Origin of the sequence: Psychrobacter sp. Arc9 (genome assembly GCF_041431295.1) — a bacterium.
Classification (GTDB): Bacteria; Pseudomonadota; Gammaproteobacteria; order Pseudomonadales; family Moraxellaceae; genus Psychrobacter.
The window spans coordinates 57,672-115,342 of record NZ_JASMRK010000007.1 but is presented as its reverse complement, the minus strand read 5'-3'; the positions used below and the strand labels follow the sequence as shown (position 1 = coordinate 115,342).

General features: G+C 43.0%; 51 protein-coding genes (2 of these 51 cut by a window edge). 28 read left to right on the top strand and 23 right to left on the bottom strand.

The features are described from left to right. Positions 1-441 carry the start of a pyridoxal phosphate-dependent aminotransferase gene (locus QO187_RS05875; protein ID WP_057760918.1) on the bottom strand. It extends 762 nt beyond the left edge of the window, so only the first 441 of its 1,203 coding nucleotides appear in the window; its start codon is at positions 439-441; its stop codon lies off the left edge, out of view. Positions 442-992: 551 nt separating this feature from the next. Here QO187_RS05875 and QO187_RS05870 point away from each other — a divergent pair. From QO187_RS05870 to QO187_RS05855, 4 genes are all read left to right on the top strand, one after another. Then, entirely contained in the window at positions 993-1,730 is a 738-nt protein-coding gene (locus QO187_RS05870) for an SDR family NAD(P)-dependent oxidoreductase (protein WP_102092911.1), read from the top strand. A gap of 62 nt (positions 1,731-1,792) precedes the next feature. Further along, positions 1,793-3,541, top strand: coding sequence for an NAD(P)/FAD-dependent oxidoreductase (locus tag QO187_RS05865; RefSeq protein WP_102092910.1), 1,749 nt, complete (start codon positions 1,793-1,795; stop codon positions 3,539-3,541). Between the two features lie 83 nt (positions 3,542-3,624). Beyond that, a complete protein-coding gene (locus tag QO187_RS05860; RefSeq protein WP_102092909.1) occupies positions 3,625-4,665 on the top strand; it encodes a DUF1365 domain-containing protein in 1,041 nt (346 codons plus the stop codon). A gap of 129 nt (positions 4,666-4,794) precedes the next feature. Continuing rightward, a complete protein-coding gene (locus QO187_RS05855) occupies positions 4,795-6,249 on the top strand; it encodes a cyclopropane-fatty-acyl-phospholipid synthase family protein (protein WP_102092908.1) in 1,455 nt (484 codons plus the stop codon). 116 nt (positions 6,250-6,365) lie between these two features. Here QO187_RS05855 and QO187_RS05850 read toward each other — a convergent pair whose 3' ends face one another. Continuing rightward, the gene (locus QO187_RS05850; protein ID WP_102092907.1) at positions 6,366-7,538 is read right to left on the bottom strand and encodes an MFS transporter; all 1,173 of its coding nucleotides are present in this window, start codon (positions 7,536-7,538) and stop codon (positions 6,366-6,368) included. 105 nt (positions 7,539-7,643) lie between these two features. On the opposite strand from QO187_RS05850, the gene QO187_RS05845 reads away from it, so the two are divergent. The 4 genes from QO187_RS05845 (at position 7,644) to QO187_RS05830 (ending at position 10,998) form a co-directional block, all read left to right on the top strand. Beyond that, positions 7,644-8,549 carry a LysR family transcriptional regulator gene (locus QO187_RS05845; RefSeq protein WP_228153151.1) on the top strand — a complete coding sequence of 302 codons (906 nt, stop codon included), beginning with the start codon at positions 7,644-7,646 and terminating at the stop codon, positions 8,547-8,549. 39 nt (positions 8,550-8,588) lie between these two features. After that, on the top strand, positions 8,589-8,999 hold the full coding sequence (locus tag QO187_RS05840) for a DUF2177 family protein (RefSeq protein ID WP_057760908.1): 411 nt from the start codon (positions 8,589-8,591) through the stop codon (positions 8,997-8,999). 151 nt (positions 9,000-9,150) lie between these two features. Further along, complete coding sequence (locus QO187_RS05835) at positions 9,151-9,711, top strand: acyl-CoA thioesterase (protein WP_102092905.1); 561 nt, start codon at positions 9,151-9,153, stop codon at positions 9,709-9,711. 198 nt (positions 9,712-9,909) lie between these two features. Continuing rightward, positions 9,910-10,998: a cation diffusion facilitator family transporter gene (locus tag QO187_RS05830; RefSeq protein ID WP_102092904.1), complete on the top strand. Its 1,089-nt coding sequence runs from the start codon at positions 9,910-9,912 to the stop codon at positions 10,996-10,998. Between the two features lie 156 nt (positions 10,999-11,154). Here QO187_RS05830 and dps read toward each other — a convergent pair whose 3' ends face one another. After that, a complete protein-coding gene (gene dps, locus QO187_RS05825; protein WP_101206410.1) occupies positions 11,155-11,637 on the bottom strand; it encodes a DNA starvation/stationary phase protection protein Dps in 483 nt (160 codons plus the stop codon). 483 nt (positions 11,638-12,120) lie between these two features. Here dps and uvrB point away from each other — a divergent pair, with 483 nt between their 5' ends. The 3 genes from uvrB (at position 12,121) to QO187_RS05810 (ending at position 16,262) form a co-directional block, all read left to right on the top strand. Then, on the top strand, positions 12,121-14,232 hold the full coding sequence (gene uvrB / locus QO187_RS05820; protein WP_102092903.1) for an excinuclease ABC subunit UvrB: 2,112 nt from the start codon (positions 12,121-12,123) through the stop codon (positions 14,230-14,232). A gap of 311 nt (positions 14,233-14,543) precedes the next feature. Further along, positions 14,544-15,596 carry a histidinol-phosphate transaminase gene (locus QO187_RS05815; protein ID WP_228153150.1) on the top strand — a complete coding sequence of 351 codons (1,053 nt, stop codon included), beginning with the start codon at positions 14,544-14,546 and terminating at the stop codon, positions 15,594-15,596. Positions 15,597-15,884: 288 nt separating this feature from the next. Then, positions 15,885-16,262 carry a hypothetical protein gene (locus QO187_RS05810; protein ID WP_101206413.1) on the top strand — a complete coding sequence of 126 codons (378 nt, stop codon included), beginning with the start codon at positions 15,885-15,887 and terminating at the stop codon, positions 16,260-16,262. Positions 16,263-16,360: 98 nt separating this feature from the next. Here QO187_RS05810 and QO187_RS05805 read toward each other — a convergent pair whose 3' ends face one another. Together QO187_RS05805 and QO187_RS05800 are read right to left on the bottom strand one after the other, a co-directional pair. Further along, the gene (locus QO187_RS05805) at positions 16,361-16,750 is read right to left on the bottom strand and encodes a hypothetical protein (protein WP_102092901.1); all 390 of its coding nucleotides are present in this window, start codon (positions 16,748-16,750) and stop codon (positions 16,361-16,363) included. A 184-nt stretch (positions 16,751-16,934) separates the two neighbouring features. Beyond that, positions 16,935-17,450 carry a hypothetical protein gene (locus QO187_RS05800; protein WP_057760892.1) on the bottom strand — a complete coding sequence of 172 codons (516 nt, stop codon included), beginning with the start codon at positions 17,448-17,450 and terminating at the stop codon, positions 16,935-16,937. Positions 17,451-17,767: 317 nt separating this feature from the next. Between QO187_RS05800 and recJ the strand changes: the two genes are divergently transcribed. Continuing rightward, positions 17,768-19,612: a single-stranded-DNA-specific exonuclease RecJ gene (gene recJ, locus QO187_RS05795; RefSeq protein ID WP_102092900.1), complete on the top strand. Its 1,845-nt coding sequence runs from the start codon at positions 17,768-17,770 to the stop codon at positions 19,610-19,612. A gap of 252 nt (positions 19,613-19,864) precedes the next feature. On the opposite strand, the gene QO187_RS05790 is transcribed toward recJ, so the two are convergent. From QO187_RS05790 to QO187_RS05765, 6 genes are all read right to left on the bottom strand, one after another. Further along, positions 19,865-20,530, bottom strand: a complete 666-nt coding sequence (locus QO187_RS05790; RefSeq protein WP_185156587.1) for a trimeric intracellular cation channel family protein — start codon at positions 20,528-20,530, stop codon at positions 19,865-19,867. A gap of 71 nt (positions 20,531-20,601) precedes the next feature. Then, on the bottom strand, positions 20,602-21,237 hold the full coding sequence (locus QO187_RS05785) for a trimeric intracellular cation channel family protein (RefSeq protein WP_057760886.1): 636 nt from the start codon (positions 21,235-21,237) through the stop codon (positions 20,602-20,604). A gap of 100 nt (positions 21,238-21,337) precedes the next feature. Further along, a complete protein-coding gene (locus QO187_RS05780; protein ID WP_102092898.1) occupies positions 21,338-22,495 on the bottom strand; it encodes a multidrug resistance efflux transporter family protein in 1,158 nt (385 codons plus the stop codon). 75 nt (positions 22,496-22,570) lie between these two features. Further along, positions 22,571-23,302, bottom strand: a complete 732-nt coding sequence (gene queE, locus QO187_RS05775) for a 7-carboxy-7-deazaguanine synthase QueE (protein WP_102092897.1) — start codon at positions 23,300-23,302, stop codon at positions 22,571-22,573. A 225-nt stretch (positions 23,303-23,527) separates the two neighbouring features. Then, positions 23,528-24,349 carry a 2,3,4,5-tetrahydropyridine-2,6-dicarboxylate N-succinyltransferase gene (gene dapD / locus QO187_RS05770; protein ID WP_057760881.1) on the bottom strand — a complete coding sequence of 274 codons (822 nt, stop codon included), beginning with the start codon at positions 24,347-24,349 and terminating at the stop codon, positions 23,528-23,530. A gap of 224 nt (positions 24,350-24,573) precedes the next feature. Continuing rightward, complete coding sequence (locus tag QO187_RS05765) at positions 24,574-25,530, bottom strand: alpha/beta fold hydrolase (RefSeq protein WP_057760879.1); 957 nt, start codon at positions 25,528-25,530, stop codon at positions 24,574-24,576. A 370-nt stretch (positions 25,531-25,900) separates the two neighbouring features. Between QO187_RS05765 and QO187_RS05760 the strand changes: the two genes are divergently transcribed. From QO187_RS05760 to QO187_RS05735, 6 genes are all read left to right on the top strand, one after another. Continuing rightward, complete coding sequence (locus tag QO187_RS05760) at positions 25,901-27,103, top strand: FAD-dependent oxidoreductase (protein ID WP_102092896.1); 1,203 nt, start codon at positions 25,901-25,903, stop codon at positions 27,101-27,103. A 231-nt stretch (positions 27,104-27,334) separates the two neighbouring features. Continuing rightward, entirely contained in the window at positions 27,335-28,327 is a 993-nt protein-coding gene (gene arsS / locus QO187_RS05755; protein WP_102092895.1) for an arsenosugar biosynthesis radical SAM (seleno)protein ArsS, read from the top strand. Between the two features lie 118 nt (positions 28,328-28,445). Next, positions 28,446-29,267, top strand: coding sequence for a DUF547 domain-containing protein (locus tag QO187_RS05750; RefSeq protein WP_102092894.1), 822 nt, complete (start codon positions 28,446-28,448; stop codon positions 29,265-29,267). A gap of 45 nt (positions 29,268-29,312) precedes the next feature. Continuing rightward, positions 29,313-30,017 carry a TIGR04283 family arsenosugar biosynthesis glycosyltransferase gene (locus tag QO187_RS05745; RefSeq protein ID WP_371547750.1) on the top strand — a complete coding sequence of 235 codons (705 nt, stop codon included), beginning with the start codon at positions 29,313-29,315 and terminating at the stop codon, positions 30,015-30,017. A gap of 84 nt (positions 30,018-30,101) precedes the next feature. Then, a complete protein-coding gene (locus tag QO187_RS05740; RefSeq protein ID WP_371547748.1) occupies positions 30,102-30,770 on the top strand; it encodes a TIGR04282 family arsenosugar biosynthesis glycosyltransferase in 669 nt (222 codons plus the stop codon). 108 nt (positions 30,771-30,878) lie between these two features. Further along, entirely contained in the window at positions 30,879-31,922 is a 1,044-nt protein-coding gene (locus QO187_RS05735) for a methyltransferase domain-containing protein (protein ID WP_371547747.1), read from the top strand. A gap of 161 nt (positions 31,923-32,083) precedes the next feature. Here QO187_RS05735 and mtnP read toward each other — a convergent pair whose 3' ends face one another. After that, the gene (mtnP, locus tag QO187_RS05730) at positions 32,084-32,977 is read right to left on the bottom strand and encodes an S-methyl-5'-thioadenosine phosphorylase (protein ID WP_371547745.1); all 894 of its coding nucleotides are present in this window, start codon (positions 32,975-32,977) and stop codon (positions 32,084-32,086) included. Between the two features lie 483 nt (positions 32,978-33,460). Here mtnP and QO187_RS05725 point away from each other — a divergent pair, with 483 nt between their 5' ends. Genes QO187_RS05725 through QO187_RS05715 form a run of 3 tightly spaced genes read left to right on the top strand, consistent with a single transcriptional unit; the run spans position 33,461 to position 37,035 of the window. Beyond that, complete coding sequence (locus QO187_RS05725) at positions 33,461-34,480, top strand: TAXI family TRAP transporter solute-binding subunit (protein WP_371547744.1); 1,020 nt, start codon at positions 33,461-33,463, stop codon at positions 34,478-34,480. Further along, positions 34,458-35,021, top strand: a complete 564-nt coding sequence (locus tag QO187_RS05720; RefSeq protein WP_102092890.1) for a DUF1850 domain-containing protein — start codon at positions 34,458-34,460, stop codon at positions 35,019-35,021. Before QO187_RS05725 ends, QO187_RS05720 begins: the two co-directional genes overlap by 23 nt. A 10-nt stretch (positions 35,022-35,031) precedes the next feature. Then, positions 35,032-37,035: a TRAP transporter permease gene (locus QO187_RS05715; protein WP_102092935.1), complete on the top strand. Its 2,004-nt coding sequence runs from the start codon at positions 35,032-35,034 to the stop codon at positions 37,033-37,035. Between the two features lie 143 nt (positions 37,036-37,178). Here the strand turns inward: QO187_RS05715 and lipA are convergent, their stop codons facing one another. Continuing rightward, positions 37,179-38,222 (bottom strand): lipoyl synthase, encoded by a 1,044-nt coding sequence (lipA, locus tag QO187_RS05710; RefSeq protein WP_102092889.1) that lies wholly within the window; start codon positions 38,220-38,222, stop codon positions 37,179-37,181. 165 nt (positions 38,223-38,387) lie between these two features. Continuing rightward, positions 38,388-38,798 (bottom strand): carboxymuconolactone decarboxylase family protein, encoded by a 411-nt coding sequence (locus tag QO187_RS05705; protein WP_057760859.1) that lies wholly within the window; start codon positions 38,796-38,798, stop codon positions 38,388-38,390. A gap of 405 nt (positions 38,799-39,203) precedes the next feature. Here QO187_RS05705 and acnB point away from each other — a divergent pair, with 405 nt between their 5' ends. The 3 genes from acnB to QO187_RS05690 all read left to right on the top strand — a co-directional run bounded on the left by acnB (position 39,204) and on the right by QO187_RS05690 (position 43,134). Then, complete coding sequence (acnB, locus tag QO187_RS05700; protein WP_102092887.1) at positions 39,204-41,807, top strand: bifunctional aconitate hydratase 2/2-methylisocitrate dehydratase; 2,604 nt, start codon at positions 39,204-39,206, stop codon at positions 41,805-41,807. A gap of 234 nt (positions 41,808-42,041) precedes the next feature. Next, entirely contained in the window at positions 42,042-42,485 is a 444-nt protein-coding gene (locus QO187_RS05695; RefSeq protein ID WP_228153146.1) for a DUF805 domain-containing protein, read from the top strand. A gap of 208 nt (positions 42,486-42,693) precedes the next feature. After that, positions 42,694-43,134 carry a PACE efflux transporter gene (locus tag QO187_RS05690; RefSeq protein ID WP_102092886.1) on the top strand — a complete coding sequence of 147 codons (441 nt, stop codon included), beginning with the start codon at positions 42,694-42,696 and terminating at the stop codon, positions 43,132-43,134. 128 nt (positions 43,135-43,262) lie between these two features. Here the strand turns inward: QO187_RS05690 and QO187_RS05685 are convergent, their stop codons facing one another. Continuing rightward, entirely contained in the window at positions 43,263-44,060 is a 798-nt protein-coding gene (locus QO187_RS05685) for an enoyl-CoA hydratase/isomerase family protein (protein ID WP_102092885.1), read from the bottom strand. Between the two features lie 339 nt (positions 44,061-44,399). Here QO187_RS05685 and QO187_RS05680 point away from each other — a divergent pair, with 339 nt between their 5' ends. After that, positions 44,400-45,212, top strand: a complete 813-nt coding sequence (locus QO187_RS05680) for an alpha/beta fold hydrolase (protein WP_102092884.1) — start codon at positions 44,400-44,402, stop codon at positions 45,210-45,212. A 173-nt stretch (positions 45,213-45,385) separates the two neighbouring features. Here QO187_RS05680 and QO187_RS05675 read toward each other — a convergent pair whose 3' ends face one another. The 5 genes from QO187_RS05675 to QO187_RS05655 all read right to left on the bottom strand — a co-directional run bounded on the left by QO187_RS05675 (position 45,386) and on the right by QO187_RS05655 (position 51,221). Then, a complete protein-coding gene (locus QO187_RS05675) occupies positions 45,386-46,450 on the bottom strand; it encodes an HpcH/HpaI aldolase/citrate lyase family protein (RefSeq protein ID WP_371547740.1) in 1,065 nt (354 codons plus the stop codon). A gap of 65 nt (positions 46,451-46,515) precedes the next feature. Continuing rightward, entirely contained in the window at positions 46,516-47,697 is a 1,182-nt protein-coding gene (locus QO187_RS05670; protein WP_102092883.1) for a cysteine protease StiP domain-containing protein, read from the bottom strand. A gap of 65 nt (positions 47,698-47,762) precedes the next feature. Beyond that, positions 47,763-48,593, bottom strand: coding sequence for an HAD hydrolase family protein (locus tag QO187_RS05665; RefSeq protein ID WP_102092882.1), 831 nt, complete (start codon positions 48,591-48,593; stop codon positions 47,763-47,765). 42 nt (positions 48,594-48,635) lie between these two features. Then, the gene (locus tag QO187_RS05660) at positions 48,636-49,952 is read right to left on the bottom strand and encodes a phosphoribosyltransferase domain-containing protein (protein WP_102092881.1); all 1,317 of its coding nucleotides are present in this window, start codon (positions 49,950-49,952) and stop codon (positions 48,636-48,638) included. A 42-nt stretch (positions 49,953-49,994) separates the two neighbouring features. Then, complete coding sequence (locus QO187_RS05655; protein ID WP_102092880.1) at positions 49,995-51,221, bottom strand: serine protease; 1,227 nt, start codon at positions 51,219-51,221, stop codon at positions 49,995-49,997. Positions 51,222-51,943: 722 nt separating this feature from the next. Between QO187_RS05655 and QO187_RS05650 the strand changes: the two genes are divergently transcribed. After that, positions 51,944-52,651, top strand: a complete 708-nt coding sequence (locus QO187_RS05650; protein WP_102093607.1) for a hypothetical protein — start codon at positions 51,944-51,946, stop codon at positions 52,649-52,651. Positions 52,652-52,773: 122 nt separating this feature from the next. After that, entirely contained in the window at positions 52,774-53,514 is a 741-nt protein-coding gene (locus tag QO187_RS05645; RefSeq protein ID WP_102093609.1) for an MHYT domain-containing protein, read from the top strand. Between the two features lie 127 nt (positions 53,515-53,641). Here QO187_RS05645 and QO187_RS05640 read toward each other — a convergent pair whose 3' ends face one another. After that, positions 53,642-54,781: an ATP-grasp domain-containing protein gene (locus QO187_RS05640; protein ID WP_102093610.1), complete on the bottom strand. Its 1,140-nt coding sequence runs from the start codon at positions 54,779-54,781 to the stop codon at positions 53,642-53,644. 288 nt (positions 54,782-55,069) lie between these two features. On the opposite strand from QO187_RS05640, the gene QO187_RS05635 reads away from it, so the two are divergent. Continuing rightward, positions 55,070-56,344: a TerD family protein gene (locus QO187_RS05635; protein ID WP_102093612.1), complete on the top strand. Its 1,275-nt coding sequence runs from the start codon at positions 55,070-55,072 to the stop codon at positions 56,342-56,344. 123 nt (positions 56,345-56,467) lie between these two features. Here QO187_RS05635 and QO187_RS05630 read toward each other — a convergent pair whose 3' ends face one another. Continuing rightward, a complete protein-coding gene (locus QO187_RS05630; RefSeq protein ID WP_057760836.1) occupies positions 56,468-57,076 on the bottom strand; it encodes a TerD family protein in 609 nt (202 codons plus the stop codon). Between the two features lie 76 nt (positions 57,077-57,152). Beyond that, positions 57,153-57,671, bottom strand: the 3' portion of a protein-coding gene (locus QO187_RS05625) for a TIGR00266 family protein (protein WP_102093613.1). The gene runs 234 nt beyond the window's last position; 519 of the gene's 753 nt are visible here — the last part of the coding sequence; its start codon lies beyond the right edge, outside the window; the stop codon is at positions 57,153-57,155.

The window sequence follows — 57,671 nt, the reverse complement described above, 5'->3', positions numbered from 1 at the left end:
TGGACATTTAACGATGACTGGCACGCCTTCCGCGATGATAACCATGTCAGGATAGCTGACCCAGTATGGTGCTGGGATGATGACTTCGTCGCCAGGATTGATAAATGCTTGGGCAAGGTTAAAAAACGACTGCTTACCACCGACCGATACTAGGATTTCGTTTGGCTCATAGCTGATGTCGTTGTCGCGCTTGAATTTCTCGATGATGGCTGTTTTTAGCTCTGGCGTACCATCGACAGCTGTATATTTAGTAAAGCCATCATTGATTGCATCGATCGCTGCTTTTTTGATGTGTTCAGGAGTATCAAAATCAGGTTCACCAGCGCCCAAACCGATAATATCTTTACCAGCTGCTTTTAGCTCTTTGGCTTTATTGGTAATCGCTAGCGTAGGTGATGGTTGGATGTTGTTGACGCGGTCAGACAGTTGCAACTCGCTCATGAGAGATCCTTTTTTATATGAGGGTGGGGTTGGTGAAAATCTGATATTAATTATATAACGTTTTCATTGCTATCAGGACAAGATGTCAGATAGTTTAAGAAAAGATAGCGTCATTTTACCGTGATATGGCGGTCATTCGATTATAGATAATGGTGATGATGCTTCGGCAAACGACGCGATTGCTAATTTTTGCATTGTAGCATGCTGATATTGAGCTGTCTTACGACGCTAGTAACAGAATATTGTGTCGTTGCTTGTGATAGCAGTATCCTTGTGAAAATGACGAACAACACGCTGAGCTTAAGCTTAAGCCCATATGATTGCGAAGACACAACAATAAACCTGTAGCCGACCACTATAACTATTTAGATTTGTTAAATAAAATGGCTTATAGCTTAATGAAATGCGACCAATGATATCTGCCAAGAATAATGATAATAGCTAGCTGTTATCAAAAATCTAAATTTTCATTGAGCAATCAGTTTAAGAGCATTAATTTCATATTATGAAAATACTTAAAAAGATAAGAATACTCAAAAAGGATATTTACGATGACAGATTCTACTGAAAAATTACATATTCTCGTTACTGGGGCGACGTCAGGCATTGGTAAGCAGTTGGCAAAAGACTATCTGCTAGCAGATCATCATGTATATGCAGTTGGCCGTGACGACGAAGCGTTGGCTGAGCTTAAAGCGTTAGGCGCAGAAACGATTGATTTAGACCTCATGGATCGAGAAAAGGTCATCGAAGCTTTTGAAAAAATCGACAATGTCGATCTAGCGATTTGCGGTGCTGGCATGTGCGAGTACTTAGATATGCCGAACTTTGATAGCAGTGTCTTTATGAAAGTGATGTCAGTCAATATGGGTACCTTATCGCATGCGATCGAAGGAGTGCTGCCAAAGCTAATCGCTTCAAAAGGTCGCTTGGTCGGTATCGGTTCAGCGTCTGCTTATGTGCCTTTTGCGCGCGCTGAGGCCTATGGTAGCTCAAAAGCTGCTATCCATTATTTGATGAAGACCCTACAGATTAGCCTTGCTCCGCATGATGTGTCAGTTAGCTTAGTCGTACCTGGCTTTGTTGAGACACCGATGACCAAACAGAATGACTTTCCGATGCCATTTATTCAAACGCCAGCGCAGGCCAGTCACGCCATACGCGATGGTATCGAAAGCGGGCATGAGGTGATTGAATTTCCGAAAAAACTAACCATGCCTTTAAAAGCATTGGGTACGTTGCCTGATTTGGTCTGGCAGCAAGTTAGTGAAAAACTTAATAAAAAGTAATCTACTATCAATAGAACTCTTAGCCAACATATCGACAGAAAAACACAGAAGGGAATGCTTTTATGCCTTTTACTATGCCTTTTACTCGTTTCAAGCGTGCAGGTAACCAAAAAAATGCTACTAAGGTTGCAACAGATTCTGACCATCAGACTACCCCAAAACGTATCGCTATCATCGGCTCAGGTATATCAGGACTGACATGCGCCCATTATCTAGGTACGCAACATGATGTGACGGTGTTTGAAGCCAATGATTATATCGGCGGGCATGTAAATACGATTGATGTGGCACTACAAGACGGTAAAAAAGCAAAGAGTAGCAATGTAGAGAGTAGTGCGATAGATACAGGGTTTATTGTCTTTAATGAGCGCACATACCCGAACTTCTTTCGTTTGCTCCATGAATTGCAGGTGCCTTTTCAGGCAACGGATATGAGCTTTTCTGTCAAAAATACTGCACGTCATTTTGAATACAATGGTCATACGCTCAACACTTTATTATCGCAACGCAAAAACGTACTCAATCCGAAGTTCTGGCAATTTATGAAAGATATTCTGCAGTTTAACAAGCATATCAAACAGCTACGTCAAGATTACGATAGTGCGCGCTCCCAAGGACAAGATGTCAGTAGCTTTACAGAGCAAACGCTCGGCGGTTACTTAGCACAAAAGAAATACGGTCAGCTATTTACCGATAATTATCTACTACCAATGGTCTCGGCTATATGGTCAACCAGCCTAGATGAAGTACAAGAATTTCCACTGGTGTTTTTTGCACAATTCTTTGACAACCACGGTTTGCTCGATGTGGTCAATCGTCCGCAGTGGTTTACGATAAAAGGCGGCTCAAAGCAATACGTCAATAAACTGATTCCGCGCTTTATCAAAGCGGGTGGCAAGATACGGGTCAACAGCCCAGTACAGTCGGTGGTTCGTGATGGCGATCAAGTAACTTTGACGGTACAGAATGCTTTGACAGTGCAGGATAAAGGTAATGCTAACAACCGTAGCGAAAATCTTGTATTCGACGAAGTTATATTTGCTTGTCATGCAGATACCGCACTAAAGATTTTAAAGGATGCGAGCACCGATGAATCTGAAGTATTAGGTCATTTTCGCTTTACCAGAAACACGGCTGTACTGCACACCGATACCAGTGTTTTACCTAAGAAGTCACTGGCATGGGCAAGCTGGAATTACTTAATAGATGAGACAATTTCAGGCAATACTAAGGATGAGCAAGCGGCTGGAAACGCACAGATACCTGCAAAGCCAGTGCTGACTTATCACATGAATATCCTGCAACGTTTGACCAAAAAACACAATTATTTGGTCACCCTAAATCCAGCTGTAGACAACAAAAGCGTCGATGATAAACAGATAGTTAAGAGCATCGATTATAGTCATCCAGTGTTCGATCTTGCGATGATTGATGCGCAGACCAAATGGTCGAGTATCTCTGGTAACGGTTCGCACACACATTTCTGCGGGGCTTATTGGTTTAATGGCTTTCATGAAGATGGCGTGCGAAGTGGCCTACGTGTCTGTCAGGCGCTCGGTCTTGATATTGATATAAAAGACGAGGTTGACCCAGCTCATTTACCTGACGTTGATAGCGCGCATACGCCGTTTCGTTATAAAGACTTACCTATAAAAGCGGATACCAAATTACGTAGGTTAAATAAGCGCGAAGTAACCACAGCGACGACCAATCAGGAACTGGTTGAGTATGCTAATCGTTTGCAGAGTTCAACTGCTGATACGAGCCAATATAAGAAACGTGGCTTATTCGGTCGCCGTAAAACCAAATAATATGATGATTAACGTCGTTATATATTCTAAGTATTTTGAAAGATTCGCCATATAAAAGTATGCCGTTACACAAGAGACTATTTATGACCACGTCCGCTCAAGATACCAATGCTACGCCAAATCATGAGTCTTCTTATGATACAAATGCATTGCCGCATCAGCTGTTTGAGGGTACGACATGGCACAGTCGGCTGCTACCTAGTGTGAATAAATTCGTTTACCCTTATCGCTATTGGGGCGTCAATATTAGCGCGCTAGCGGCAGGACAGGAACTTCTTGAAATTAGTACGGCAGCATTTGATGAGAGTAAGTTTTTAGAAAAATTACCATTACGTAAAGTTTTACCGAAAAAGCTACTAGCAAAAGGTCTGCCTCTATTTTCACTAAAGAAAAAGGCGCTACAACAATTCTGTCCTGATGACTATCTACAGCATACTGACCTACAGAATACCAATAGCCTAAGCAATGCTAAAAAACTTGATAGTAATGGGCAGTCTATTCAAGCACTAGAAAAACGTCTAAGCCGAGCATTTGAAAAACATGCAGGTAGCGCGCCTGAAGGCGATATGTTGGGACTGCTTGTCTGCCGTAATGCGGGCATGTACTTTAGCCCAGTCAATTTTTACTTGGGGTTTGATGCGCAGCAAACGCCCACTCATCTATTGGCTGAAGTCTCTAATACGCCATGGGACAAGCGTCATTACTACGGGTTTCTGTTAGAAGGAGAAGACACTGAGTTCTGTCATAACAAGGATTTTCACGTATCACCTTTTAACCCTATCGATCAGCTGTACCGCTGGCAGGTCACAGTAAAAGGTACTAAAACGGATGAGCTGCCTAATACTGGCTTACAAGTGCATATTGCTATCAATATCAGCGATGAGCGCGGTGAAGTGCTAAAAACTGGTATAAAGATATCAGGGGTGCCAATGACAGAAGAGGCTATTCGTCATAGCTTGCGAAAAAACCCCTTGATGAATATAACGTCTTTAACACGTATTTATTGGCACGCGTTCAAGCTCTATGCGATAAAAAAAGTGCCGTATATCAACTACGATGAAAAGTTGGCCGACAGTCACCAGAAAAGCAGCCATCAGGACAGTAGACAGAAGAAAAGCAGCTAGCAGTATCGAGCGCAAAAGATGTCTTATAGTTACAGCAATTTTTAAATATCAACAATCCAAAAATCTCGTCAATATAATACTAAAAATGAACCACTAAAAATAAAGCATTTAAACAAGGATAAATACACGATGCCAGCACGACCGACCGATCGAGCACCAGTCACAAAACTAGAAAAATTAACTGCTCGTGTGAGCAAAGTAGTTAATGAAAGTGCTGTACTACAGCCAGTCAGCAATAGTATGAATAACTTAGCTAGAAAGCTTATATTTCGTGCGTTACAGCACGTTCAGTTTGGTAGCCTCACGCTGATTGAAACATTTGACGAGCAGGAACCTAAGACAAGTAGCTTTGGCAAAGTAGCTACTAATGACGCTAGTAGCTCGGCGGTTGGTCGCCATTCACTACATGTGACGTTACAGATTCATGATAGCGCTGTCTATCGTCAGCTGCTTTTAGGAGGCTCTATCGCGCTAGCAGACAGTTATATCGATGGTGAGTGGGATACGGATGATCTGACAGGTTTGATTCGTTTGGCGGCTCGTAACTTAGCAGTGCTCAATAAACTAGAAAATCGTTTTGCAGGTATTAGTAAAGCATTTGAAAAAGCGAAGCATCAGCTACGTAGCAATGACAAATCTGGCTCCAAATCCAATATCCTAGCGCATTATGATTTGGGCAATGATATGTATGAGCGGTTTTTGGACGATACGATGATGTACTCATCGGCAGTCTATCCTACGCCTGACGTGACGCTTAGCGATGCTCAGCAGCACAAACTATCGCTTATATGCCAACGTTTACAGCTTAGCGCTGATGATAATGTGATCGAAATTGGTACAGGGTGGGGCGGTTTTGCTATCTTTGCGGCCAAGCATTACGGCTGCCATGTGACCACCACGACTATCTCTGATGCCCAGTATGATGAAGCGAAGCGACGAGTCGATGCAGCAGGTCTGTCTGACAAAATCACACTGCTCAAACAAGATTACCGCGAGCTGACAGGTCAATATGACAAGCTAGTCAGTATCGAGATGATTGAAGCGGTGGGCCATGAGTACTTACCGACTTTCTTTGCCAAGTGCAATAGCTTGCTCAAGCCGACAGGTCTTATGGTATTGCAGGCCATCACTTTTAATGATCAAAATTATCAAGACTATATCGATTCGGTTGATTTTATCCAAACGCATATTTTCCCAGGTGGTTGTCTGCTCTCAAACCAAGAACTGACGACCCAATTTACTGAACAAACCGATATGGTCGTCAAACAATTGCATGATTATGGCTTCGATTATGCGTACACGCTGCGTGATTGGCGTGCTGCGTTTATGGCGCAGCGTGCAGAGATTCAAGCGCTTGGCTATGACGATGCCTTTATCCGCCTATGGGAGTTTTACTTCTGTTACTGCGAAGGGGGATTCTTGGAGCGCACGATCGGTGTGGTTCAAGTCACTGCGGTGAAGCCTAACAATATTGACACGCTGCATTTTTCCGATTTGCCAAGTGCGGTCTTAAAAAACGAAACGGTTTCGAACGATGAGACGGCCTTTCATGATGCAGATATGGCAGACACAGCGACAGTATAAGTTAAGTGATATAGATACGGCTTTTTCATAACACTTATATGGTCTCATACTGTATAGACAGTTTGAGACCCTTATGTTGAGAGGTTGTATATTGAAAAGTTTTACATTGAAAGGTTCTATGATGTTTGCAGGGCACGCTTATCAAGTAGACCTGAATAGCGTGTTACCGCTAATGCCATTAAAGAGATAACAGCACCGATCCAAGCTGTATCTTGCAGTGACATATTTTCAACCACGCTACCACCGATGACTGAGCCCAGTGCAATACCGATATTAAATGCAGCAATGTTCAATCCAGAAGCGACATCGACAGCGTTCGGTGTATATTTTTCAGCTTGTTTGACCACGTAGATTTGTAGACCCGGTACATTACCAAAGGCAAAAGCACCCCATACCAAAATAGTGAGTACAGCAGCGATCTTGGATTGCATAGTAAAGGTGAATAATAAAAGAATGACACTTAAGGCGCTAAATATAATGCTAAGCGCACTAATAGGGCCACGTTTATCTGCAAGTTTGCCGCCCCAGATATTACCGATCGCAACGGACACGCCATATACGAGCATGATGAGCCCAATGGCTGATGGCGCAAATTTGGTCTGCTGCTCTAAGATAGGTGCTAGGTAGGTAAATGCTGTAAACGTACCGCCATAGCCAAGAATAGTCATTAGATAAACCAGTAATAACTGTGGTTTTACAATGACTTGTAATTGCTCTTTGAACGTTGCAGGGATAGATTTTTTTAGGTTTTTTGGTACTAATATTGCGCTACCAATTAAAGCAATTAAACCCAGTACTGAGACGACCAAAAACGTAGCGCGCCAACCGAAATGCTGTCCAATCCATGTGCCAAGGGGTACGCCAGTGACGAGCGCTACGGTAAGCCCAGTAAACATAATGGCAATCGCGCTGGCTTCTTTTTCTTTACTGACAAGGCTAGTAGCAATCATGGAACCAATAGAGAAAAACACCCCATGCGCTAGACCGGTCAAGATACGGGCAAGTATTAAGGTTTCATAACTGGGTGCTTGCCAAGCCAATAAGTTGCCGATGACAAACAGACCCATTAGGCTCATCAGTACTATTTTGCGGTTCCAGCGGCCAGTGAGTGCGGTAAGTATAGGGGCACCGATGGCAACACCGACGGCATATAGGCTGACGAGTAACCCTGCTGAAGGTAAGCTCACGCCCAGATCTGCGGCAATAGTTGGTACCAATCCAACGATGACAAATTCGGTTGTCCCAATTGCAAATGCGCTTAGAGTAAGCGCCCATAAAGCGAGTGGCATAACGACATCCTAATAATTAAATGATGCGCGTAGTTTGACGGACTTATAGTTTGCAAAAAACAGCACAAATGACAAAATACCTTTGTCAATTTTGTAAAGGTAATCATGATGATGGGACATGCTAAAACAGAAGACATAGAGATATTTTTGACGGTAGTAGACACGGGCAGCTTTACTGGCGCTGCCAACTTATTGAATCAGCAAGTAGCCAAAGTATCTCGTGCAGTGTCCAGACTCGAAGATACACTGCAATGTACGCTGCTAAATAGAACGACACGGCGTTTGGAGCTGACGGAGGAAGGGCATGTCTTTATAAGATATGCGCGTGAGAGTTTAAATACGTTATATACCGGTGAAGAAGCGATTAAGCTGTTAAAACAAGCGCCGAGTGGGCATTTACGGATTGACGCCGCGAGCCCGTTTGTCTTTCATCAACTGACGCCTTTGGTTGGTGATTTTGTAGCGCAGTATCCACATATCACTCTCGACCTTACCTCACATGACAATATTATTGATTTACTCGAGCACAAGACGGATCTGGCTATCAGAATTGGCGATTTAAAAGACTCGAATCTGCATGCACGTCTATTAGGTAAAAGTAAGCTGCGGCTAGTAGCCAGTCCTGAATATTTATATCAGCATAATGAGGTGGATCATATTGATGATTTGAATATTGAGGATTTAAGCACTCATAAATTAATTGGCTTTAACGATGCATCAAAACTAAATAGTTGGCCACTAAAAACTCCAGTGAAACTGAATTTTCATATGACTGGCAGTAGCGGCGAGACCTTACGTCAGCTATGTTTGAATCACCAAGGGATTGCTTTACTGTCGCATTTTATGATTGGTGAAGACTTGGAATCTGGCAGATTGGTTGAAATATTGCCCGAGGCGATAGTCAGACCAAACAACCGTGAAGCCATACAGGCGGTATATTACAAAAACAGTGCCGTATCTTCGCGTATTCTGGCATTTTTAGACTTTATTCAACCAAGACTAACACTATAAATTTTATCCGTTTTTATTTATTTTATAAGAGGTAATATCATGGGTTACGTTTTTATTTATCTCGCTGCTGTGGTTATCTTTTTGGGTGTCGATGCTGTCTGGCTGACGACCATGAAAGGCGCCTTTTATGAGTCGCGTATCGGGCATCTATTGGCTGATGAGCCAAACATGATGGCGGCTGGCGTGTTTTATATGTTTTATATATTGGCACTTTGTATTTTGGTTCTATATCCGCAAATTAAAGCTGGTGCATCCGTTGGTCATATCTTCCTACTCGGCGGGCTGATTGGCTTGATGGCTTATGGAACATACGACTTTACCAATTTGGCACTGTATAAAGGTTTTACGTTAGATACGGCGTTGGTTGACTTTGTATGGGGTGGTATTTTGACCGGTTCGGTTAGCGCCATAGTGGCGTGGCTTGCTTATCGCTTCCATTGGTTGAGCTAGCGCTTACATCTTGGCCTATATAACGCTGTTTAAATAGTGCCAATTTACACAATTTAGACTGTCTAATGACAGAGGTCTGTTTGTGCTATACGGCGACCTGCTGTATAAATGGTAGACATAATAAATAAGTGTCAAACCATTAAGGAATATTATGCCGCAATACAATACCAGCTCCACTGCCAAAAAAGCCCCTTTAAACCATGAGTTATACATGTCAGTACTTATGACGCCTGACATGGCGAATTTCATTGGCAATGTGCATGGTGGGGATTTGCTCAAGATGCTTGATCAGGTCGCTTATGCTTGTGCCAGTCGCTATAGTGGTAACTATGTGGTGACACTGTCTGTCGATCAGGTGATGTTCCGTGAGCCGATATATGTGGGCGAGCTGGTTACTTTTGCAGCCAGTGTCAATTATGTTGGTAATACCTCAATGGAAGTAGGTATACGCGTCGAAGCAGAAGATGTACGTGGTCGTACCGTCCGTCATACCAACAGTTGTTACTTTACGATGGTGGCTATCGATGACAATGGTAAACCGACATCCGCACCGCCACTCGATATCAAAAATAAGATGCAGCAGTGTCGAGCTGATGCGGCTAAAGAACGAAAAAAGCTGCGTATGGAAAGTTCACATCGTCCTAGTTGTGACTTCGAAGAAATTAATAAGCAGTTTAACGAACACGAAGAAAATGAAAAGGTAGCAAAGTAGCCTAAGTTATTCAAAGCTATCTAAAGCTATCTGAAATCATCAAGAGTTATCCAGTTTTATTGAATTAATAATTCATACAACGACTCACTAAAAAGACACTGATATTGTAGAGCGCTTATCTTAAGCTGATATATATTTCAAGCCATTTATCTACGGCGACAAATTCTACTATCAATACCTTATTTTAGTGAGTCTAGCATGAGTCTAAAGCCATCTATTGCTAATCCCCAGCGCCATTTACCAGCCTCTCCTAAATCGCAAACACCTCGCGCGCGTGGGGCAGGTAATCCTAAAATTCCAAGTGACCCTGAACTAAAACATACCCTCAATCAAAGCCCTGAAACCAATGATGAGCATTCAGGCTCACTGATCACTGTGTTGATTGCGGTCGGGGCTAATCTGGTTATTGCAATTGCAAAAACCGTTGCCGCCTTTATGACAGGCTCAGCCTCTATGATTGCAGAAGCAGCTCACTCATGGGCGGATGCTGGCAATGGTACTTTGCTCATCGTCGCAGAAAAAAAATCCATCAAACCTGCTGACAAAAGCCATCCGTTAGGCTACGGCAAAGAGTCTTATGTTTGGTCGATGATTGCGGCTTTCGGTGTATTTACGGCAGGCTCGATTGTCTCTATCTATACCGGTATTAAGGAATGGAACGCTACTGAATCTGAGACTAATTATACGATTGGCTTTATCGTATTGGCAGTGGCGTTTGTGCTCGAAGGGATCTCATTGGTTCAGGCATACAGACAGAGTAAAAAACATGGCGAGGCACTTGATATCAGTGCACTTGGCTATGTCGTAGATACGTCTAACCCAACGTTGCGCGGCGTATTCTTTGAAGATTTAGCAGCGGTCATCGGCTTGGTGATTGCCGCTGCCGCTATGGGTATGCACGCTTATACGGGTGAACCGTATTGGGATGCGTTAGGGTCTATCATTGTCGGTCTATTATTGGGCGTCGTCGCCATATTCTTGATTAGCCGTAACCGAGATTTCTTAGTCGGGCATAGAGTCACTGACCGTATGCACGAATACGTTTTGAGCGAGTTGCTAAATCATCCAGATATCGATAGTGTGTCCTATCTGCACTTAGAGTGGGTCGGACCAAAAAAGATATTTATGGTGGCGGCAGTAGATATCGCAGGCAATCAAAAAGAAGAGCATATCGCACAGAAGTTTGAAGAGATTGAAAATCTATTTAGAGGTAACCCAGTCTTTCAAGAGGCTATCTTGACGCTGTCAGAACCTAACGCTGAGCTGCTAAGTTTAGAAAATATTTAATTTAACGGTTTAATAGATTAAGTATGCGATAGAGAAGTTCTATTGAATGTCTTTAAGTACGCTTTCTAAATTCAGAACCCAAAGCACAAAAAAGCCGTCAACTATGACGGCTTTTTTATAACTCTAGTGCTTAGTGACTAGTCAAATTGAGCGCTATTAGTTCTTTGGTGCGTTTGCGCCGATGAACCATGCGTCTTTATCAACGATACGGCTAGCTTCTGTAAATAAGTCAGCGGTGTCTTCATCACCTGCATCGCCAGCTGTAGCAATTGCTTCACGCAGTGTCTCTGCAACTTTTTTATAACGGCTAGTCAGCTCACGAACATGCTGATCTACTTCAGTAATGTCAGTTGGGTAGTCATCTAGAATAGACTCTTTCACTACTCGACTTGCCAAACCGTTTGGTTGGCCACCTAGGATTACAATACGCTCTGCGATAGTATCAGATACTTCAAGGATACGATCTGATGTCTCATCTAGTAATTGATGCACACCGATGAAGCCGGTGCCTTGTAGATTCCAATGACACTGTTTGCCATCTAAGGTTAAATCAATAACGTTTGCTAGGTTAGCGTTTAGCAAATCAATCATTTTTTTCGCAGTTTCGTCTGAAATACCACTTGCGTAACGTTCTCTCATATTTTACTCCGTCATTTATTTAAAATTATTATATTGAATGAAAGTTCAATGTATTTTTATTGGTCTTCTATTCGATGACAATCAAGTTAAAGCTAATGATACGAATTGCTATAAAGCTATTTATTCACTAGTACTGCTCACTAATACTCAAAAGTCATCAACTTGTTAATTCAAGAACGATAATAGCAGCTTAACTCAGTGTTGGAACCCTTGAGTGTTAGGCTTTGTTGAGTGGTCGTGTAACGAGTTTGTTAACCGTGAAAAGCTTTGTAAATTTATCGAATACTGTGTGCGTTTTTTATAACGATGTAAGTTTTATCCGCTAATATTAAGCTTTAATTTCTGATAAACCGTACATTTATACACTCATATTTTTGGGCAGCCAGACAGCGTTTTGACTATAGGATAAGACTCCTTATTCTCCTTTAAAAACTGCTGCTCAGACCCCATATTGTTATAAACCTTAAGAAGAAGAAAGCCATTATGCGAATGCCTGAACCGCGCTCATCGCGTCAGTTAAATCAATTGGCCACTCAGCTCCAAGGCGAAGCTGAAATTAGTGGTGTTAATGCGTCAGGGACGCAAATATCAAGCCGTGCCTTCGAGATGGTTACTGACTTTGAGCCAGCAGGCGACCAGCCGCAAGCCATCAAAAAGCTAGTTAACGGTATCAATTCGGACATGGACGAGCAGTTGCTATTGGGTGTGACTGGTTCTGGTAAGACCTATACCATGGCAAAGGTCATCGCTGAAACTCAGCGTCCGACCATTATCATGGCGCACAACAAAACGCTAGCGGCTCAGCTATATGGTGAGTTCAAATCGTTCTTCCCCAATAATGCGGTCGAATATTTTGTCAGCTATTATGATTACTATCAGCCAGAAGCGTATGTCGCTGCTAGTGATACCTTTATCGAAAAAGACAGCGCTATCAATGATCATATTGATCAGATGCGCCTGTCAGCCACGCGTGCCTTGTTAGAGCGTCGTGATGCGATTATCGTCGCTTCAGTATCTTGTATCTATGGTTTGGGTGATCCAGAAAGTTATCTAAAAATGCTACTGCATGTCGTCGTAGGCGATAACATCGACCGTACGGCAACCATCAAGCGTTTGGTTGAGATGCAGTACACACGTAACGAGCTAGATTTTGGCCGTGGTACGTATCGCTTGCGTGGAGAGCTGTTAGATATCTATCCTGCTGAGTCTGAGCAGCTAGCCGTACGTGTGCATTTATTCGACAACGAAGTCGAAAAGATTACGTGGTTTGATCCTTTAACGGGTAAGACGGTGCGCAGCGTGCCACGTATTACCATTTATCCAAAGTCGCACTATGTGACGCCGCGTAATAAATTAGAAGCCGCCAGCCATACGATTCGTGCTGAGTTAGAGCCGCGTTTGGAATACTTCCGTGACAACAACAAACTGATTGAAGCACAGCGTCTCAAAGAGCGTACTCAGTATGACTTGGAGATGATCCAGCAGCTTGGTTACTGTAACGGTATCGAAAACTACTCACAGCATCTCTCTGGCCGTCCATCAGGAGAAGCGCCGCCGACGTTGTTTGATTATATTCCAGAAGATGCCTTGTTGTTCCTTGATGAGTCACATGTGACGGTTTCGCAGATTGGTGCGATGTATAAAGGCGATAGATCGCGCAAAGAAAACTTGGTCAATTATGGTTTTAGATTACCCAGTGCGATGAATAACCGCCCGATGAAGTTTGAAGAATGGGAGCGCATTAAGCCCAAAACCATTTATGTTAGTGCCACGCCAGCGCTATATGAGCTTGAACACAGCGAGCAAGTTGTTGAGCAGGTCGTCCGTCCGACGGGTCTGATTGACCCTGAAATTGAGATACGTCCTGTCTTGACGCAAGTCGATGATGTGCTATCAGAAATTACCAAACGCCGTGAAAAGGACGAGCGTGTACTGATTACTACATTGACCAAGCGTATGTCGGAAGATTTGACCAGTTATCTTAAAGAGTATGATGTAAAGGTCGCTTATCTACATTCGGATATCGATACTGTTGAGCGTATGCAGATTATCCATGAGCTCCGTACTGGCGTGCATGATGTGCTGGTCGGTATCAACTTATTACGTGAAGGCTTGGATATGCCTGAGGTATCATTGGTAGCGATATTTGATGCCGATAAAGAAGGTTTCTTACGTTCAGAGCGTTCGCTTATTCAAACCATTGGTCGTGCCGCCCGTCACTTGAATGGTAAAGCCATTCTCTATGCCGATCGTATTACGCCAAGTATGCAAAAGGCGATAGACGAGACGGATCGCCGCCGTGATAAGCAGATTGCCTTTAACCTTGAGCATAACATCACGCCAAAAGGGGCTCGTCGTAGTATTACGGACAAGATTGATACGGGTGAAAGCGTGGATGCCAATGACAATCAAGCTATCCCAGTTAAGAGTAACTTACCAGATGTCGATATCAATATCTTGCGTAGTCCTGATCTGCTTGCTAAAGAAATCAAACGATTAGAGAAGCAAATGCAGCAAATGTCGCGTGATTTGAAGTTTGAAGAAGCAGCAAAAACACGTGACAAAGTGCTGGAGTTAAAAGCACATTTAATCTGATCGCTTGGGTTAAATGCTGAGGCTAAAAAGAGGCTAAACAATAGCGAAGGTGAGGTGCTTTTTGAGTACCTCACTTTTTTGTGGTTTATTCAATATCGGAACGTACAGAATCCTTGTAATAATAATCGATGCCACTTACCATATCCGCATAAACCTCACCATCCATATAATATTTCAAAAATTTAAGTCACATGCTAACAAGCCGAGCACGTGTAATGCTCTATTTGGGCTAGGCTCGTTGTTCTTACAGATCACATTGTCAACACAGACTAAATTTTTGGAATGGACATAATCTAGGCGTATTATTCACTGTGCTTACCAACAACTTAATAGAATTAAACTCTAACGAAAACTCACTCGGCATGTCAGATGCGGCCAAACAAGCCGTTATCGACTCTCTAGACATCGGTTTTCGTTATCCTGATGACCAACGTGCGGCCCTGATTACCAAAGTCGCTGAGATAAACGGTGTGACAGAGAGTCAAATCTCACTGGGCAGTGGCTCTAGTGAAAATATTCGTACTGTCGTCCAAATGCTACAAAATAAAGCATTAGTAGCAGGCAAAAAATTCCAAGTTATCGTGCCGCATCCAACCTTTGCCTATGCTGAGTTATATGCGACATCTATCGATGTACCTGTGGTAAAAGTACCGCTGACCACTGAAAACTACGCCTTTGACTTGCAAAGTATGCAAAAAGTGGCTGATGACTTTGACGGTATTAGCTTGTTTTATCTGTGCAATCCAAACAACCCAACGTCGACTATTACTGATACAGTAAAGCTTAAAGAATGGGTAGGGCATGCACCAAGTAACCATTACTTTTTATTAGATGAAGCTTATTCAGAGTATGTGACTGATCCAAGTTTTGAGAGTGGTGTTGCATGGATACGAGAGGAGTACTCAGAAAATATCATTGTGGTACGTACTTTCTCAAAGTTATGCGCACTCGCGGGCATGCGTGTCGGCTATGCAGTTGCTAGCCCGCAAATGATAGCTAGATTAGAAGCATTTATCTCGATTGATAATACCAACTTGGCAGGTGCTGTAGCTGCGTTAGCGACGCTCGATGATGAAGATTTTTTGGCATTGAGCTTACGTACGGCCAATCAATCGCGTCAGCTAGTTGAGCAAACATTAGATGAGCTTGGCTTACGCTACTTGCCATCACAAGCAAGCTTTATATTTCATGAGATACAAGGCGATGTGCAAACCTATATCGACAGAATGCGTGAGCATGGTATTGTTGTTGGGCGTGAGTTTGCGCCAATCACTGGCTTTAATCGCTTAACACTTGGCAGACCTGATGAGATGGCAGTATTTGTAGAGGTACTCAAATCATTTCGTGAGAAAGGCTGGGTTTAATTAAGTCAGTTAATGCAGTTCAATAATAAAAAAGGGAAGTTGCTTATTGGTCGCTTCCTTTTTTTGTGTCTATTTCGGTTGTTGGAACTGTATTGAAGCCAGAGTTAAGCGCACATTTTTACCAACATCAAACGCAGTTTTACATATCGCACCTTAAATAATCTAACACTATCTTATAGGATAACTGAGTAAAGCATGACCCGTTAATCACGCAGATGAATACTGGGTAACAGTCACAGTGCTCGGCATGCTCACGTATCTTATAATTATAAAGTTAGGGATGTACCTATGTTCGATATCAAATCATTTTTTAAACGAGAAGTAGAAAAAAAGCTTATCAATGTAGATGACTATATTTTTATGCCAGAACGCGTAGAGATGGAAATTGAAGGTGGACTATTAAATTGTGTGTTGAATAGTGATGGTCGCGTAGATATTTTTTATAGTAAAGACGGTGTCACTGAGGTGGGTTCAGCTTCGCGCAAGCACCCATTTACAGCATTTGAAAAAGAGCTATATCATGGTATTTATGATGATGTGATTAATGATTTAATTAAGGAAGTAGATAAGATTATTGATAGTACCTCGAAGTATTTCCGTCGTAGCCAATCATTACCTTTTACGGCTTCTATAACTTCTCAAGCATCTGACACAAATAAATTTTAGGCTAATTGATTGAACTAATCTGTTAGCAATAAAAAGGGTGCGTTATGTATAACGCACCCTTTTTATTATTTTTTATTCTAATGAATAACTTAATTGTTCTATTGAACAAAGCTTGTATAGCAGCTCTGTAGAGATTTGGCGACGACTTGTGCGACTAACTGAGTACGGTACTGAGAGTCAATCGCGGCATTGCCCAGCTCAACAATCGTTACTTGCTGCGGTGCTTGCTCACTGACACAGCCACAAACATTGGTTTTAACAGATTCTTGCTGTGCTTCTGTCATGGCGACGCTTGCAACACGCCACGCGTTTTGTTTTTCAATTTGGCTACGGCATTGGTTGTCGATTGCTGCTTTAAAAACATTCATGCCGATCTCATTTGCGGTACCGATTGCTGTACCTGTACCGTTGTTTGTCGCACCTGTTGTGGTACATCCCGCCAAGGCAAAAGTTGCTAGCATCATCGTTGAAGCCAAGATTTTTTTCATAAGTTAGTCCTTTAAGGTGTCTGTCATAAATAAAGCTGTATATTATCAGTAAAACCTAGTAATGACATCATTAACCACAAGCGCATGTTATTTTAGAACTCTATGAGTTATCTGTATAAACCATAAAAAAGCCAGCTAAGTGATCACTTAACTGGCTTGATATAGACTAAACTATTCCGCTTATTTATACGTTTTTGCCATGTTCTTTTTGCTGAATATCTTTTGCTAACTTATAGCATTCGTTGATATGGTCATTAGCGATTTTCTTAAAAATCGTATAACCCATTGTTGCAGCAACTAATTGGCCGCCAAGTGGAATAAACTTAGTTACTTGTTTGGCAGCGATACGACCACCGAAACCTTGGATGGTTTTTTTGACGATACCGCGTGTTGCCATGAGCCCAGCGAAATCTACAGTACGATCTTTTACTGCGCTCCAATGGACTTCGCGAGATTCCAAGTTAATGGCTGATTGACGGTCTTCAATGAGACCAAAACGCTCACTAATCTCTGGAATCAACTGCGTCAACATCCCCGCATCAACTGCCACATCAAAAAATGGTACTGGCACAACCGCTACACCAGCAGAAACTCTAGCGCGTCTTTTTACCATTCCTTGACATTCTTTTTTAACTTTATCAAGGTCTAGGTTAGGGTCGATAGTATTTGGAAGTTTTTCAGCAAGTGGCGTGGTTTTCATAAAGTGTCCTTATAAATAATTAAAATATAAATGATAAAAAGTTCAATAGATAACAAATCCTTCAGTTGCTTACTATTTTATGGATTTATGCACGGCTTACAATCATTGCTTTGTAGCAAAATGAATGAAATTACTCACACTGTGCACCTTTTTTGTAAGTGATTAAACGAAGGTGATTTACATGAGCTATAAAAATGCGGGTATCAATTATCATTAATGTATGAACATTATTCATCAAGTTGTACAATGCCCAATGATATACAGAGGTAGTATAAATTGTCATTGTGAGCCTCTACTAAAGCCAGTAGAATACCCTCATGCTAAATTTAACCCCCCGTTATACCAGCACTCGCATCGACGAGTTGCCCGCCGCGCTGCAACCATTTGCCGCTCAATCATTCACGCTTGCCCGTCTGTATGCAGGGCGAGGTATCATTGCGCCTGATGAGCTGGAGACTAGCTTAGCAGGTCTATTGCCTGCTGAGGCACTGCACGGTGTCACAGAAGCCGTGCGCTTATTAGATGTGGCGATTGATGAGCGTCAGCGTATTTTGATCGTTGGTGACTTTGACTGTGATGGTGCCACCAGTACAGCCTTAATGATGCGTGCGCTCACAAAGATGGGTGCGGTCGTTGATTTCCTAGTGCCAGATCGTTTTAAGTACGGTTATGGCCTGACGCCAGAGATTGTCGAGTTAGGCATTGAGACTTTTCAGCCAGATATGATAGTGACGGTTGATAATGGCATCTCAAGTCATGAAGGGGTAGCGCGAGCCCAAGCTGATGGTATCACGGTGATTATCACTGACCATCATCTCACGACCAAAGAGACGCCGCCTGCGGAAGCGGTGGTCAATCCAAATCAGCTAGGTTGTGACTTTGCTAGTAAAGCACTGGTCGGAGTTGGAGTCGCGTTTTATGTGCTCGGACGATTAGCAAAGCTACGCCGCGAAGCTGGCAAGTCTACGGTACAGGTGAGCCAATATTTAGATTTGGTCGCACTTGGGACGATTGCAGATGTTGGGGTACTCGATAAAAACAACCGTATCTTGGTACATCATGGATTATCAGCTATTCGTCAAGGCCGCTGCTGTATGGGAATACTGGCATTGCTTGAGCAAGCGGGCCGTGATCCCAAGCAGCTTCATGCACAAGATTTCGGTTTTGTATTAGGGCCACGTATCAATGCAGCTGGGCGTATGGATAATATGCGCATCGGTATCGAATGCTTATTAACTGAAGACTGGAGCACCGCACAACGTTTGGCACAAGAGCTTGAGCAGCTGAACCGTACGCGTCGTCATGTAGAGGGCGAGATGCGTGCGCAAGCTGATAGTATCGTACAAGCATTGGCTAATAAAGATGATAGCGACGAGAGTATGAGTGGCGATATCAATGATAATGATAATACCAGTAACGATGACACAATTACTCAAGCTGTCTCCACTTCTAAAGCCAGCAATGCAGGCGCGCGTAGTATTATTCTGTACCAAGACGACTGGCATCAAGGAGTCATCGGCATTGTCGCTGGCCGCCTAAAAGAAAGCCATTATTTACCCAGTATCGTTTTTGCACCAGCAGACACTGAACAAACGGATGAAGATAGTGCCATTAAAGGTTCTGCGCGTTCTATCGCTGGCGTACATATTCGTGATGCGATTGAACAAGTTGCTGAGCGTTATCCAGACTTGATCAGTCACTTCGGTGGGCATGCGATGGCGGCAGGTTTAACCCTCAAGCGCCGCAACTTTGAGGCATTTGTCACAGCTTTTAATGAAGTGATGGCTCAGATGGATGATGAGGTATTTGCAGAGCAAAAATTCACCGATGGACCTTTGCAAGCAAGCGATTTTAGCTTATGGTTTGCCGAGCATTTAGCCGATGCCAGTATCTGGGGTCATGGGTTTGCACCGCCAATATTTGATGGTGTGTTTGAGGTATTAAGCTTCAAGATTTTAAAAGACAAACATCTTAAGTTATCGCTGCGCTATCCAGACGTTCAATATCCGATAGAGGCCATTTGCTTTAACTTCGATAATGATGCTTGGGATTACCGTGCTAAGCAAGTCCATTTGTTATTTCAGCTAGACATCAATGAATGGAATGGCAAGCAAAGCTTACAGCTGATGGTCAAAGATTTGGCTGTGATAGAGCAAGGGTAAAGCGACAATGTCAAACTGATAATACTAGACGCGCTCAAATATGGGCGCGTTGGCATTATTAATGCTCAATTAGTCTAGGGTGTGTCTTCAACTCACCCGATAGTCATCTATATGGGCTAAAAATGGCTAAATCTTGCCAAACATCGTCAAATAGCTGGTTAATATACCGATATTATCTGCGCTATTTTTCTTGTTTGACGGCAATATATCTCATTTTTATCACCATTTTTGAAATGAAGCCACGCCCTAGCATCAGTATTTCCACTCTAGTGTGGGGAACTGCCAATCGTAACGAATAGCAAGCATACGCAAAGTAAAAATCGTACTCATCGTAGAGATGTCAGCTACCCAATCTGTCACGCTTAAATTCTTTAGAGCAAAGTACAGCACGCCACCCGTCAACGCTGCGGTAATATAAATCTCTTGCTGTAGTACCAATGGAATCTCATTGCAAATCATATCGCGAATGATGCCACCAACCACGATGGTAATCACACCTAATAACAGCGCTACAGGCACATTGGCACCCATACTATCAGCGACTTTGATACCGATCAGCGTAAATGCTGACAAGCCAATGGTGTCGGAAAGTTTGAGGAACTTATCTACTCGTCTAGAGTTTGGATGAAAAAATATCTGCATCGCTAGCGATGAAATCGTAATGAGGGTCAGATAGCTCATATCTACCATCCAAAATAACGGATGTCGATCCAGAATGACATCACGTACCGTACCGCCGCCGATAGCAGTGACAATAGACACGAGCAGACAGCCGAAGACATCGAAGTTTTTGTGCTTGGCAAGTATCGTCCCTGAGACGCTACAGGCGATGATGCCAATCATATCAAAGAAATATATCAAAGAGCGCGGGTCAAAAGTAGTGATCAGTACGGTAGGATCCAATACGATAGCCAACATGGGCAGTTCTCACTATTTTCAATTATTGTCAGTCAAACAAAGGCTATCTAAGTAGAGTTTTGCTCAATTAATCAGTTTACGAGTCGAATAGAAGGCAGATGCCAGTCGAATCTGAGCGCGAGCATACGAACTGCAAAGATCACAAACAGCATAATAAATTCGTTGAGACTGGCACCGACTCCGAAATACTGTAAGCATAAATAAGTCACAGACCCTGCGATACTGGCAGTAATATAAATCTCACGCTGTAGTACTAGCGGAATCTCATTACAAATGATATCACGTAGCAAACCACCGATAATGGCAGTCCAGACGCCCATCATAATAGCAATGAGGGGAGACATGTCTAGGGTTAAGGCCACCTTAAAACCAATGACACTAAAAGCGGCCAAACCAATGGCATCAAAGAGCTTTAACGCATTATCAATCTTATGATAAAGATGAAAGAAGATTTGTAAAATAAGAGAGGTCACCGTGATAACGATCACGTAATTAAGATCAGTCATCCAAAATAGAGGATGACGGTCGAGAGCCATATCACGTAAAGTACCACCGCCGATGGCATTGACCATCGCCACCAAGATACACCCAGCAATATCAAAGCCTTTATGCTGCGCAAGCAAAGTCCCTGCAATCGCGCAGGCAACAATGCCAACCATGTCCAATAAATATAATAGAATATCAGGAAAAATCAAAGCATTACCCATGGTTATAGTGCCAAATCGAGATCATCAAAGTGATAGGTGTTTTTTAGGCGATTATTCAATGCATGACTTTAACGAAATAGGCGTAGTGTTGTAGTGCCATTTAACCGTCTTTTGCAAAGAATATCAGCCCTACAATAATCAGCCCTATACCGACCAGTCCCATCGCCGAAGGTATGGCGTTATCTAACAATAATATACCCCCAATCAAAGCAAAGATAACTTCACTGGCTTGGGTTGAGTCAACGCCTGCAACCTCGCTTGAAGTAACAGCTTGCTCGCGCGCATACAAAAATATAGTGGTCGCTGCCACGCCTGCTAATAGAGCAACGAGCAACGTATTGATTATTTGTGAGGCGTGGGGCTGGTCAGGGCGCACTATAATGCCCAAAAACAGCCAAAATGGCAAACACCCAAGAGTCATTAGCCACACTTTGTTAAAGGCATTTTGCAGTAGCGTGGTTTCGATAGAAGGAATACGAGCAATTAGATTTTGTAGGGATGAGGTTGCCGCAGTGTTGTTACTTTGAAGTACGCTATCAATATCGGTGGCATCATATGTCGTAGCGGGCAAATCATAAGCTTCGGATATGAGCGGTTCACTCTGCTCACTGATATCAATACCAACACTGATGCTAGCTCGTTGAACGTTTAAATCTGCTGCCTTCTGTAATTCAGTATTGCGCTGGCGGGCATTATGAGAAGCCTGCCAAACCAGCTGGTTGCCAATTGGGTAGCTAAAAGCAGCGATAAGAGCAGGTAGCGCACCGTAAAGCAGCATGTCAGACATGGGGACGGTGTCGGTTATAGAAGCAGCATGCAGACCTTCACTGATATTGACGAGCGCCACACCGATAAAGACAATGACAGCATATACGATGAATTTTTTGTCAAAACGTTGACCAAATGCCAATAGCACAAGCAAACTGGTGACGACGGTAAACATAAAGGTAGCTGCTACTACCCATCCCGCAACATGATCTGCGGCATAGCAAATACCAGTATAAAACAGTCCAAACCCAATACTGCCAGTAATGCACCAAAAGCCCCAATGCTGAAGAAAAATCCCCATTAGCGCTTTAATACGACCAAAGCCATGTTGCATCGTAATAACGGCGGTAATAATCAACAGCATGAAGACATAGCGTAGACTCGCTGACCAAAACCAATGTCCGCCTGCGCTACTCATAAGCTCATTTAAGATAAATGTCGAGCTAAAAAACGCACCTGCTAGCAAGCCCAATAAAATGAGTTTGATCATACCGCTACCTTATCCATGGCACTCTACGTGTTCACACTTTTTGTTTGTTACTTGCTGATAATTACTTGCTGATAGTTACTTGCCTTTGGCATCTGCCCAAATGATCTTATGCAATTGTAGCTGAAAACGAACTGGCAAGGCATCAGCCAACATCCATTCTGCTAGCTCGCGCGCCAATACAGGTACTTCAGGGCTGAGCTGTTCATCGACATCATCTGCGACATTAAACATCGGAGAGAACCATACCGTACCGACCAATTCGTTTAGCTTATACTCGGTCAATTTAGCTTTTGCCCAGTCGTAATCTGTACGATTCATAATGACAAACTTGATTTGATCGTGCTGAGTGAGATAGTCGAGGTTTGACCATAGATTTTTATCGACTTCGCCTGAGCTTGGCGTTTTGAGATCCATCACCTTACTGACTGCTGCTGGCACGTTTTCTACCGTGAGTGCGCCTGCGGTCTCAAGGGATATCTCATACCCGTCGCTTAGCAAACGTTTCATCAATTCAATGGCATTTGGCTGTGCTAACGGCTCACCGCCAGTCAGACAGATACGCTTGCACGGATAACCTTTGATGGTTTCTATGATGGTTTCTAATGATTGACGTTCGCCGCCAGTAAAAGCATATTCAGTATCACAATAGACGCAGCGCAATGGACAGCCCGTTAGACGCACAAATATCGTCGGCAAGCCTGAAGTGATCGCCTCACCTTGTAGGGAATAAAAAATCTCAGTCAGACGTAACCCTGCTTCGGGGTCAGTGACAGGGATAGCGGCGGTGCGTAATGATGGTTCACTCATAATATTTCAAATACAGTTAAAGGTCGATAAGGCGATGAAGCGCTTATCAAGCGTAATAAAAAGGCAGGGGATGGTACGAATGATTTTGTGTTTGTATACAGACAAACTAAAAGAGGATTATAACGTAACACGCTATATTAAGCTGCAAAAAAGATGCTGGAGTCATCCTCTAGCATCTTCATATAAAACAATATTATTCAATAAACAACGGTACTTGCCAAATATTTAGGCTAAGCGTAATAGCTCATTTACTGATGTTTTTGCACGAGTTTGCGCGTCAACTTTTTTCACGATGATAGCAGCATACAAGCTGTGCGTGCCATCTTCTGACGGTAAGCTACCTGGTACGACAACAGAACCTGCTGGTACACGGCCACGATGAATCTCGCCAGTCTCGCGATCATAGATGCGCGTCGATTGACCGATGTAAACACCCATAGAGATGACAGCGCCTTCTTCAACGATAACGCCTTCAACGATTTCAGAGCGTGCACCGATGAAGCAGTTGTCTTCAATGATGGTAGGGTTTGCTTGCAATGGCTCTAATACGCCACCGATACCAACGCCACCTGATAAATGCACATTTTTACCGATTTGAGCACATGAACCAACAGTCGCCCATGTATCAACCATCGCACCTTGATCGACATAGGCACCGATGTTGACGTATGACGGCATCAATACTGCGCCTGCTGCGATGAATGAACCTCTACGAGCAACAGCTGGTGGTACAACGCGTACGCCTGCTTCTTTAAACTGTGCTTCGGTCCAGTTAGCAAATTTAGTCGGTACTTTGTCATAGAACTGTACGTGTTCGCCAGCAGCTTGGACATAGTTGTCGTTTAGACGGAAAGACAATAATACGGCTTTTTTGGCCCACTGATTGACAACCCATTCGCCATCTTTCTTTTCTGCTACGCGCAGGCTACCGTTATCTAGTTGCTCAAGTACTTGATTGATAGCATCACGCACGTCTTGTGGCATATTGGCTGGGCTGTATTCGTTGCGATTTTCAAATGCTTGTTCGATGGTTTGTTGTAATGACATAAAGGTTCCTAAAATGAATGAAAGGGAGGGTGATCTTAATGTTATGGTTAAAGACTTATATGACCCAGCCTAAAGAAAATTCAAGGTATGGCTTGGTCCAAAAACTTGCTTGCCGTATTGTCGCTAATTTGACCGCTTTTAGCAAACGCGTTGAGGGTCTTATTGTGACAATATTGAATGAGTTGTTTTCAGGTATCCTCTCAAAACAACTCATTTATCATGATTTAATCGTCTGTCGTGTTGGTCTCTATCCACTCTAAAATATCTTGATAAACGGTCTGTTTATCCTTTTCATGCAGCACTTCATGGCGCATATTAGGATACAGCTGAATATCGACATGACTGAAATGACGCTTGTCCAAACGCGTGACAACCCTACGTATACCGCGACCCATTTCGCCAATCGGATCATCTTCACCGCTGATAAATAGCATTGGGAAATTTTTGGCAATAGTGGTAGCCCAGTTTTTATTCAGCCCAGTATCCATGAGCGTAAACAATGTCATAAAGCCATTATTGGTAAAGTCAAAACCAGTCTTAGGATCGGCTTCATAGGCTTCAATGTTTGCAGTATTTTCACTGAGCCACGCAAACTGTGAGGACGAATTACGATCAGGTAGTTGGCTGTTAAGGACTTTGTTCATCACTTTGGCAAAAACTGTATTCGGTTGTCTTGGGGCGACTCTGGCGAGTAGCTTGTTAATAGGTAATAACACCTTAGCTAGTGGGTTGGCGTCTGCGGAACCCATTAGAATGGCGCCTGTGAAATTATGCGCATGATGCTTGAGTACGTTGCGCACGATAAATGACCCCATCGAGTGACCCATCACAAAATGCGGGACGTCTGGATGACGATCTTTTAGGCTATCGGCCATCACAATCACGTCTTTTAGTAACGACTGTACCGGATGCTCTTCACCAAAAAACCCAAGATCGGCCTCAGTCTTGATAGTCTGTCCATGACCCAAATGGTCATAAGTCGCCACAGCGATACCATTATCTGCCAAAAACTGTGCAAAATCGCTATAGCGCCCGCTGTGCTCTGCCATGCCATGCACAATCAGTAAAGTCGCGCTAATCTCGACGTCTTTGCTACTTGGTTCAAAAAAATCATGGTGCAAGTAGTGAATATTGTCAGAAGACAAAATGTGATCGTTACTGGTATCGATATTGGTACTCATGTAATGTTCCTTGATTACTTATAATTTTCATTAACGGTTTTGACGATGTTTCTCAAATAATGGGTCAAGCAGCGCAATTTATCATGCGGCTCTTATAATGTCCTATTGTACTGGGCGATGATAAATAATTTCATCTTATTTTATGATTTTAATTCAGTTATACAAAATATCATTCTACTAATAATGGTTAACGCAGTGACTATCGCTGAATCCGTATAAGCCACATATAAGCCATTTACGCTCTTACTGTTTGCCCGCAACAGACTGGTCTTATTTATATGATACTTTTAAATGAGTTTTTAAAGTCATTTATATCAATCAACATTCGATCAAACACTAACAGCAACTAACCACCTTGATAAAATCATCTATGACGAAATTTTCACCGAAAAAGACACTACTATTGGCAGGCGCAGGTCACGCTCACATTGGTATATTACGCCGACTTAGCGCAGCGCGTTTAAAGGATGCCGATACGATAGAGGCAGACATTCACTTAATTAGTGAGCAGCCGCAAACCATCTATTCTGGCATGTTACCGGGTTGGATGGCAGGGCATTATCAGCTGCATGATATCAGTATCGATATCAAATCGCTCTGTGTGCGAGCAGGTGTGCGCTTTATTCAGCAGTCGCTTGTACAAGTAAACGCAGCGTCAAACAAGGTGGTTACGACTGGCGATGAACAAACGCATTTTGATTACGATGTCTTGTCTCTAAATACGGGCGCAGATACAGACATGCGTTGGCTACGTGACCACAATGGCTACAACGAGCATAAAAGCGATAGTGATGATAGTGATGTTGGCGCTGTTAATACCTATGCTAATACTGACGTGATTGCTATACGACCGTTATCAACATTTATCACTCAATGGCAGCAGATTCTAAAAGATGCTCAACAGTCTGAAAGGTATCAATTGGCTATTATTGGGGCAGGAGCTGCGGCCATAGAGTTGGTCATGGCAGCCCAAGTCGCGCTACGGAACATCAACCGTAATCATCAAGTGACGTTAGTATGCGGTGAGAATCTCTTGTCAGGGTTTAATTCAGGCTTTCGACAGCGGGTTATTAAGCAGTTACATCGCCATGGCATTACGATAATTCGAGAACGAGCGAGCGATTATCGTGACGGTAAATTATCGACTACGCATAAATTATTGCCAATGAATGCTGTCATCGCTGCGACTGGCGTCATAGGCTCGGCATGGACGGCTTCTACGGATTTGGAGATAGAAGGTAATGGGTTTGTCGCGGTAAACGATAAGCAGCAAAGTGTCTCTCATCCTAATGTGTTTGCGGTTGGTGATGTGGCGACACGAATCGATAAATACGTGGCGCATTCGGGGGTTCACTCAGTGCATGGCGGTGCTGTCGAAGCCGATAATTTGTTGGCTTATCTGGGTAACAACGTAATGAAGAGCTATCAGCCAAAGTCGCGCACGCTATATCTGCTGTCTTGCGGTGATAAATACGCCATTGGTAGTTGGGGTAATGTAAACCTACAGGGTCGCTGGGTATGGCGTCTCAAGAAGTATATCGATAAGCAATTCATCGAAGCTGATAAGAACTAACGAAGGTTAATGCTCATTTGGAATAAACCATAAAATCCATATGATTAGTTGTCAATGCTTATTGATAATCAGGTATGATTGATTAGATAAACCGTAAAGTGAGCAATCAGGTTTTACATTGTCAAACTTGAAAATAAACAGTAAAAGCAATGCGCTATCTGTGTTTTCTAATCTTTAATGTCACGTTGCTATCCTTTTTTAGTTGTACTGCTAACAGGATTTTAGACCACCATGAAATCAACTATCGAGCTACTTGAGCATACTGATTTTCCAGCGATAAAACGACGTCAATTGACGATATTACAAGTCAATATGGGCTACTTATGCAATATGTCCTGCGTGCACTGTCATGTGGCCGCAAGCCCTTATCGTACTGAAATGATGTCACGTGAGTTGGTTGAGCTGATACCAGAGGTATTACAAGCACAAAACATCGATACGCTTGATTTGACGGGCGGTGCGCCTGAAATGCATGAGGATTTTAAGTATTTAGTCACGGCAGCTCGGGCATTAGGTGTCAAAGTGATAGACCGCTGTAACCTGACTATTCTGATGGAAGAGGGTTATGAGGATATGGCGCAGTTTTTAGCAGACAATCAAGTGGAAGTGGTGGCTTCTTTGCCTTGCTATTCCCTAGAAAATGTAGATAAGCAGCGCGGTAAAGGCGCGTTTGACGACAGTATATTAGGATTGCAGAAGCTCAACAGCTTGGGGTACGGCAAGCCTGATTCAGATTTGACATTAAACTTGGTTTTCAATCCGCAAGGCGCGACGCTACCGCCCAATCAACAACAGCTTGAAGCAGATTATAAGCGTGAGTTAAAAGCGCACTTTGATATCGAATTTAATCATCTGTTTGCCCTAACAAATATGCCGATACAGCGTTTTGGGGCGGTGCTATTGGCGAAAGACCAGTTCCACCCATATATGGATTTACTCAAAGCTAATTATATGGCTGCCAATTTAGCCGAGGTTATGTGCCGTTCGACCATTAGTGTCAATTGGTTGGGTGAGTTATTTGATTGTGATTTCAATCAGCAGTTAGAGATTCCTGTCCCAAACAAGTCACGGCGACACCTAAGTGATTTGTTAACGCAAAACCCGTCTGGTGATGACATTGCCATTGCTGACCACTGCTATGGCTGTACAGCAGGACAGGGCAGTAGTTGTGGCGGCGCGTTAGAAGAGGAAGCAGTAGAGCCAGCGCTAGTAGCCACGCCTTAGCCGTTCTAATGTAAGTACTTTTAATATAAGCACTTTAAACATAGGTGCTTAAAGCCTAAGTGCTTTTAGCACACATAAAAATTTAGATAAAAAAATCAGTGTAAACGGAGTAAGCCTTATGTCAGTATTTAACTTTTCTGCGAAGACGTTTTTCGCCCAACCAGTGATTGCTACGACTATTTTATTAGCAAGCGTGGCTGCTCATGCTGACTTCAACCATCAGAGCTGGGATAGCTTATTAAATAAGCATGTGACCATGACCAACGGTGGCAAAGCTTCAGTAGTCAATTATGCTGGTATGAAAGCAGATCAAAGTAAGCTGACAAGCTATCTAGAAGCGACGAGCAAGGTATCTCAATCAGAGTTTAATCGTTGGAGTAAAAATGAGCAGTTGGCATTTTTAATCAACGTTTATAACGCTGGTACGGTAGATTTGGTATTGACGAAATATCCAAACGTCAAATCTATCAAAGATATTGGCGGACTGTTTGGGTCACCATGGAAGCAAGAGTTTGTTTCGCTACTTGGTAAGACGCGCTCACTTGATGATATCGAGCATAACCTGATTCGTGGTTCTAAACGCTACAACGATCCGCGCATTCACTTTGCAGTCAATTGTGCCAGTATCGGTTGCCCTGCATTGCAAGATGATGCCTTTACCGGCAAGCGATTAGACAATCAATTAGAGCAAGCAACGTCCAAGTTTTTAGCAGACAGTAGCCGCAACAGTCTCAAAGGCGATACGCTCAAAGTGTCACCAATTTTTAAATGGTATAAAGAAGACTTTGCAACCAACTGGCGCGGCACAAAAGATTTGGCAGGGTTTTTAGGTCGTTATAGCTCGTCATTAGGATTGAGCAAAGCTCAGACAGCAGATCTCAAACAAGGCAAGGTAAAAATAAGCTATACCGATTACAACTGGAATTTGAATAAAAAATAAGCCAGCTTTTAATCTTACTCGCTGATTAATGTGACGGTATACCCATTGAACCTATCAATTATTATTCCTTTATTAAACGAAGCGGGCAACTTGCCTGAGCTTATCGCTCATATTGTCCGTCTCGATCCAGCACCGCAGCAAGTGATATTGGTCGATGGTGGTTCAGTGGATGGTTCGGTTGCTATTACTAACAATGTGCTCAAAAGTACAGAGACTGCTCAATCAGCTATCAACTGGCGTATTATCGAATCTACGGTAGGGCGTGCACAGCAGATGAATGCGGGCGCTATGTTGGCAACAGGTGACGTGTTGCTATTTTTACATGCCGATACCGAGCTGCCAGCTGACGCGATAGATAACATTCGACAAGCAGTAGCTCAGTATGACTGGGGACGTTTCGATGTGGGCTTAGACAGTCGTGAGCCATTGTTAAAAATCGTTGGATTAATGATAAATCAGCGCTCACGTCTGATGAGTATCGCCACTGGTGATCAAGCAATATTTATCAAAAAATCCGTGTTCGAGCAGATTGGTGGCTATCCTGATCAGCCACTGATGGAAGATATCGAACTGTGTAAACGGCTAAAGAAAATTGCTCGACCAGCTTGTCTAAAAAGCAAAGTCATAACATCTGCGCGGCGTTGGCAGCAGCATGGTACATGGCGGACGATTTTCTTGATGTGGCAGTTGCGCTTTGATTATTGGCGCGGCGTATCGCCTAATGTTTTAAAGCAACGTTATTATAAGTAGTGAGATTGTTTGATTTATAAATATGATAGACAAAAGAAGAAAGAGCTCGTCCTTGTACATTTGACCAATTGAGAGACCGTTATAGTGACAGCTGATTTATCTGCAAGACAGCAAGATACCTGCATCATTCTTTTTGCAAAATATCCAGCGCGCAATAAGGCAAAAACCCGTTTGCAGCCAGCGCTAGGGGTAGATGGCGCTGCACGTATGGCAAGGCAACTATTACTGCATAGTATTGAGCAGGCTATTGATACGGGCTTTTCCGTTGAGTTATGTGTGAGTCCAGCACCAAAAGATCCATGCTGGCAGGCGCTTGATTTGCCTGACTCGTTGCGTTGGTCTACACAGGCCGACGGTGATTTGGGTTTGCGTATGTTGATAGCTAGTCAGCGCGTATTGCAAAATTTTGACAAGGTTGTGTTAGTTGGTACGGATTGCCCTAGTCTTACGACAGCACGTATTCAGACAGCGGTACAGCAGCTAAATCAACACGATGCGGTCATGATTCCAGCGACTGATGGTGGTTATGTGTTGTTAGGGTTTAGAGAGGTTGATGACAGCCTGTTTTCGGACATTGTTTGGAGTACGCCTAGTGTTGCTGCTGTCACCAAGCAGCGCATAGCGACATTAGACTGGACACTTGCACTATTTGACCCTTTGCACGATATTGATGAGCCTAAAGATCTAGTACATTTGCCGTCAGGCTGGCTAGATTCTTACATCAATATTAATATCAAAGTGGATAACTACTGATAACCGATAAGTGACAACTGGGTTAATAAAATCACTAACGTAGTTGTATATTTTAAGATGATTTACTGAGATTTTTCACTGTATGGCACATTCAATAAGGATATTGTTATGCATGACGTCGTGCAAAATTACTATGGCAAAGAGTTACAGAGTACCAATGATTTAAAGACCTCGGCTTGTTGTGATATTAGCAATATGCCTGAGTGGCTCAAGCCCTTACTCGCAAATATTCACGATGAAGTATTGAATCGATATTACGGCTGTGGTCTGGTGTGTCCAGCACTGCTCGAAGGCTGCCGAATTTTAGATTTGGGCAGTGGCTCAGGCCGAGATGTCTACGCATTGGCGCAACTGGTTGGTGAGAGTGGGCACGTAGTCGGTGTTGATATGACTGATGAGCAGCTAGCCGTGGCCAGACAGCATCAAGCCTACCATGTCGATAAGTTCGGTTATGATAATGTGACATTTTTGCATGGCTATATCGAGAAACTAGATGAACTAGACCTTGAGGCTGATAGATTTGATATTATCGTCTCAAACTGCGTTATCAATTTATCACCAGATAAAGCCGCGGTCATGGCCAGTGTGCAGCGTTTGCTGAAACCTGGTGGAGAGTTTTATTTTTCTGACGTCTATGCCGATCGCCGTATACCGCAACACTTGATTGACGACCCAGTCTTATATGGAGAGTGTTTGAGCGGTGCGTTATATTGGAAGGATTTTAACCGTTTGTCACGAGATGCGGGATTCTTGGACGTACGTTTGGTTGAAGATCGCCCACTTGAGATTACAGATCCTGCTTTGGCGGCTAAAATCGGTGATATTCAGTTTTTCTCTGCAACTTACCGCTTATTTAAAATCGACTCGCTTGAGGATGCTTGCGAAGATCACGGACAAGCGGTGATATATAAAGGCTCTATCGAGCAGTCCCCGCATCGGTTTGATTTAGATAAACATCATGCTATCGAAGCTGGTCGGGTATTCCCAGTATGTGGCAATACGTTTCGCATGCTGCAAGAATCGCGCTTTGCGCCGCATTTTGAGTTTATCGGTGATGACAGTCGCCACTACGGTATTTTTGCAGGTTGCGGTGAATTAATGCCATTTAATCAACCTATGATGCTGGCATCTGGTGCAGGTAGTTGTTGCTAACATTAAAGTAATGTATTTAGCATAAATTCGAATATACATGCTCAATTATAAAAAAGGCCATTATTTTAGATAATGGCCTTTTTTGATTCAATGGGAAACAGCACGATTAAAATTAGACCGATTAGCAGTAGTCAGTTTAAGATGGAGAGTAAATATCAAGATTACGCTAGCAAGGCGGCCAGTCTAATCTTGGTATGCTCGTCCATCGCATCTATAGGTGTGACCAATGCTTGCGCAAGGGCATTGTGGGCGATTGAGTCAGGCAGTTCAGCGGCAATTAAAGCAACGGCTTCTTTAATCACTTTTTGAGCATTGTCCGCATTTTTCATTAGGTTCTGTATAGCATAGTCGGCACTGACGGCTTCTTCCGTTGGATGCCAACAGTCGAAGTCTGTCACCAGAGCTAACGTGGCATAAGCAATACTGGCTTCACGTGCCAATTTGGCTTCTGGCATATTGGTCATGCCAATAATATCTGCCTGCATCTGACGATACCATTCTGACTCTGCCCGAGTTGAGAATTGAGGCCCTTCGATACAGACATAAGTTGCTTTAGAATGACTGCTACCTTCTGCAATATCTGCTTGGTCATAAGCGCGCGTCAAGATGTCTGCTAGGGCAGGGCATAGTGGGTCAGCCATCGATACATGAGCGACGGCACCCTCGCCAAAGAAAGTACTCACTCGCTGCTTGGTCATATCAATCATTTGATCAGGCACGACCATATCTAGTGGCTTAAGCGATTCTCGTAGAGAGCCAACTGCTGATACGGATACGATATAGCGTACCCCAAGCGTTTTTAGCGCATAGATATTGGCACGATAAGGCACTTCGGACGGGGTCAGTCTGTGGCCCTGACCATGCCGTGTTAGAAATGCGACGGTCACTCCCTCAAGCTCACCTAAGACAATATCATCAGATGGACTACCATAAGGCGTCTGTATCGTTATACTGCGTTTGTTGGTCAGTGATAACATTTGGTAGAGACCGCTGCCACCGATGATAGCAATATCAGCAGATAACGTTGCCAGTACTTCCGTGTGAGGTATTGTCATAAGGACTATCCGAGTAGATTAATAAAAGAGAGACACAGACTAGTGCCATGTAATATCCTGAACCAAAAAATAGCTCAGATAAAATATAGCAGAACTTTTGCCCTTATAGTTATAAATTGAGATAGTTATAAATCGAGAATTCTCATTAATTTGCTATATCTAAAAATTCCTAAGAAATAATGCGATATGGCGATATTTGCTAGATATCGATAAAGGTTTACAATAGCGACAATTTTTGTTTTAATGTTTATTAAATGGAACTTTGTTTCGCATAGCAAAACATACGTATATATTAGCTCAATTAATGAATGGCCTATATTTTCTCTAATAGCTGTAAATATAAGGTATTGAAAGAAAAAGAGAAAGTAAGCTAAGGTTTATTTATTGGTAGAATTGCTATATTATTACTCGTCTGTAACGTATTTATGTATCAATACGGATATTGTTAAACGTATAAAGCCGATCACTTCAAGGATGAATTCAATGCTTAATTCTTTAAAATCCCCATTACTTTTTTCAGCTATGTTAAGTGCTGCGTTAGGTCTAACTGCATGCTCATCTCCAAGCTCAGAGGGCAGTGATACTGCATCTGCAGATAGCGCGGCAACGGATACTGCAGCAGATAAGCTTGATACTAAGTTTTTGACCATCGCTACTGGCGGTGCGTCTGGCCCTTACAACATCATTGGTACTTCATTGTCTGAAGTCTATGTCAAAACCTTTGGCGTAAACTCAAAAACTCAAACCACTGGCGCATCAGTTGAAAACGTCAATCTATTGACCCAAGGCAAGGTCGACATGGTCTTGGCACTAAGTGACGTAGTGACGGATGCTGTCGAAGGTAAAAACAACTTTGAGCAGCCAATCACTAACATTCAACAGATTGCTGTTTTATACCCTAATGTCGTGCAAATCGTAACCTCAAAAAAATCTGGTATCAAAAACATTGAAGATTTACGAGGCAAGCGTATTGCTGTAGGCGATCAAGGTTCTGGTACAGAAGTCAATGCTCGTACTTTACTTGAAGGTTTTGGTATCACATATGATGACGTCACCGTTGATTATCTAGGCTTTGCTGAAGCTGCTGATGGTATGAAAGCAGGTAAGATCGAAGCGGCATTCTTTAGTAGTGGCCTACCAAACTCATCTTTGATGGAGTTAGAGCAAGGCTTAGATTTACAGATTGTCACTATCAACCAAGACAAGCTAAAAGAAATCATCGCGACCAAGCCTTACTTCAAAACCTTTGAGATTCCTGCTGGCACTTATGGCAACGAAACAGCCGTACCAACTGCAGCAATCATGAATGCACTATTGGTTAGCTCTGATCTATCTGAAGCGGATGGTTATAAATTAACCAAAGCATTGTTCGATAATTTAGATGGTCTAAAAACAGCTCACCAAGCGGCCAATGATATCAGTCTAGAAACCGCTCGTGATGGCATGGTAGCCCCAATCCATCCTGGAGCTAAAAAGTACTATGACGAACAAGCAGCCAAGTAATTCATTATGGTTATCAACTGGCGCGGCATTTATTGCAGCGCTGGTTTTTTTTACGCTATGGTTAGGCTCTACGCTTCAGTCTGTCGTTGAAGTGCGAGTCGCAGGCGTAGACGGTGCTGATGATAAGGTTTGTTATTTCACTGAGCCTGATTTTCAGCTACGTTGGATACATTCTGTAGAAAAACAGTGGTGGGAAGAACAGTATCAACGCATAGACGGCAGCAGTACAGAAGGTGCGGAGCTGTTACTGACCACGACCTATTTTGAAGCGTTCGGTGCAGGGACGCCCTCCACCGAAATGCTCGCTCCTATACAAAAGCCTGGCTATCTGGGTTATCAAATCAACGAAAAACTGCCTCGCCTTAATTGGGTCGTATCTAGACTGACCAAAGGGGAAATGGATTATGGTGGTCATCGTTTCTTGATTCACCAGTGGGTGCCAGACTATTCTGAAGTGGTGATCATGCCTAAGACGTATGATTTAATTGATAGATTTAAAAAGGACTTTTGTCATGAACTCCCAAGTGACGGATCAAGGTAGTGTGACTACCATGCCAGATGCTCAAGTTGATAACGATGCTGAGGCGGATGCGGTCAACCGAGCAGTATTGGAAAAATATGACCGAGAGTCAATCACGCGTCATATCACTCAAGGACCAGTGAAGTATTTTATCGCTGGCATTTGTATACTCTATTCACTGTTTCATTTATATATCACTTTTAATCCAATGCCAGCACTGTTACAGCGCTCTGTACACGTGGGTGTTGGTTTTGCATTGATATTCCTCATTTTTCCAGCTAGTAAAAAAAGCAGTCGTAAGCGAGTGGCATGGTATGACTGGATTTGGTTTGCCTTGTCTCTATCTGGTATGGGCTATCTCATCTATGAATATCAAGATATCGTGACCTCGCGTGGCGGTATGGCCAATCAGGTCGATGTGATATTTTCCTTAATTACGGTAGTTTGCGTGTTAGAAGGCAGCCGCCGTATCACTGGGTGGATTTTGCCAATCTTGGCAGGCATATTTTTGGCCTATCCATTTGTCAGTCATCTAGGCTTTATGCCTGATAGGCTTTTGACTCGCCCCTATGATATGGGTGATATCTTTGGTCAATTATTCTTGAAAACAGAAGGTTTATATTCTGTTGCGATTGGTGCATCGGTAACGTTCATTTTCTTGTTCATTCTATTCGGTGCGTTTTTAGCACGTTCGGGAATGGGGCAGTTATTTAATGATTTGGCATTGGCTATCGCTGGTCATAAGAAGGGCGGACCTGCAAAAGTAGCAGTCATCTCTAGTGGCTTTATGGGCAGTATCAACGGCTCAGCTTTATCAAATGTGGTTAGTACGGGTGCCTTTACCATTCCGTTAATGAAAAAGGTCGGTTATCACAAAGATTTCGCAGGTGCAGTTGAGGCCAGTGCTTCGGTTGGTGGACAGATTTTGCCACCGATTATGGGTGCCAGTGCCTTTATTATGGCTGAGACAACAGGCTTGCCGTATAGCACGATTGCCTTAGCAGCATTATTACCAGCGATCTTGTACTATTTAGGCGTCATTGCGCAGGTGCATTTCCGTGCTGGACGTCGAGATCTAAAAGGTATTGCTAAAGAAAATTTACCAGCGGTAAAAGAAGTATTAAAAGCCCGCGGTCACATGTTATTGCCGATTGTCTTCTTGATTTTCTTATTAATCAGAAACGTACCTGTGGGATATGCAGCAGCTTATACCATTGGTTTTACCGTTGTGATCAGTATGCTACGCGCCGAAACGCGCATGAGCTTTTCTGATATTTTGGGTGCATTAGAAGATGGTGCGCGTCAGTCACTTGCAGTCATGGCGGCCTGTGCTGTTGTTGGTATTATCATTGGGGTGGTGAGTCTGACCAGTTTTGGTACAGTGATGACATCCTCTATCGTCACACTAGGCGCAGGATCATTATTCTTTACGCTTATCTTAACGATGTTGGCATCAATGGTTTTGGGCATGGGATTACCATCTATTCCTGCCTATATCATTACGGCGACCATGGCTGCACCAGCATTGGCCGGTTTTGATATTCCAATCTTGTCAGCGCACATGTTTGTTTTCTATTTTGGTATCTTTGCCAATATTACACCGCCTGTGTGTCTCGCAGCCTTTGCGGGTGCAGGTATATCCGGTGGAGATCCGATGAAGACAGGGTTCTTGTCCCTCAAACTTGCTCTCGCGGGATTCATCGTGCCGTTTATGTTTATTTATAATCCAACGATGTTGATGATAGATCCAACCGGCCTAGCAGTCACGGCAAAAGATTTCCCGCTGCCACCTATTGTAGATATCATTACAGTAGTAGTGACTTCGGTGACGGGTGTTATTGCGCTAAGCTCAGCACTTGAAGGGTACTTCAGAGGCAGTATGAATACGGTAACTCGTGTCATCTTAGCTATTGGTGCTTTATTGCTGATTTATCCTGAGATTACGACTGGTATCGCAGGTGGTATTATTGTCCTTGGTATTGCTGCATTCAATATAAAAACAGCTGGAAAGCCAACGCCAACTTTAACCGTGTAAAGCGTTAGGTTTAATCATTCGTAAGTCTAATAAAGCTAAAAAAAGGGTGAATAACAAATTTGTTATTCACCCTTTTTAATATTCTTAAGAAATGTTTTAGCGACTGCTGTTCACAATTATTTTCGCATCACTTTATTGCTAAATTAGCAGCCAAGTTTGCCTTCAGCTTCTAATACTTTTTTGCTACGGATAGGTGCTGGGCAATCTTCGCCATAGTATTGACGATCGGCAAAGTAGCTTGAGCGTACCATTGGACCTGCCCAAATGCTAAAGAAGCCAATCTTTTTACCGTAGTCCATATAGCGTTGGAACTCGTCTGGATGGACATAACGATCGACAGGCGCATGGTTTTTACTAGGCTGTAGATACTGACCGATAGTGATCATATCTACATCATGAGCCTTTAGATCATCGAGTAGCGCATAGATCTCTTCTTCTGTCTCGCCAAGACCAACCATAAAGCCGCACTTGGTGGCGATATCAGGACGACGCTCTTTATAAATCTTAAGCAAATCTAGCGAATGCTGATAGTCAGAACCTGGACGGAAGGCTTTGTATAGACGTGGCACGGTTTCGATGTTGTGGTTAAACACATCTGGTGCAGTCTCTGTCAATAAATCCAATGCAATATCCATACGACCACGGAAATCTGGTACTAGGATTTCAATCAAGCAGTTTGGGCTAAGTGCTCTTGACTCGTTTAGCACTTCCACAAAATGTCCCGCACCGCCGTCTTTTAGATCATCGCGATCGACAGAGGTGATTACGGCATACTTAAGTTGTAGACCTTGAATCGTCTCAGCGGTATGACGCGGCTCATCCTTGTCTAGCTCATTAGGACGACCATGACCTACATCACAGAACGGGCAGCGACGCGTACAGATATCACCCATGATCATAAAGGTGGCTGTACCATCAGCGAAGCACTGTGGCAGGTTAGGGCAGGCTGCTTCTTCACAGACGGTATAAAGCTTTTGCTCACGCAAGGTTGCTTTGATACGAGCGACTTCAGCAGGCGAGGACATTTTTACCCGAATCCAATCAGGCTTTTTCTTTGCCTCGACAGTCGGGATCACCTTAATTGGGATACGGGCAACTTTGTCGTAGCCACGTAGCTTTTCGCCTTGGATGGCTTTTTTTGGTTTGGCCTTAGCAGCAGGTACATGTGTTTGTACGGCAGTTGTCATAATGGAGTTATCTCTTAACCCTTTATATTATAAGGGTTTATGGAATTATCAGAATGTTTTATGAGTGCAGATATTATAGCAGAAATTTGGTCGTCAATTTTTAAACAATATTGTTAAGATTGCGATTTTGTTAAGGGTACTACGATTGCTTTGACGACCATAGTTTTAAATATCTATATCGATTTCCAACTCATTCAGTATATCTATGGCAGCGCGAAACGCTTCTTGAGTAGCAGGTGCACCGCAGTACGGCAAGCTGTGCATGAGCACTTCTCTAATCTCGGCGACACTGGCCCCGTTGTTAATGGCACCGCGTATATGACCTTTCAACTCATTTGGGCTTTTTTGAGCAATTAAAAAGGCAATAGTGATTAATGAGCGATACTTGCGTGGTAATACTGAGTCATCTTGCCAAGTGCTGCCCCAAGCGTGTTCAATAATCCAGTCTTGCAGTGGCTGGGTAAATCCTGTGGCCGCATCAAGCGAGCGTTTGACATGCTGCTCACCCATCACCTCAGTGCGTACCTTGAGACCATTATCATAGTTAGGATTGTTGTCCGTATTGCTATCAGTCATATCGTCGTCCTTAATATTTTTACCAAAATGTTTTTACCAAATCGACTGTTAATACATCGATATTGCTACATTTCTTTAAGCGAGATTTTATCGAAGTTGTTTCTTACAAAATCGTATATCAGTCATATGGTGTCTGCTCAGTCATAAAGCAAGCGCTTATTGATAAGCGTAATCAGGCAAATGCCAGTTATAATGAGCGCTACAATCATATTATTGATGGCACTATTTTTATAATAAATGTTCAATATGGCCTTACTATGCGCCTTTTCAGAGCTGAGCCATTAACATTTAAAGCGTTTTAAGCTATGATTGCACGGATAATTATTTCATATAGTATATAGACGCAGGCAGTCATGCTGACTACCCACGTAATGTGCTACACCCCAACTGACGAGGACGACTATTGTGTTAGAAGCTTATCGTAAACATGTCGAAGAACGTGCTGAGCTAGGAACTGTACCCCTACCACTAAATGAAAAACAAGTAGTAGAGTTGGTTGAATTATTAAAGAACCCGCCTGCAGGCGAAGATGCGTTCTTGATGAACCTATTAGAAAACCGTATCCCTGCTGGTGTTGACCAAGCAGCATACGTTAAAGCGGCATTTTTGGCTGCTATCTTAAAGGGTGAAACATCATCACCACTTATCAGCAAGCAAAAAGCTGTTGAAATTCTAGGCACTATGCAAGGTGGCTACAACGTTGAGCCACTAGTTGCTGCACTAGATGATAGCGAAGTTGCACAAGACGCTGCTGAAGCATTAAAGAAAACTTTGCTAGTATTTGACGCGTTCAATGACGTGACTGAAAAAGCTGAAGCTGGCAACACTATTGCTAAAGAAGTAATTCAGTCTTGGGCTGACGCAGAATGGTTCTTGAACCGTGCTGAAGTACCAAAGAAAACCACTTACACGACGTTTAAAGTAACTGGCGAGACCAACACGGATGACTTATCACCTGCGCAAGACGCATGGAGCCGTCCTGATATCCCATTGCATTCACTAGCCATGCACAAAAACTCTCGCGACGGCATCAATGCTGACGAAGAGGGCGTTGTTGGCCCAATGAAGCAAATCGAAGCGCTTAAAGAAAAAGGCCATCCGCTAGCCTATGTTGGTGATGTTGTTGGTACTGGTTCTAGCCGTAAGTCTGCCACCAACTCAGTATTGTGGTTGATGGGTGAAGATATCCCTAACGTGCCAAACAAACGTGGCGGCGGTCTAGTACTTGGTAACAATATCGCTCCTATCTTCTTCAACACGATGGAAGACTCTGGCGCATTGCCAATCGAAAAAGTGGCAGTGGATAACCTAAACATGGGTGATGTGTTTGACATCTATCCGTACGAAGGCAAAATCACTAAGCATGACTCTGATGAAGTACTATCAACGTTCTCACTGAACTCACCAACATTGCTTGATGAAGTTCGTGCTGGCGGCCGTATTCCATTGATCGTTGGTCGTGGTTTGACTAACCGTGCTCGTGAATACATGGGTCTTGGTCATTCAGACATCTTTGCTAAGCCAGAAGAGCCAGCTGATACTGGTAAAGGCTTTACGCTTGCCCAGAAAATGGTTGGTAAAGCTTGTGGCCTGTCAGGCGTACGTCCAGGTATGTACTGTGAGCCTAAGATGACGACTGTCGGTTCTCAGGATACCACTGGTCCGATGACACGTGATGAGCTAAAAGACTTGGCATGTTTGGGTTTCCAAGCAGACTTAGTGATGCAGTCATTCTGTCATACTGCTGCTTATCCAAAGCCAGTTGACGTTGAGACTCAGCACACACTACCTGACTTTATCATGAACCGTGGCGGCGTAAGCTTACGTCCAGGTGATGGTATCATTCACTCATGGTTGAACCGTATGCTACTTCCAGATACCGTTGGTACTGGTGGTGACTCGCATACTCGTTTCCCAATGGGTATCTCGTTCCCAGCGGGTTCTGGTCTAGTTGCTTTCGCAGCTGCAACTGGTGTAATGCCACTTGATATGCCTGAATCTGTTCGTGTTCGTTTTGTTGGTGAGCGTCAAGCTGGTATCACCCTACGTGACCTAGTACATGCTATCCCTTATCAAGCGATCAAAGAAGGTTACTTGACGGTTGATAAGAAAGGTAAAATCAACGAGTTCAACGGCCGTATTCTTGAAATCGAAGGTCTAGAAGATTTGACTGCTGAGCAAGCGTTTGAATTGTCTGATGCCTCAGCTGAGCGTAGTGCTGCTGGTTGTACCATCACTTTATCTGAAGCGTCAGTGACTGAGTACCTAAACTCAAACATCACACTGCTTAAGTGGATGATCTCAGAAGGCTATGGCGATGCACGTACGATCAGCCGCCGTGTTGAGCAAATGCAAGAGTGGTTGGCTAACCCAAGCCTCATGCGTGCTGATGATGATGCTGAATATGCTATCGACATCACTATCGATATGAGCGAAATTAAAGAGCCTATCCTTTGCTGCCCGAACGATCCAGATGATGCAAAAACGCTAGCAGACGTGGCTGGTGATACCATTGATGAAGTATTCATTGGTTCATGTATGACTAACATCGGTCACTTCCGTGCCGCTGGTAAATTGCTACAAGACGTACCAGCAGGTAGCCTGAAAACTCGTCTATGGATTGCACCACCTACTAAGATGGATGCACGTCAGTTGATGGAAGAGGGTTACTACAACATCTATGCACAAGCCGGCGCTCGTACTGAAATGCCAGGTTGTTCACTATGTATGGGTAACCAAGCACGTATCGCACCGAAATCTACGGCGGTATCGACCTCAACTCGTAACTTCCCGAACCGTCTAGGTCAAGGCGCTAACGTATACCTAGCTTCTGCAGAGCTTGCAGCAGTCGCAGCGGTACTTGGTAAACTACCGACTAACGATGAGTATCAGCAATATGCTGGCATGCTAAATAGCATGGGTGATGAAGTCTATCAATACATGAACTTCGACCGTATGGAAGACTATACTGAAGAAGCAGACAAGATTAACGTTGCTCAGTTGACCTAATCTTGAGTATATAAGCTTTTAAAATTAGAAGCTTTATACTAAAAACTTTATACGTAAATAAAGAAACCCCGTATCGTCATGATGCGGGGTTTTTTATTGATGACTCTAAGAAAACTAGTATTCATTTACAAACTTTTATTGAGTATCTATAATCAAAGCCAATTGTTGATAATTTTCACTGACGATTTCTACAACTGACGATTTCTACTTTTCACGACTGAGATAAAAAGCCCTATGGAAAATAATATCAAGCTCGATAAAGCGACACCGCCGCCACTGCCCAGATCTACGATGGCTAACAATCATAATGCTGAAGCAAATTATGGCATCATTGATTGGTTTAAAAAGGGCATGAGAAATTACACGAATTTTTCTGGTCGTGCGCGCCGTAAGGAGTATTGGTATTTCTTTCTAGTGCAAATGGGGGTGATGATCGTTGCAATGTTGCTAGACGCAATAATATTCAGCTCAGAGACAGGTTTATTTTACATAGTAGCAGTACTTGGTTTATTTCTGCCTGGTCTTGCCGTGACTATCCGCCGCTTGCATGATACTAGCCGCTCAGGATGGTGGTTTTTGATAGGGATAGTGCCACTGATAGGCTCTATTATATTGCTAGTATTTCTAGTGAGTGATACCAAGCCTGAAACCAATAAATGGGGTCTACCGGCAAAATAGTCCGGTTAAAACAGGCGATAATCGTTAATAAAACGGCTTACATCTGTTTACAAATGTGCTCACTGATTTTTGAGTTTTGTTTCTGTATAATATAGGGGCAGGCGGAAACCGTGGCTCTGCACTTTATTTATCTTTTCTAACTCGGGACGGACCGATACTTTGATACGCACCTTGCTGTTTAAATACAGGTGCTTTGGAGTCTTGGTTAATGACCTTATCACCGCTTAAACGTCGCTTAATTTATGTGACCGCTTTCGAAATTATCGCGATTATCTTATCTACCCTTATATTGATGAAACTCAGTCACAGTGATGCATCAGAATCCTTACCAATCGCCGTAATGATATCGGTAGCAGCCGTTGTTTGGAACTTTATATATAATACCGCTTTTGAAGCGTGGGAACGTCGCAGGTGCATTGTACGTCGCACGTTATGGATACGTAGTGTTCATGCTTTTGGTTTTGAAGGTGGGCTAGTGTTGATCTGCTTGCCACTGTATATGTTTTGGTATCATGTAGGTTTGCTTCAAGCCTTTATGATGGAAGTAGCGCTACTGCTATTTTTCTTAGTTTATACGTTTACGTTTACTCTGATTTTTGACAAGATATTTACTTTACCTTATCATTCTAAACCCGCGTCCGCTTCTTAATTAAAGGCATTAACAAAAAAAGGGCTACCATATTGGCAGCCCTTTTTTGATAGCATCACTACAGACCATCTAGTCAAAACAAGTTCAGCGTTCAAATCGAACAGCTTATTGTCTCGTTATTTAAATTGCTATTTACCTTGATATACAGGCTTACGTTTTTCGATAAAGGCGCTAACCCCTTCGATAAAGTCATCGGTTTTTGCCATTACTGTCTGTTGCTCTACTTCCGTATCTAACGCCGCGCTCAAACCAGCGAAGGCGTGTACATTGAAGCTCTCTTTCATAGCGGCCAACGCTTTGCCTGGCAGCTGGCTCAATCGTAGCGCCAATGCTTGTACGGTGGCTTCTAGCTCGTCAATACTTACCACGTTGTTTACTAGGTTTAAGCGCGCCATGTCTTCGGCTTTCAGTTTATCACCTAGCATCACAAGCTCAGTGGCTTTTGCTGCACCAACCAATTGGTTTAATAAGTAAATGCCACCTGCATCTGGAACTAGGCCAATATTAACGAACGCTTGTACAAACTTTGCGTTGTCTGCGGCAATTCGGAAGTCGCAAGTGAGTGCCAAGTTCATGCCAGCACCTGCCACGGCACCTTCTAGTTTGGCAATAATCGGCTTATGGATATGACGCAATTTTAAGCTGACTTCGCCTGCACCTTCTACCATGCCTCTTAATTTGTTTGAAACAATATCCTTGTCTAATCCTTCAGACAACATCTCTTTAATATCGCCGCCGCTTGAGAAGTTACCACCAGCCCCTTGTAAAATAATCACTCGTACTTGATCATCTGCGGCCGCTTTATCTAGCGCTATCAAGACTTGGTTTTTTAAGGGTGTGCCAAAAGCGTTTAAGCTTTTTGGATCGTTAAAGGTAATGGTAGCAATGTGCTCTGCAACTTGATAATCGACGAGAGACTGTGACATTTGAGATTTCCTTATTTTAAATGACTGTTTTAATATGTTGTATCAATGACAACGCTTTTAGATAAAGGTGAAAATGGTTCAATGCTGATTACTATAGCAGCTTGCTACGATTATAAAAGCGTGTTTTGTGGGCGCGTAAGACACATCTAAATACTGGTAAACTTTACTATTCTATCGTAAAAGCTGATGCTAGCTAATGGGACAAAACGACTGGCTCGTAAAAAGGCTATGACCTAAGGGGCTAATGGATTATGCTAATATGCAAGGTTGAGCGTAAAAGAGTCGTAAAAGACACAAGGGTACGCTCGAACTTTTCATTGATCAAACAAGGATGTGGTTATGCCAACTATCACTGTAAATAACGCTGATATTTATTACGAAGACAGCGCACCGAATGACACACAAAAGCCTGTTATCGTATTTGCTCATGGTCTACTGTGGAGCTCACAGATGTATGACAAGCAAGTGGAGCACTTTCAAACAGACTATCGTTGTATTGCTTTTGATTTTCGCGGGCAAGGTCAGTCGCAGGTTACTAAATCTGGCTATGATATGGAGACGCTGACTGACGATACGCTTGGCTTACTTGCAGCGCTTGGTATTGATAAGTGTCACTTTGTTGGGCTATCTATGGGCGGGTTCGTGGCTCAACGTATCGCGCTCAAACGCCCTGAATTGCTATTGTCATTAACGCTGTTAGAAACCTCTGCTGACCCTGAAGATCCAAAAAATATACCTCAGTATCGCAAGCTGGTCAAAGCGATTCGCTGGCTAGGTATGAAGCGTGTGAGTAATAAAGTGATGCCAATCATGTTTGGCAGTACGTTTTTGGCGGACAAACTGCGCAAATCTGACCGTAAGCAGTGGCTAACAATGCTACAAAGCAATCGCAAGGGCGGTGTGGTCAAAGCAACAATGGGCGTTATTGAGCGTACAGGTACTTATGAGCAGTTGGGTAAGATTACAACGCCAACACTGATTGTGGTTGGTGATGAAGACGCCGCTACGCCTTATGCCAAATCTGAACGCATGCATTTTGCTATCGCTGGGTCCAAGCTTGCTATTATCAAAGGTGCGGGTCATACATCGACAGTAGAAGAGCCTGATCAAGTGAACAAAGTACTTCGTCAGTTTTTGGAAAGTTATGCTTAGTAGATATTGTTCGAGAGCTTTGAAGCCTCATATCTATAGAAGGTCCTAAGCATATATCTATAGGAAATCCTGAGCATATATCTATATAAAAAAGCCGCTACCTGTTATTTGATAGCGGCTTTTTGTATGGTGCAAGTTGTTAAATGGCAGACAGCCATTATCGGCAATGAAAGCTACATTTGTGAGCTGTATTGGCTATGTCCATCATCAATGGTTCCAAAGGCTTCTGCACGATTGACAATTTCAGTCGCCCAAGCACGGTGCGTCGCAGGCTCTAGCATTGTATTATTGTACTTAAATACCGCTTTGGCCTCAGTGTGAAGGATCGCTTGTGCTTCATCCAATGTACTCAGTGGCACACAGTAAGCTTGCTGTACCAATGCAATTTGGCTTGGATGAATGACAGTTTTGCCTACCATTCCTAGGCTGACGTCTCGGTTCAGCTCTTGCATAAACAGCGTCGGTTGATCTAAATACTCAAATACTGGCGCGGTAAGATAAAAACCATGCGGCACAAAACAGCCAAGCATTTGATAAGCCAACGTACCGATAGGCGAGTCATAGACAATACTGTTTTTTGGGCGACGTAAGCGCAGTGCTGCAAATAAGTCATTACCACCGATACGCAATGCAAAAACTGGCTGGCTAAATGCTTCTTTAAAAGCGATGGCAAGCTCCTGATTGTGATGCGGATTAAACAGCGCTGCGGTTTCGAGCGTCGGCATAAGTAGTTGATCTACTTTTAGGTTCTGACAAGCCATGCGCCAGTTAGATAGGCTATACATATCAACTTTCGGCATGACGAAACCATCGATGAGATCGATATGAGTATAGTCAGCCAGTTGCTGTAGCATCATTGGGCTACGTGGACGTATAAAGACCAGTGGACGTGTCGGGTGTTGAGCATGAATCTTCGCTGATTTAGATGGCGCATTGATGCTATTCACATGCTCAGCCCATGTCTCCAGCAGGGTTCGCAAACGCTCAAGCGCCAACTCTACATCCTGCTGACTGACCGCATCCTCTAGACAGATAATAATACTATTGATCGTCGGTAGTTTATCTCGCTTAATGACTTGCCAAATATCTTGGCGAGTCGCAGGCATGTATAAGCTAGCACCAAGCTGATATGGATGGTGCGTGTGCGGTTTGACCATCGCATGACGCTCAGTGATCAGATGCGCATAAGATTGGGTATCATTGTAAAGGTCTGACTCGGTTTTTAGCATATCTGACATAATTGGCATCATAAGTAGAGAGTATAAGAGAACGAAAAAGAAAGTATTTAATACCGTTAAATGTATTAAGTGTCTTGGGAGCGCTGCTTGATAAGCGTGATGGCTTGATAAGGCAGTATTTTATCACCTAATACACTAATATTGATGTTTCGTTGTGCACATAAATGGCGTAGCAGTACGGTATCAGGGTGCTCAGCAGTGGCGAGCAATATACGCTCGGGATCACGGCGCAATATGGCACGTGTTGCCTCGGCAATTGTTGGTTTAATACGGTTGCGATTGATAATCTTATAGTCTGCTGCCAACGTCTCTATCAACACCGCAGTCTGGTAGCGTGGCTGCTGGTAAATCGGTAAACGTACTGGAGTAGTAGCCAATGATCGTCTCGCTGCATCGATACGATCAATAAATGCCAAGCTGTGATCTGCTGCTATTAAATCATCATAAAAGACACTGCGATGCAGGCCTGATGACGGCTCTGTATACAAGCTACGTGAAATAAGCCCTGATACGGTACTGTTCAACAAACCCGATGGGATTAACCAGTCTTCTTCACTTGCCGCGAGCCAAGCAACGCCAGCCGGATCAGCAAGGGTCAGTAGCGGAATGACGTTAGCGCCTTGATGAAAAATGTTGGCAAAATTAACATTAGTAGAATCGCTAAACGTCTCTAGACTACGAGCCAACTCTTGATATATGGCCCCTTTACCTGTCCAACCATCGACGAATACGATTGGACTGTTTGGATAAGCATCCAGTAGCATTTGCAAAGCCACTGGATCAAGACCACGATCGCGAATGATACTGATGCCATAATGTACACTTGGCAAGCGATAGCTACTGTCTGTATCCGACAGCGCACGCTGCAATAACACACCAATTGGCAGACCAGCTCGCACCAAACTGACCAAAACCAGTGGATGCTCATCACTCACATTCTGCTGAAAAACATGATGTAGCGTATGAGACAAATGAGCGATATCAGTCGCGGTCCTTGTTGACCCTTGCTCTAACGCCTGTATGTATAGCTGCTCATGCATTGCAGTAGGTGCTTGCTCTAAGGTCAACATGTCAGAGTAATGGCGTTGTCCACTTTGGATAAGCGCTTCTTTTCGACTGACGGGCACATCGGTAACCGCGTCCTTATCTACCATGTCGAGTAGGACAGTGACATCGCTTGCAAGATAGCTGCCTGAGCCATAGTTTTTTAAATCGGCTCTTTTGGTCTGTATATTAGGTAAAGTCATAGTATGAATAATAGCACTCTTAATGATAACAGTGGATTTGCGTGACTGCAGTTTAAACTAATGGTTTAGCCTGACGATTTAGACGGGTATTGCTCATGCAATTGGCCATGATTGGGCATACCGTACCAGTCCAATAACTGTAAGAAAGGCAGATCAGCTAAGCTATCACCAAAGCCAAAACTGGGACGCTGATGGTCTAAATGATGCTCTAATAAAAACTGTACCGCATGACGCTTGTGAACCGCATGGGGCAATATCGCTAAGTTATTGGCATTCACATGCACATAGAAATCTTGATCAAAATCACGTATCAAAGTGGGCAGTTTCTCAGCTAAATCTACGAGGGCTTGATGATCTTTCTGTGCATGTTTGATAGCCAGATAAATGGTTAGCTCTTTATCAACAGAGCCATTGTTAAAGCTATCGATATGCGGTGTAAATACTAAATGACTTTGCTCGCTTTGACTATGACTGGCAAATAACTGGCTTAACTTAGTAAGCTTAACTTGCAATGTCGCAAGCTTACTATACATATGCTGCTGCCAACTGCTCAGCAGCGCTCCGTCAGACGTTAAAATAATTGCTCCATGGGTCAATACTTGCCAGCTATCAAAGGGCAATTTAACGCGTTTTATTTCACTACGATCCCTTGCCGTCACTACAATTAATTCAGTACTAGCAAGCAACCAATTAAAAAAGGTTGCTTGGCGCTGGCTCATAAAGCTCAAAGGCTCGTCTTGCTTATTGACTGTTGCACATACCAAAGATTCAGGCTCAGTAGTGGGTAAGTCCCATGCATCAATTTTACGCTGGGTTTGGAATAGCGTGTCGTCCAAATCCATCAAGGCATAAGGCTTAATAATGTCTGGGTTGGCTTTAAAAAAGGAGGTAGTCATGGTGTCGTCCGTAAATAATAGGTTTGAAAATTAGAGAGCAGTTTAAAGACTAGGGCTCACCACCAGCACGTTATCCAAACCTCGCCACATAGCATCCACACTATCAGCTGATGTTTCTATACACAACACAATCAAATCCCAATCACTAGGCTCAACGTTATAAGCAAAATTGGTCATACCAAGCCCGTAATTATCGCTAAAGCTCAGCATCGTGGTAATCGCCCCACCAAGCGCAATCGGTGAGCGGGTTAATGCGCTAAAATTGACAGTCGCAGCTGTATCTTCGTTGAGCTTGCCGGACTCTGTTTCAAGCCATTCAGCCAATAGAAACGGAAACCAAACAAACTCATTGCTGCCCAAGACTAAGATTTTTCTTGGTAGCTGAGTAACATCAAAGTTTTCTTGGCTATTAAAGCGGGTAAATGCAGTCTGAAAACTTGAAAGATAGTTAGCAAACCCCTCTGTGCTGTCTAGTGTTGGAAAACGCCCCCAGTTGCCCGTATCACCGAGCGCCTGACTACCAGCGGCAGTAGTATCAACCGATGGCATCATAATGGGTTCAGGATTAGGGGCATCTGTCCATTGCCATGCGCCAGACAGTAAATGATGTCGATGAAACTCAATACCAGCGAGACGATCCGCCATACGTGCAGGCTTAGCGTCTGACTGTGGATTAGGTGTTTCTTGGTCTAATGACCAGTCGACTAATGTTGTTAGATGCACTTGCTCTAACTGGGTCAGTCCTGCTTCACGTAGTGCAGTGACGACATTAACGCAGGTATTACCCGTTGAGGCTTCATCATCGACCATAATCAGTGTTTTACTGGCCAGTAGCTGCGCTTGAGTAACGCTATCTTTGCTTTGATAAATCAAATGCTGGCTGGCATGACTGTGATCTTCGCAAAACGTCGTCAGTAAAGAGTCAGTACCATTGGCATCACTACTTTTATCGTGCTGTGTATGACGCGTAGAGTTCAATAGCAGGGCTTGAGGATAGCGCGTTTGTAGCGCTTGATGTACACCAGCAGATAGACCAACAGCGGTCTCTGCCATACCAATGACTAGAATAGGTTGAGGTAACTCACTAGGTACTAAGTTAGCCAAATCAGTAAATGCCTCTCGCATGGTGCTTGGCGCAACGGGAATATGACGACCTAGCACTTTTGAGACAAACAAAAACGCCCGTTTTGGGTTGATACGCTGGGCAAATCCTAGCAAATCTTCTAATTGATAATGCTCGTGTTGTTCAGCGCTATTTTGATTGATGGCTGATTTGTTAGTGGCTGAGTTGGTTTGGTAAGTTAGATCTAGCGTACCACGGGGTAGGGTGATGGTCGTACTGTGTTGCTCATTTAACATTCATATTCCTTGGCGCTTTTATTTGTATGTCGTCGTAGATTTTTAACCCTGACAGCCAACCAGCCATAAGGCACTGCGACTTTGCTTGCTTAGCTGAGGTGTGGTAAGAGGCGTAGCACTGGTCAAATCAGACGTGTTCTCCAAACTGATACCAGCGCTCGCCAGTAGGGCAGATAATAACTGAAATTTCACCGCATAGTTCATATTTTGTGCATGTTCATGAACCAGACTTGATGTGACCATACCGACGACCTCTCCAGTCGGCAATAATAAAGGACTACCACTAGATCCAGGCTGAATGGGTGCGGTGAATTGCATATGACGGATATCGTTATTTAAACCTGTCAGTCCTGATATACAGCCTTGAGTGACTTGCAGTTGGCTACTCAGTCCTGATAACGGAAACCCCAGCGTGGTAATAGTCTCACCCAATATATCAACACATTGCTGCGCCAGTGGGAGGTAGCTAGGCAAAGGATCGCTAACTCTAATAATAGCTGAGTCGCTTCCGATATCGCTGAGTACGACTTGTGCCTCGCGATCAGGCTGACCTTGCTGACGTATGCCAACCATCGCTGCTGACTCAATTACATGATAGCAGGTCAACAGATGATAGGGATCAATAGCAAATGCTGTTCCTGTCCAAGTCTCGCCTGCTTGTACATGACGGGGAGGGCGAGCTTCGTTATTTAGTTGAATACGCTGCTGCTGTTGCGCTTCTTGAATAAGCGTATGTGTGCTAGGCGGACGAACATTCAGACTAACCTGTACATGATGTTCAAGGCTCGCTAAGCCTTGGGTTGATGCCTCGCCAAGCGCACGACATTTAAACAGTCCATTACGCTGATATATTTCTAATATAATCGCCGCTTTGACATGCCGCTCGTTTGTTGTGAAGTGATAGCGAATATCTCCGTTGTTGAGCGTGAGGCTTACGTCGTTTAACTCTACCGCTGGTAAGTTTAGGCTTGGCTCATGATAAACATAAGCAATCAGTTGTAAGAAACTAACATTATTTTTATCAAATAACTGGGGTAAATCTAACTGCCATGCGCTTGGATTATCCTTGCTATCGAGCTGAGCCCAGTCTTTAGACTCATGTAAATAAGCAGGACTACAAACGGCTTTACGATAGGCATCTAATGGCAACCACAATAGTCCAAGCTGCTGTCCAAACTCTAATGGTTTAGTAGTAGAAAATGCGATCGCACACTTTGTATTTTCGATAACCGTATTGGCTCCTAGCACTAATTCGACTTGCTTCGACATCACATTTCCTTAGTTTATTTGCGCGATTATAATTATTTTTATTGTTTAATGATTTTATCTTTGAGACTAAAGTCTGAATACATAAAGGGTTTTGATTTTATTTTGAACCTACCATTCTATGAAGAGAAAACATTAATAGGTGTTTTAATATACAGTTAAGATTAATTGCATAATAGATATATCAAGATATATAGGTTGAAATAGTTTCGGGATTCCTTTTAATAATTAATTGTTTTTATAAAATAATGATAGGGTTTTATAGTCTAGCCATTTGTCGGTTAATGTAGCCACTTATCGGACAAAGCCATGTAGTGTATTGCTACAAAACCAAATTCCAGTGATAATACAATCAAAATCTATTGCTATTTAGTAACTCTACTGTGACCAAGTGTTATCTGTAAAGTTTAAAAATAGTATTTGATTTAAACCTATTAATTCTAATCTTATTTTCAAGCTTATTGCTGTTTCTCGATTAATGAATTTCTAGTAGTTAGAGCACTTGTATGCTTAATAACTATAAAAATCGAAGTTTCATCTACTGAATATAGTTCATTTCTTATAATATAAAAGATATATAAAAACTGTCACATGGTTGATGTCTGCATATCTTTTATATTGTGAGAAAGCCAGTTGGTCGGACCTTTGAAACGTTATTCACATCAGTTTATCTAGATGGCTTGATATAAGAAAGCGTAGCAGTATTTTAAGAAAAGGAGTGCTCTGTGAAATTCTCTTGTGCATTAGAAACGTCTTCTGAACGTATTCGTCTGGTCAATGTTATTTCGCCGCTTATCAAAGCAGGTTATCAGCTAGTCTCCCAAAAGCAAGAACCTTCAGAGAATGGTGGTAATATCATTCATGTGATCGCAAGAAGCCTGGGCTCTAAAACGCAGGAAGATCTAATCGAGGATTTATCTTCAATTGAAGGTTGTACGCTTTTTAATCTAGAAATAGAAGAAGAGGGTGGCTCGTCAGCTGCTCCTGCAAAAAAGACATTGGATGAGAAAAGCGTCTTATCAGCCATTGGTGCTTATTACCCTAAAATAGCAGATATTGTCAGCCAGTATGAAGATAGTTTACCTATTGAGCGACGTGTGACGGCATTGCAAGAGTTGGGTCGTAAGGTTGGCGGCGGTATTTACCAGCGTGATTATTCACTTGGCAGTCCACTGAAGATGCCTACTACGATCACTCGTGAGCTTGTGCCAGCACTGAAAGGTCTGTCTAAAGTTAAAGCAAAAAACAATGTGATCTATTTAATCAAATGTCCGTTCTGTAAGTCGTCAGATCATACTCACTCAGGATGTCATTTTATTGTGGGCTATATAGAAGGCTTTTTGGCAAGCAACCCTGCTATAGATGTGGTTCAAGTTGAAGAGACTAACTGCGGCGCCGGTAGTACCAATATTTGTGAATTTACCATTGGGTAGGAAAAATTGTGTGTAGATAATTTCATGTCTATGCAAAAAAATCAACGAGCGAATGACGCACCGTGTTGCAATAAAAGTAACGTTATTTGACTCAATTCTTATGATAGATAAAAGGCAAAAAAATGATGGAAGTTGAATATAACTTACTTTTGGTATTGGTCTCATACGCCATTGCAGTATTTGGTTCTTATGTTGGCTTAAACCTTGCCATTCGAGTACCTTCTGCTAAGCCAGGAACAGATTTGTATTTTTGGGTAGCGCTATCATCGATTGCTATCGGTGGTGCGATTTGGTCTATGCATTATATCGGTATGATGGCAGTAGATATGAAGATGCCTGTGACTTATGACTTAGGGCTAACAATTGTCTCAATGCTACTCGCGATTTGTTTCGTTGCAGTCGGTATTGTCATCGTAGGTCGCGGTGAATCAAGCGTTGCTAAGTTAATCGGTGGCGGCGTACTTACTGGACTGGGTGTTGCAGCTATGCATTATACCGGTATGGCCTCTATGCAGATGGACGCTACCATGTCATACAATATACCGCTGCTTATCTTATCGATTGTGATTGCTATTGCAGCTGCTATCGCTGCGCTATGGTTGGCATTCAATCTACGTGGTACATTACAGCGTTTTGGTAGTGCCTTCATCATGGGTCTGGCAGTTTGTGGTATGCATTACACTGGGATAGCCGCGATGGAAATGACGATGACTGATCACTCAATGTCTATGGATTATACGCATGCAGGTGCCATATCTTCATCAATTATGATCTTCATCGGTTCAGCAATCGTATTGAGCTTACTATGGGTCATTGCTTCTAAAAATGCACCTAAGCAAGCGACACTAGCATTTGGCGAGTAATTTTAAACGCTCATTTTTAATATCAATTAAAAATGAAAATAAACAAGGGTTTTTAGATTAATATCTAAAAACCTTTTTTGTGTCCGTTCAAATCATCTGCTAACCACGTGTATGCGTAGCGGATTATTTATTCATCATCCTTTTCAATTTTGACACTCATCATAATAGAGCGTACTTGGCATGGTTTAATATGCTGAATATTGGTCTCTAAGTTAGGTCTCTCTGATAGCCCCAACCAATAAGAAAATCCAGCTTGAGTCAAATCAATCCCACTATGAGAGGTATACCCAATGCCACCTGATGGACGGCTATTAATTTCAAGAACTCGGTGCTGACCGCTATCATCAGCTTTGGTCTGTACACTGACGATACCATCACAGCCAAAAGCCCTAATCAATGGGATTACGACATCCATGACAGACTGCTCATAACCAACGTGTTGTATCTTTCCTGTTTTATGACGAGTGACAGCAGCTAGGACTTCGCCATATTCACAGACTACATCGATAGAGTACTCTTGCCCTGACAGATAAGGCATTAGCAGCATTGGAATAGGGCGCTCGTGTACCATTTGGCTGTTGGTATAGGCATTCACAAACTGAGCTGTGTTGATTTTTTTCTCTTCAGTAAAATATAAGTGCTCAAAGCTATCATATTGCTCGCCATATTCTTTACCAGAGTCCAGTCGCCAAAACCCTTGGGCAAAAATACCGACAACAGGTTTAACACATAGAGGTTGGTCACCATGCTCGGCTAATAAAGCCTCAAGCTCCGCCGTATTGTCAAAACGCCATGCGTCTGCCACTGGAATGTTATGAGTGTGACAATGCTGCATAAAAGCAAATTTATCATCGATTGATTCTAGTGCCGTTACGCTGGTTGCGCCCGTCAATAAGCGAATACCCGCAGCGTCAAATTTCTCACGATGCACTTCATAATCAATACCATTGCGCCCAGTCAGTAGTACTTTTACGTTATGCTTTTGAGCTTGCTCCAATACGAATTGCCAGCGTGGTATGGCAGTTTCATCAGTCATTTGGATATCAGTATCTATAATCGAGTCAGATGGCTCGCGATAAACCATATCGGCAAATTCGAAAATCTCAGGTCTATCATGACGGTGTGAGGCAAAAACTTGAAAGGGCTTATTTGATTTGCTCTTTAGACTTTGTAAGCTCTCCAACATATCACGCTGGCTAGATTGACCTTCAGCTAACCACGCTGCTACTGGTATTGAAGGGTTACTATTGTCAGCAAGATTATTCATAATTCTCTCAGCGTTATCATTAGGTGTAGGGGAATGGGCAAGTCAATACTGCTACTGCAAATCTAGTTGTAATATTAGCAAAGGTATACGGTTTAATAGGACGTATTATATACAAATGATATGCGTTATAAACGCCTCTGATAAAATAGTCCTAGGGATTTGTAAGAACGACTTTAGTGCTTATATCGCGATTGTCTGATTCAAAAAATTCATGATATCCATGCTACTATATGATGATAGTAGGCATGACAATGACAACAGCATAATAAATAATCCAAAGGACGTATGATGAGTCAAAACCAACCTCAAAAACTAATTGCAGGTGCCAATGCGCCACTACCGACTGACAATATTAGCATTCGTATTTTAAGCCAAAATGCCATCGATTGTGCCGCTTATCGTCTGACTACTGACGGCAAAGTACGCGGTGATGGAGACATGATATTTTATGGTCAGACACGTAGCGATGATGGTAATGTTAGCTTCCGTGGTCATGACAGTGATGGGTTTTTTGATATTAATTTGTCTGCACAGCCTGCAAGTATTGAGAAAATTGCCCTAGCGTTTTCTAGTGCGCAAACACTGTCACAAGTTGGCGATGTGGACATTCAAGTTCTGCAAGGCAATCAAGTACTGATGACCTGTCAGCTGAGTAGCGCAGGCCGTAATGAAAAAGCCATTATATTGGCTGAATGCTATCGCAGACAAGGAAGCTGGAAATTTCGTTTTATTGCCCAAGGATTTGAGGGAGGGCTAAAGCCTTTATCTGAGCATTTTGGTGTGGAAATCGCTGATGAAGCGCCTGCCCAAAATCATAACCCTGCACAAAGCCAACCTCAACCTATCAACACGCAGCGACCAATCAATACGCAAAAAGCAGGCAACACGTCTCAAGCCAACAATCCGCCACCGATTCCTGCTAACTCTTCAATTAACTTAAGTAAAATAACCTTAACTAAAAATCAATCTAGCATTAATCTTAAAAAACGTGATGATTTTGGCAAAATTTCGGTCAATTTAGATTGGAATCAACGCCCGCAAAATGATAAATCAACACCTAAGAAAGGCATACTGGGTGATTTGTTTAAGCAGCATCAATCAAGCGGTATCGATCTAGATGTTGGCGCTATGATTCATCTAAAAAATGGTGAAAAAACTTTGATTCAAGCGTTGGGCAATCGCTTTGGTAGCTTGCAATCAGCGCCTTATGTTTGTTTACGTGCGGATGATAGAACGGGGCAGGTAAGCGGCGGTGAATGGCTAGATATCAATGGTCAGCAATGGTCGCAGATTGAAGAAGTATTTATCTTTGCGTTTATTTACGAAGGCGCACCTAACTGGGAAAAAACCGATGGGGTTGTGACTATCCATGTGCCAGAGCAATCACCGATTGAGACACGTTTGACCGAAGGTGCTGGTAATCTACCAATGTGTGCCATTGCCCGTTTGGTCAATCAACAAGGCAGTATCAATGTTGAGCGTATCAACCAATACTTCAAAGGTCATCAAGAAATGGACAAAGCGTTTAACTGGGGCTTTAGTTGGAAACGTGGACGTAAATAGTGTTTTTTAAGATCTAAATAATAAATATAAAAGAGCGGCCCAACTATTGATAGATGGACCGCTCTTTTTTCAAATAAACTATTTAACTAGATTGGTAATAATCCAGTTAAAGTCTCAAGTCAATTATGCATGCGGTGTGATAGCAGGCATTAAGTCGTGGAAGGTGCGGCCAGAAGCTGTCTCGCCAATCGCATGCATTTTCCATTCATTATTGTGACGATAAACTTTTGCCATTACCATTGCTGTGTGTCCACCTTGGGCAGATAAGTTATAACGTGCTACTTCACTATTGTTATTGGCATTAACGATACGGCAAAAAGCATTTTCTACTGTCTCAAACGTTTGACCAGTAAAGCTATTGACCGTAAATACCAATGAGACCACATTAGCAGGTACTCTTGAGAGGTCAACGTTTATGACTTCATCATCGCCATCACCGTCGCCAGTACGGTTATCACCAGTATGCACGATACTGCCGTCTTTCGATTTTAACTGACTGAACCAAATTGCATCGACCGCTTGCTTGTTAGCATCGAACATGATGCATGAAGCATCTAAATCGATAGAATCGCCGCCAGAACCGCCGCCGAATAATTTTCCTAAGAAGCCACCTTTTTTATCTTGTGGCCCTTGAGCAACATCCCAGCCTAGACCTAGTTTAACTTGAGTCAGCTCGCCACCAGCTTCTTTGCTTAGGGAGATTTTTTGACCTTTTTGAAGACTAACTGCCATGTGAGTATCCTTATAATAATTGTGAGTAAAACCGTTTAAAAATAATGCTAAAGAATGTTATAAATTGCGAAAGGCACTATAAGATATTGTCTAAAAAGCCACCACCGCCACCACGTCCGCCTGAGCTACTACCTAGGACGCTTTGTATCCAACCTTGATAACTGTCACGATTGCGCGAGCAAATAATGACTTTGCCATTTCCTGAGAAGTTCAGAACCATACCTTCGCCACTGGTGACGGAGTTAATAATATTGCTCATGATGCCTTTTTTCTTACTGGTCGAAACTGACAACTTGTATTCAAGATTCGAATCCCAGCAGACTACATGACCATTATCAATGATGACGTCTTTGTCTGGTGTGACATCAATTTCAAACAACGAGCCAAAACCAGATACCACGACTTGGCCTTGGCCTTGGGTCTGCATCACCATAAAGCCGCCTGTATCACCAAATACTGCACCGCCTAAGTTGCGTTGAATATTGGCTCTGATATCGACGCCAGTTTGGGCCGCGACAAAAGCACCATCACTCAAGGTATACTGCTGTTTGCCAACTTCTATGATTTGCATATCACCATCGAGCGTAGGCGAAAG

Excerpts from the sequence above, each read along its gene's own strand:
- QO187_RS05870 (WP_102092911.1), top strand. The coding sequence starts at position 993 with ATGACAGATTCTACTGAAAAATTACATATTCTCGTTACTGGGGCGACG.
- QO187_RS05865 (WP_102092910.1), top strand. The coding sequence starts at position 1,793 with ATGCCTTTTACTATGCCTTTTACTCGTTTCAAGCGTGCAGGTAACCAA.
- QO187_RS05860 (WP_102092909.1), top strand. The coding sequence starts at position 3,625 with ATGACCACGTCCGCTCAAGATACCAATGCTACGCCAAATCATGAGTCT.
- QO187_RS05855 (WP_102092908.1), top strand. The coding sequence starts at position 4,795 with ATGCCAGCACGACCGACCGATCGAGCACCAGTCACAAAACTAGAAAAA.
- QO187_RS05850 (WP_102092907.1), bottom strand. The coding sequence starts at position 7,538 with ATGCCACTCGCTTTATGGGCGCTTACTCTAAGCGCATTTGCAATTGGG.
- QO187_RS05845 (WP_228153151.1), top strand. The coding sequence starts at position 7,644 with ATGATGATGGGACATGCTAAAACAGAAGACATAGAGATATTTTTGACG.
- QO187_RS05840 (WP_057760908.1), top strand. The coding sequence starts at position 8,589 with ATGGGTTACGTTTTTATTTATCTCGCTGCTGTGGTTATCTTTTTGGGT.
- QO187_RS05835 (WP_102092905.1), top strand. The coding sequence starts at position 9,151 with ATGCCGCAATACAATACCAGCTCCACTGCCAAAAAAGCCCCTTTAAAC.
- QO187_RS05830 (WP_102092904.1), top strand. The coding sequence starts at position 9,910 with ATGAGTCTAAAGCCATCTATTGCTAATCCCCAGCGCCATTTACCAGCC.
- dps (WP_101206410.1), bottom strand. The coding sequence starts at position 11,637 with ATGAGAGAACGTTACGCAAGTGGTATTTCAGACGAAACTGCGAAAAAA.
- uvrB (WP_102092903.1), top strand. The coding sequence starts at position 12,121 with ATGCGAATGCCTGAACCGCGCTCATCGCGTCAGTTAAATCAATTGGCC.
- QO187_RS05810 (WP_101206413.1), top strand. The coding sequence starts at position 15,885 with ATGTTCGATATCAAATCATTTTTTAAACGAGAAGTAGAAAAAAAGCTT.
- QO187_RS05805 (WP_102092901.1), bottom strand. The coding sequence starts at position 16,750 with ATGAAAAAAATCTTGGCTTCAACGATGATGCTAGCAACTTTTGCCTTG.
- QO187_RS05800 (WP_057760892.1), bottom strand. The coding sequence starts at position 17,450 with ATGAAAACCACGCCACTTGCTGAAAAACTTCCAAATACTATCGACCCT.
- recJ (WP_102092900.1), top strand. The coding sequence starts at position 17,768 with ATGCTAAATTTAACCCCCCGTTATACCAGCACTCGCATCGACGAGTTG.
- QO187_RS05790 (WP_185156587.1), bottom strand. The coding sequence starts at position 20,530 with ATGTTGGCTATCGTATTGGATCCTACCGTACTGATCACTACTTTTGAC.
- QO187_RS05785 (WP_057760886.1), bottom strand. The coding sequence starts at position 21,237 with ATGGGTAATGCTTTGATTTTTCCTGATATTCTATTATATTTATTGGAC.
- QO187_RS05780 (WP_102092898.1), bottom strand. The coding sequence starts at position 22,495 with ATGATCAAACTCATTTTATTGGGCTTGCTAGCAGGTGCGTTTTTTAGC.
- queE (WP_102092897.1), bottom strand. The coding sequence starts at position 23,302 with ATGAGTGAACCATCATTACGCACCGCCGCTATCCCTGTCACTGACCCC.
- dapD (WP_057760881.1), bottom strand. The coding sequence starts at position 24,349 with ATGTCATTACAACAAACCATCGAACAAGCATTTGAAAATCGCAACGAA.
- QO187_RS05765 (WP_057760879.1), bottom strand. The coding sequence starts at position 25,530 with ATGAGTACCAATATCGATACCAGTAACGATCACATTTTGTCTTCTGAC.
- QO187_RS05760 (WP_102092896.1), top strand. The coding sequence starts at position 25,901 with ATGACGAAATTTTCACCGAAAAAGACACTACTATTGGCAGGCGCAGGT.
- arsS (WP_102092895.1), top strand. The coding sequence starts at position 27,335 with ATGAAATCAACTATCGAGCTACTTGAGCATACTGATTTTCCAGCGATA.
- QO187_RS05750 (WP_102092894.1), top strand. The coding sequence starts at position 28,446 with ATGTCAGTATTTAACTTTTCTGCGAAGACGTTTTTCGCCCAACCAGTG.
- QO187_RS05735 (WP_371547747.1), top strand. The coding sequence starts at position 30,879 with ATGCATGACGTCGTGCAAAATTACTATGGCAAAGAGTTACAGAGTACC.
- mtnP (WP_371547745.1), bottom strand. The coding sequence starts at position 32,977 with ATGACAATACCTCACACGGAAGTACTGGCAACGTTATCTGCTGATATT.
- QO187_RS05725 (WP_371547744.1), top strand. The coding sequence starts at position 33,461 with ATGCTTAATTCTTTAAAATCCCCATTACTTTTTTCAGCTATGTTAAGT.
- QO187_RS05720 (WP_102092890.1), top strand. The coding sequence starts at position 34,458 with ATGACGAACAAGCAGCCAAGTAATTCATTATGGTTATCAACTGGCGCG.
- QO187_RS05715 (WP_102092935.1), top strand. The coding sequence starts at position 35,032 with ATGCCAGATGCTCAAGTTGATAACGATGCTGAGGCGGATGCGGTCAAC.
- lipA (WP_102092889.1), bottom strand. The coding sequence starts at position 38,222 with ATGACAACTGCCGTACAAACACATGTACCTGCTGCTAAGGCCAAACCA.
- QO187_RS05705 (WP_057760859.1), bottom strand. The coding sequence starts at position 38,798 with ATGACTGATAGCAATACGGACAACAATCCTAACTATGATAATGGTCTC.
- QO187_RS05695 (WP_228153146.1), top strand. The coding sequence starts at position 42,042 with ATGGAAAATAATATCAAGCTCGATAAAGCGACACCGCCGCCACTGCCC.
- QO187_RS05690 (WP_102092886.1), top strand. The coding sequence starts at position 42,694 with ATGACCTTATCACCGCTTAAACGTCGCTTAATTTATGTGACCGCTTTC.
- QO187_RS05685 (WP_102092885.1), bottom strand. The coding sequence starts at position 44,060 with ATGTCACAGTCTCTCGTCGATTATCAAGTTGCAGAGCACATTGCTACC.
- QO187_RS05680 (WP_102092884.1), top strand. The coding sequence starts at position 44,400 with ATGCCAACTATCACTGTAAATAACGCTGATATTTATTACGAAGACAGC.
- QO187_RS05675 (WP_371547740.1), bottom strand. The coding sequence starts at position 46,450 with ATGTCAGATATGCTAAAAACCGAGTCAGACCTTTACAATGATACCCAA.
- QO187_RS05670 (WP_102092883.1), bottom strand. The coding sequence starts at position 47,697 with ATGACTTTACCTAATATACAGACCAAAAGAGCCGATTTAAAAAACTAT.
- QO187_RS05665 (WP_102092882.1), bottom strand. The coding sequence starts at position 48,593 with ATGACTACCTCCTTTTTTAAAGCCAACCCAGACATTATTAAGCCTTAT.
- QO187_RS05660 (WP_102092881.1), bottom strand. The coding sequence starts at position 49,952 with ATGTTAAATGAGCAACACAGTACGACCATCACCCTACCCCGTGGTACG.
- QO187_RS05655 (WP_102092880.1), bottom strand. The coding sequence starts at position 51,221 with ATGTCGAAGCAAGTCGAATTAGTGCTAGGAGCCAATACGGTTATCGAA.
- QO187_RS05645 (WP_102093609.1), top strand. The coding sequence starts at position 52,774 with ATGATGGAAGTTGAATATAACTTACTTTTGGTATTGGTCTCATACGCC.
- QO187_RS05640 (WP_102093610.1), bottom strand. The coding sequence starts at position 54,781 with ATGAATAATCTTGCTGACAATAGTAACCCTTCAATACCAGTAGCAGCG.
- QO187_RS05635 (WP_102093612.1), top strand. The coding sequence starts at position 55,070 with ATGAGTCAAAACCAACCTCAAAAACTAATTGCAGGTGCCAATGCGCCA.
- QO187_RS05630 (WP_057760836.1), bottom strand. The coding sequence starts at position 57,076 with ATGGCAGTTAGTCTTCAAAAAGGTCAAAAAATCTCCCTAAGCAAAGAA.